The sequence below is a fragment of the Streptomyces sp. NPDC054770 genome, from assembly GCF_053611985.1.
Genome location: NZ_JBSHBL010000056.1, coordinates 1 through 57671, shown reverse-complemented (window position 1 = coordinate 57671; position 57671 = coordinate 1). Strand labels below are relative to the sequence as shown.

The window sequence follows — 57671 nt, the reverse complement described above, 5'->3', positions numbered from 1 at the left end:
CGCGGCTGCACCGTCTCCGTCGACGGCCAGGACGTCGTCACCGCGGGCCGGCTCGTCGACTTCTGATACCGCTCGCCGCTCGCCGCTAGCCGCTCGCCGTCCGCCGCACCCGTACCCGGACCCGCACCCGCATCTGGAGAAGAGATGGCATCCACCCAATCGTTCGAAGTCGTCATCGTCGGCGGCGGGCTCGGCGGGATGACGGCCGCGCTGTCGTTGCGGCAGCGCGGGCTGCGCGTCACCGTGCTGGAACAGGCGCCGCAGTTCGGCGAGATCGGCGCGGGCATCCAGACGGCGCCCAACGCCAGCCGGATCCTGCTCGGTCTGGGGCTGCGCAGACAACTGGAGGCGATCCACACCGAGCCCCTGGACCAGGTGCGGCGCAGATGGAAGGACGGCAGCGTCATCGGGCTGACCCAGCTCGGCGACGCCTGCAAGAAGCAGTACAACGCCCCGTACTGGCACTACCACCGTGCCGATCTCCACCGCGTCCTCACCGACGCGTGCGTCGACCCGGACGGTCCCGGACCGGTCGTCGAACTGCGCACCGCGAGCCGGGTCGGCGCGCTGGACCGCGGCGACCCGCGCCGCCCGGCGGCGGTGACCGAGGACGGCCGGCGCTTCGAAGCCGATGTGCTGATCGGCGCCGACGGCATCCGGTCCCGGGTCCGCGACCTCATGGGTCTGCCGGACACCCTGCGGTTCTCCGGGGAGATGGCCTTCCGGGCCCTGATCCCGGGCGACCTCATCGCCGCCGACCCGGCGACCCGTTTCCTGATGGACCGTTTCCAGAGCACCATCTGGTACGGCCCGGGCCGTCACCTGGTCCACTACATGATCCGCGGCGGTGAATACCTCAACGTCGTCGGCTGCGTCCCGTGCACCGACGAGGTCGCCGAGCACTGGACCGCCCCCGCCACCGCCGACGACCTCGTGAACGCCTACTCCGGCTGGGACGACCGCGTCGCGGCGATGCTGTCGAAGGCGAAGGACGACGTCCTGTCCTTCGCCCTCCACCACCGCCGCCGCGACCCCGTGTGGGTGGACGGCCGGGTGGCCCTCATGGGCGACGCCTGCCACGCCATGCTGCCCTACCAGGCGCAGGGTGCCTCCCAGGCCATGGAGGACGCCGCCGTCCTCGCCGAGGAACTGGCCAGGGTCACCGGCGACGGCATCGACGTGGCGCTGCGCCGTTACGTCGACCGGCGTGCCAAGCACGCCGGCATGGTCCAGGACGCCTCGCTGCAGAACATGAGCTTCTACCACTACCCCGACGGTCCCCAGCAGGAGGCCCGGGACGAGTTGCTCAGGCGCGGCTTCGACGGAGAGTCCGACGTGTCCTACGACTGGCTGTGGAGCGGCACCCCGCTCAACGACCCGGAACTGGGCGCCTACGACTACAACTTCGCCCGCTGACCGAGCCACCTCGGTCCTACCCCCTACTTCCCTTCCCCCACCTGCCCTTCTCCTCTCCTCCTCTCCTCTCCCCTCCCTGTCCCTGACCGCCCCTACCCCCTCCTCTCCCTTGCTCCTCTCCGCTCATCGGTCATCCGTCTCTCGACCATCAACCCGCGCCCCTCCGGTGTCCGCCCTGTGCGGGCACGTCCCCTGACACCCCCGTGGAGCGAACGTGAAAACAGGCGACCAGATTGTTCAGAACCTCCCCTGGAGATGGGGAGTCCAGGGCAAGATCTTCATCATCGGCGGCCTCGGCTACCTGTTCGACGCCTACGACATCGCCCTCAACGGCTTCCTGATGCCGTTGCTGGGTGAGCACTTCGACCTGACGATCTCCCAGCGCAGCCTGGTGGCCACCGCCAACCTGGTCGGTATGGCCGTGGGCGCCGTCGCCTGGGGCGCGGTCGCGGACCGCATCGGCCGCAAGAAGGCGTTCAGCCTCACGCTGCTGGTCTTCGCGGTGTTCTCGGTGCTCGGCGCCCTCTCCCCGAACTACGACGTCTTCCTGCTCCTGCGCTTCATGGCCGGCGTCGGCCTCGGCGGCTGCATACCCGTCGACTACGCCCTGGTGGCGGAGTTCTCGCCGAAGAAGTACCGCGGGCGCATCCTCACCGCGCTGGACGTGTTCTGGCCGGTCGGTGTGACGCTGTGCGGTCTGGTGTCGACGGCCATGCTGACCTTCGACAGCAACTGGCGGTGGATGCTCACCACCATGAGCATCCCGGCGCTGCTGCTGTTCTGGGTGCGCCGGGGCGTCCCCGAGTCACCGGTCTACCTCAGCAAGAAGGGCAGGGAGGCCGAGGCACGCGCGGTCATCGACGACCTGGTGGCCCGCACCGGAGCGCCCGCCGAGCCGTACCTCATCGTCGCCCCGGTCGAGGGTTCCAGGGTGAAGGGGCCGCGGGCCGCCCTCGAACAGCTCCGCGACGTCTGGAGGTTCAGCCCGCGCGTGACGTCCGCCGCCTGGCTGCTGTTCGCCACGGTCATGCTGGTGTACTACGCGGCCCTGAGCTGGATGCCGTCCATCCTCAAGTCGGAGGGCCTCGGTGACACGGCGGCCTTCATGAGCACCACGCTGATGAGCGGTGTCGGCATCGTCGGCGTCCTGGTGTCCACCGCGCTGGTCGACGTGGTGGGCCGGAAGTGGCTCATCGGCGCCATGGCACCGCTCGCCTCGCTCGCGCTGGTGGTGTTCGCCCTGCTGATGGACATGCCCACCGGGTCCATCGTGGCCATCGCGGTCTTCGGCTTCCTGATCCAGCTGACCATCCCCGTGATGTACGCCTACGTGGCCGAGCTGTACCCGACGCTGCTGAGGGCCAGCGGCTTCGGCTGGGCGTCCTCCTTCAGCCGGGCGCTGACCGGCTTCGCGCCCCTGCTGTTCGGCTCGGTGATGTGGCCGCTGCTGGGGCTGCCGACGACCTTCGGGGTGCTGGCCGTGGCCGTCGTAGGCGCCGTCGTCTGGATGGCGGTCGCGGCTCCCGAGACCAGGGGCCGGGCACTGGACGAGGACACCGAGGCCACCACACAAGCCCGCCCCGCCCCGGTACCGGTACCCGGACAGCCGGTGGTCTGACGGTTCGGCCCGCCTGACCGGGCGCTCCTCCCGGTCAGGCTCCGTACGACAGGAGAGACATGAAGCCCGCTCCCTTCCGCTACCACCGGGCGCGTGACGTCGAGGGCGCCACGGCGCTCCTCGCCGAACTGGGCGACGACGCCAAGGTCATCGCGGGCGGCCAGAGCCTGGTCGCCATGATGAACTTCCGGCTGGCCCGGCCGGCCCACCTGGTCGACCTCGCCGGCCTGCGCGAGCTGGACCATCTCGGCGTCGGCACCGACGGCGGACTGCGCATCGGGGCACTCACCACCCACCACACGGTGGAGACCGCCCCGCCGCGCACGCTGGGAGCGGGCTTCGGCGTCGTCCGGGACGCCATGACGTGGATCGGCCATCTGCCGATCCGTACCCGCGGCACGGTCGGCGGCAGCATCGCGCACGGCGACGCGACGGCCGAGTGGTGCCTGCTCGCCGTGCTGCTGGACGCCGAGTTCGTGACCCACAGTCCGCGCGGACGACGCCGTATCCCGGCCGGGGAGTTCTTCCTCGGCTACTACACGACCGTCCTGGACCCCGACGAGATCGTCGTCGAGATCGTCTTCCCGCGCCCCGCACCCCATGCGGCGCTCACCGAGTTCGCCGAGCGCCGCGGGGACTTCGCGATCGTGTCCGCCGCCGTCGACCTGGACACGGACGGCCCGGCCGTCCGCGGCGGCCGGGTCGCCCTCGGCGGTGTGGCCGCGATGCCGGTACGGGTCCCGGAGGCGGAGGCGGTGCTGTCCGCCGGCGGTTCGTTCCGCGACTGCGCGGAGGCGGCGGCCGCCGCCGTGGACCCGCCGGGCGACGCGAACGGCTCCACCCGGTACCGCAGGCATCTGGTTCGCACCCTGGTCCGGCGCGCCTGTGAGGAGGCGAGGTCCCGATGAGTTCCGCCCACGACGACCGTCTGGTCGGCAGGTCGGTCGCCCGCCGCGAGGATCCCCGGCTGCTGACCGGGCGCGGCCGGTTCGTCGACGACATCGAACTGCCCGGCATGCTGCACGCGCAGTTCGTCCGCAGCACGATCGCCCACGGGGTGATCACCGCCCTCGACCTCACACAGGTGCGTCAAGTCCCGGGCGTCGTGGCCGCGTTCTCCGCAGCGGACCTGGAGCTGGGCGACATCACGGCACAACTCGGGCGGCCGCTCTCGGAGTTCGTACCGACCGCGATGCCCGTCCTCGCCCGGGACCGGGTCCGCTACATCGGCGAGCCCATCGCCGTGGTCGTCGCCCGCGACCCGTACACGGCCGAGGACGGCCTGGAGGCGGCGAAGGTCACGTACGAGTCGTTCCCGCCCGTCACCCGTGCGGAACAGGCCCTCGCCCCCGGTGCTCCGCTCGTGCACGACGAGGCGGCGCACAACACCCTGGTCGACGTCTCCCTGTTCGCCACCGAGGGCATCGACGGGATCTTCGACGGCGCCCCCTGCGTGGTCCACGTGGAGGCGAGGACCGGACGTCAGAACGCGCTGCCGCTGGAGACCCGCGGCGCGGTGGCGCACTGGGACGACCGGGAGGAACAGCTCGTCCTGCACACCTGTACCCAGGTCCCGCACCAGGTGCGTACCGTCGCCTCGCGCTGCCTGCGGCTCGACGAGCGCGCGGTGCGCGTGATCGTCCCGGACATGGGCGGCGGCTTCGGCCTCAAGTGCGTGGTCGGCCGCGAGGAGATCGCCGCCGCGGCGGCGGCGCTGCGGCTCGGCCGGCCCGTGAAGTGGATCGAGGACCGCAAGGACGCCCTGTCCGCGTCCTTCCTCGCCCGGGAACAGCACTACACCGCACGCGCCGCCTTCGACACCGACGGCAGGATCCTCGGCCTCGACGCGGACGTGGTGTGCGACATGGGCGCCTACTCCTGCTACCCGTTCACGGCCGGCATCGAGCCGTTGATGGCCGCCGCCGAGATGCCCTCCGTCTACAAGGTCCCCGCCTACCGGGTGCGCGGACGGGCCATCACCAGCAACAAGGCGCCCACCGCCCCCTATCGGGGCGTGAGCCGCCCGCAGTACGTGATGGTCATGGAACGGCTCATGGAACGCGCCGCCCGCGAACTCGGCCTGGATCCGGTCGAGATCCGCCGCCGCAACGTCATCACCGAGTTCCCCTACACGGGCGTCAACAACATGACCTACGACCCCGGCTCGTACCGGGAGTCCCTCGACCTGTGCGAGCTGGCGCTGAAGGAGGCGGGCTGGTACGAGCGGCGGACCGCCGCCCGCGCCGAGGGACGGCACATCGGCATCGGCTACAGCTGCTTCAGCGAACGCACCGGCTACGGCTCGGCCGCCTTCGCCCAGCGGAAGATGGAGGTCGTCCCCGGCTTCGACCTCGCCGAGGTCCGGATGGACACCAGCGGCGCGGTCACCGTCACCACCGGCACCATCAGCCACGGGCAGAGCCACGAGACGACCATGGCGCAGATCGTCGCCGACGCCCTCGGCGTCGACCTCGCCAGGGTCAAGCTCCACCAGGGCGACACCGACCGCATCACCTACGGCTGGGGGACCTTCGCCAGCCGCTCGATCGCGGTCGGCGGCAGCGCGGTGCGCCTGGCGGCGGGCAAGCTGGGCGACAAGCTCCGCGCCCTCGCCGCCGCCGAGTGGGGCATCCACCCGGACGACACCGAACTCGACCGGGGCGCGGTGCGCCGCCGCGACGACCCGGACGCCGTTCTCACCCACCGGCACCTCGCCGAGACCGCGTACCTGAAGTCGCACCTGCTGCCCAAGGGGATCGACCCGGGCCTGACCGCCACCGCCGTCTTCGACGTCTTCAACGACGGCACCTTCTCCAACGCCACCCACGGGACCGTCGTCGAACTGCACGAGGGCACCGGCCAGGTGGAGATCCTCGCGTACGTCTGTGTCGAGGACTGCGGTGTGGCGATCAACCCCCAGGTGGTGGAGGGCCAGTGCCGCGGCGGCATCGCCCAGGGCGTCGCCGGGGCCCTCTTCGAGCAGGTGACCTACGACGCGCAGGGCGAGCCGTCGGCCACCAGCTTCATGGACTACAAGGTGCCCACCGCCCACGAGATCCCCGACGTCTCCATCCACCATCTGGAAACCCCGTGCGCCTTCACCGAGACCGGGGCCAAGGGCGCCGGGGAGGGCGGCACCATCGGCGCCCCCGCCGCCGTGCTCAACGCCGTCAACGACGCGCTGCGCCCCACCGGGGTCGAACTGAACGACACCCCGGTCACGCCGGAGACCGTCCACCGTGCCCTGACCGCACCAGCACCAGCACCAGCACGGGAGCACACGCCATGAACGACACCAGCGGGCCGGGCGACGACGTCCAGCTCCTCACTCTCGACGTCAACGGCACGCCGTACGAGGTGATCGCCGCGGCGCGCCGCACCCTGGTGGACGTGCTCCGCCACGACCTGCGGCTGACCGGCACCCACGTCGGCTGCGAGCACGGCATCTGCGGAGCCTGCACCGTGCTCGTCGACGGGCTCCCGACCCGGGCCTGCCTGATGTTCGCCGCGCAGGCGGAGGGAGCGCGGATCACCACCGTCGAGTCGCTCGCCGACTCCCGGACCGGTGAACTCGGCGATCTGCAGCAGGCCTTCACCGACCACCACGGCCTGCAGTGCGGCTTCTGCACGCCCGGCTTCCTGATGCTCGCCGAAGGCTTCCTCGCCGAGCGGCCGGAAGCGTCCAAGGAGGAGATCAGGGAGGCCGTCGCCGCCAACCTGTGCCGGTGCACCGGCTACCAGACCATCGTCGAGGCGATCGACGCCTGCGCGACCGCCCGGCGCGCCCAACGGGCCGCGGGCACCGAGGAGACACCGTGCGACTGATCAACACCGTTCCCGTGAAAGCCGCGCCCGACGCGGTGTTCGCCCTGATCAACGACGTCCGGAGAGTGGCGTCCTGCATGCCGGGCGCCGCCCTCGAAGGACGCGACGGCGACTCCTGGCACGGCACCGTCAAGGTCAGGGTGGGCCCGATCACGGCCGCCTACGCCGGCACCGTGCGCTTCCTGGAGGTCGACGCCGAGAAGCGGCGGGTGCGGGTCCAGGCGAGCGGCGCCGACACCCACGGCAGCGGCGACGCCGAGGCCGAGGTCTGCGTGGAGGTGGTGCCGGCCTCGGACGGAGCGCAGCTGAACCTCGACACGGACCTGCTGATCCGGGGCAAGATCGCCCAATTCGGCAAGGGCGCCATCGCCACGGTGTCCGAACGGATCCTTCAGCAGTTCGCCCAGAACCTCGGAGACCTGCTGCTCTCCGACGGCGGTACGGAGTCCCCCGCCCTCGCCCCGGCCGCGTCCACTTCCGCGTCGACTCCCGCGTCGACTCCCGCGTCGGCCGAGCTCAACGGGCTGTCGCTGGTCGCCGTACCGGTGCTGAAGAAGTACGGACCGGTCGCCGCCGCCTTCCTGTTCGGCCTCTCCCAGGGCTGGCTCCTCGGGAGGCGCCGATGAACGGCGGGCTCTACGGTGCCGGCACCGACCGCACCTATGAGAAGGCCGGTTTCGGAGCCCCGGTCCGGCGCGGCAGCCGTCCGGCGATCGTCGTGGTCGATCTGACCCGCGGCTTCACCGAGGACTCCTACCCCTCGGGCGCGGACCTGACCGACGTCGTGGCCGCGACCGCCCGCCTGATCGAGGCGGGACGCCCGGCCGGCGTACCGGTGGTCTTCACGGCCATCGCCTACTCGGAGGCGGAGGCGTCCGGCGACTCGATCACCTGGCTGCGCAAGGCACCCGGCCTGCGCGACCTGGTCGAGGGCGGCGACGCGGTCGCCGTCGACCCTCGCCTGCCCATGCGGCCCGGACACGATCTGCTGGTGGTGAAGAAGGGGGCCTCCGCGTTCTTCGGCACCGGCCTCGCCGCCATCCTGACCGGGCTCGGTTGCGACACCGTCGTGGTCTGCGGCGCCACCACCAGCGGCTGTGTACGGGCCACCGCCGTCGACGCCGTCCAGTCGGGCTTCCCGGTACTGGTACCCCGTGCGTGCGTCGGCGACCGTGCCGAAGGACCGGCCGACGCGGCGCTGTTCGACATCCAGGCCAAGTACGGCGACGTCATCGGCCTCGACGACGCCCTCCGCTACATCGGCTCCGTGCCCGCCCCCGCAGCCCGGCGGGCCCGCTCATGAGGAGAAGTCCCGTGCCCCAGCGATGGCTGTCGCAGGCCGCGCTCGCCGACCTGGCCGACGTGCCGGCCACCAGCCGGTGGGTCCGCTCCGGCGGCGTCCGGTTGCATGCGCTCGACTACGGCGGTGATCGGCCCCCACTCGTCGTCCTGCCCGGCATCACCAGTCCCGCGATCACCATGGACTTCGTCGCCCGCGAACTCACCGACCTGGTCCGGCCGGTGGTGCTCGACGTACGCGGCCGGGGGCTGTCCGACGAGGGCGACGACAGCGGCGGCGGTGGCGGCGGCTACGGACTGCAGGAGTACGCCGAGGACACCGAGGCGCTCATCACCGGCCTGGGACTCGACCGGCCGCTGCTGTTCGGCCATTCCATGGGCGCGCGGATCGCGGCCGTCACGGCGGTGCGGGCCAAGGTGCCGCTGCGCGGGGCCGTCCTCGCCGATCCGCCCATGAGCGGCCCGGGCCGGGGACCGTACCCCACCGGCCTGGAGGCGTTCCGGCGGCAGCTGTCCGAGGCGCTGCGCGGCACGGACGCCGACGAGGTGGCCGCGTTCTGGCCCACCTGGCCCCGGCGCGAGCGGGAACTGCGGGCGCGCTGGCTCGCCAGCTGCGCCGAGGAGGCCGTCGCCGCCACCCACCACGGCTTCGAGCACGAGGACTTCTTCGACTGGTGGCCCTCGGTGCCGACGCCCGTCGCCATGCTGTACGGCGCCGAAAGCCCCGTGGTCACCGCCGCGGGGGCCGAGGAGGCGGCCGACGCGCACCCGGCGGCCACCCTGTACGGCATCCCCGGTGCCGGTCACATGATCTTCTGGGACGCACCGGAGACCTCCCTCGCGGCCTTGCGTACGGCCCTGAGCACGATCCTCTCCCCGCCGATCACACCTCACACCGCGGCCGGCGACGGCCGCCGCGAACCGCTCGGCGCGGGCCCCTTCCACACCCGCTGACGTTCCTTTCCGACCACCGGGTGGGACGGGCCTCGGAGTCGTGGCCCTCCCGGCCCGCGCCCCGACCGGAGGACCATCCCCATGACGGACCATCACATCGGCCTGATCGTGCCCAGCTCCAATCTGACGATGGAGACCGAACTGCCGCGGATGCTGGGCGCCCGCGAGGCCGTCGAGCCCGACGACCGTTTCGTGTTCCACAGCAGCAGGATGCGGATGAAGCACGTCACCCCCGAGGAACTGCGCGGAATGAACGCGCAGACCGAGCGGGCCGCCCTCGAACTCGCCGACGCCCGGCCCGACGTCGTCGCCACCGCCTGCCTGGTCGCCATCATGGCCCAGGGACCCGGTCACCACTGCGTGGCCGAGGCCGAGATCACCTCCGCCCTTCGCGCCGAAGGAGCCGAGGCTCCGGTGGTCTCCAGCGCCGGCGCCCTGCTCAGCGGCATCGAAGCCCTCGGCGCCCGGCGGGTGGCCGTCATCACCCCCTACATGAAGGAACTCACCGCCCAGGTCGTCGCATACATAGAGGACACCGGCGTCGAGGTGGTCGACGCGCTCAGCCTCGAAGTGCCCGACAACCTCGCGGTCGCCCGCCTCGACCCCGCCGGTCTGCGCGAGCACTGGCGGCGCCTCGACCTGCGCCGGGCCGACGCCCTGGTGCTGTCGGCGTGCGTGCAGATGCCGTCCCTCGCGTCGATCCAGCCGGTCGAGGACGAGGCGGGACTGCCCGTGCTGTCGGCGGCCACCTCGACCGCCTTCCGCATCCTGACGGAGCTCGGCCTGCCGCCGGTGGTGCCGGGCGCCGGAAGCCTGCTCGGCGGCCGCGTGACCGTCCCGGCCGTGAGCTGAGTCCACCACCAGCGGCCCGGGCCCGCACGGCCGGGCGCCGAGAGGAGCGGATCATGCGTGACGTACTGGACCCGCTGCTGTCCTGGTGGACCGAGGGCAAGGCATCGGCGCTGGCCACCGTGGTGGCCACGCACCGCTCGGCACCGCGTCGGCCGGGGGCCGCCATGCTGGTGGGCCCCGGCGGCGAGGCGGTCGGCAGCGTCTCGGGCGGCTGCGTCGAAGGCGCCCTCCACCACCTGGGCCAGGAGGTGCTCTCCGAGGGACGGCCGGTGCTCCAGCGCTACGGAGTGTCCGACGGCGACGCCTTCGCGATCGGGCTGACCTGCGGCGGCACCCTCGACGTCTTCGTGGAGAGGGTCGACCCCACGACGTTCCCGCAGCTGGGCGAGGTGGCCGGGACGGTCCGGGCCGGACGGCCGGTCGCGGTGGCCACCGTGATCGCCGGGCCGCGCGAACGCGTGGGCCGTCGCCTGGTCGTCTGGCCGGACCGGGTGGCCGGCGGCACCGGCTCCGGACGGCTGGACTGCGTCCTGGGCCAGGACGTGCGCGGACTGCTGGACGCCGGCCGCACCGACGTACTGCGCTACGGCCCCGACGTGCCATGCCGGGGTGGGGACATGGCCATGCCCGGTGACGGGCCGGCGGTCTTCGTCGAGTCCTTCGCACCGCCGCCCCGGATGCTCGTGTTCGGTGCCAACGACTTCGCGGCGGCCCTGGCCCGGACGGGTTCGTTCCTCGGCTACCGGGTCACGGTGTGCGACGCGCGCCCGGTGTTCGCGACCGCCGCCCGGCTGCCCGGAGCGGACGAGGTCGTGGTGGAGTGGCCGCACCGGTACCTGGAGTCCGAGGCGCGGGCCGGGCGCGTCGACGGGCGCACCGTGATCTGTGTGCTGACCCACGACCCGAAGTTCGACGTCCCGCTGCTGGAGACCGCGCTGCGCCTGCCCGAGGTCGGCTACCTCGGCGCGATGGGCTCCCGCCGCACCCACCATGACCGGTGGAACCGGCTGGCGGAGGCGGGACTTACCGAGGCGGAACTGAAACGGCTGTCCAGTCCGATCGGCCTGGACCTGGACGCCCGGACTCCGGAGGAGACCGCCGTGTCCATAGCGGCGGAGATCATCGCTCTGAAGGGAAACGGCAGTGGCCTCCGGCTGGCCGACCGGACGGGCCCGATCCACCTCGGGTCCGGCGTCTGACGGGCGCAGCCTCCCCGGCCGTACGGGCCGACGTCACGCATGGCGTGGCGGGCGAACCGGACGAAAACCGCAGGGGTCGCACGGCGGCCCCGCTGTTCCGGCAGGGCCCCGCGTGGACCGGAGGCGGCCGGGCGCCGACGTCGAGCGCCGACGTCGAGCGCCGGCGACCAGCGCCACCGGGCGGCGCGCCGACCTGACGCGGCCGTCGCACGCGCGGCGGCTGGTAGGCCGTCAATGCCGAAGGCGCCGAGGCTGCCTGGGGCGGCCGGTCTGCGACTACGGACACGGTCATCAGGGCCGAGCAGTTCCTCAGGGAGCCTGCCGCGTGAGTTCGTGCACACGACCGCATCCCCTGTCTCGCTCGGTGTCGGCCGTGCGTGCTTAAGTAGGCCTCATGGCCGACCACACCCCACTCGCCGAGAACGCCCCGGAGATTCCCGCTGTCCTGACATCCGCGCCCGGCTATCAGGTCCGCCGTCTCTACCAGGCGTATCTCGCGGTGTGGGCTCGTGAGGTGGACCCGGTGCTGACCGGCCCGCAGTTCGCGGTGCTGCAGGCGGTGGAGGCCAACCCGGGACGCGACCAGCGGTCCATGGCCGCCGCGGTGTCGCTGGACACCTCCACCATGGCCGATGTGGCCCGCAGACTGGAGAACCGTGGTCTGCTTGCCCGTCGTGCCGACACCGCCGACGGCCGACGCAAACTGCTCCACCTCACCGCTGCGGGCCGGGAGGCTCTTCGCGAGGCCAACGACCGGGCCCGGATGCTCGACAAGGTCCTCCTGGAGTCCTTCGACGAGACGGAACACGCGCCGTTCGTAGCCGGACTGCAGGCGCTGGCTGACCACTGGGAGAGGCTGGCCGAGGGCTCCTAGTGTGCTGCCGCGGGAAGTTCCCAGGCAGTTCAGGCTGAGCTGCGGACGGTCAACGCGCCCGGCACGCGCCTGCCCCGGCCATTCGACGTGCGGCTCGGCAGCCGCGCTACCGAGCACCACCTGACCACCGGGCTCCGTGGTGCCCGGGGGTTCCGGCAGGCCCAGCCCGGTGCCGCACGGCAGGAAGGACGTCAGGTACACGACTCGTGACCGTGAGCGACAACTGGCAGGCGTCACGCTAACGTCAATGTTGCTAACGTTGATGTTAGTATCGCGAACGAAGGCTGGCAGACATGGTCGACTTTGTAGGCCGTCGGCAGGAGCTGGCGACGCTGGAGCGAGAGCTGCAGAAGGTGGCGGCAGGGGTTGGCGGGGAGCGGCCGGGTCGGTGCGTGATGCTGCGTGGGCGGCGCCGGGTGGGCAAGTCGCGACTGGTCGAGCGGTTCGCGGAGCGCTCCGGAGCGCCCTTCTTGTTCTACGCGGCGACCGGCGCGTCCCCCGGGGACGATCTGGCACGGCTGGCCCGGGACGCCCAGGCATCGACGCTGCCGTTGGCGGGGCTGGTGGCCGCCGCGCGGCCGGAGAGCTGGGATGCCGCGTTCGACGTGCTGGCCGCGGCGCTGCCCGCCGACCGGGCGAGCGTGCTGGTCATCGACGAAGTGCCGTACCTGATGGATACCGATGGCGCCTTTGAGGGGATGCTGCAGCGGGCCTGGGACCGGGTGCTGGAAACCAAGCCGGTGCTGCTGGTCCTCATCGGCTCCGATCTGTCGATGATGGAGGCACTGAACAGCTACGGACGTCCCTTCCATCAACGCGGCCGGGAGATGGTGCTGGGACCGCTCAATCCCGCCGAGGTGGGGCAGATGCTCGGGCTGGATCCGGCGGAAGCCTTCGACGCCGCGCTGGTCACCGGCGGGTTGCCGCTGATCTGCGCGGAGTGGCCGCGGGGCGCGGGGCTTTGGGACTTCCTGGGCGAGGCGCTGAGCGACCCGGTCTCGGCCCTGCTGGTGTCGGCCGAGCGCTCGCTGGCGGCTGAGTTCCCCCCGCAGGCTCAGGCGCGTGCGGTGCTGGCGGCCATCGGCAGTGGTGAGCGGACCTTCACCAACATCGCTCGTGCGGCCGGCGGGATCGGGGCCACGCCCCTGCAGCGAGCGCTGGAGTTGCTCACGGACAAGCGGATCGTCGCCGCGGAACTGCCCGTGTCGCTGCGCCCGTCGAAGGACCGCCGCTACCGGGTGGCAGACCCCTACCTGCGGTTCTGGTTGCACCTGCTCGGCCCGTCCATGGAGGAGATCGAGCGGGGGCGGGGCGATCTGACGTTGGCGCGGATCCGGGAGAACTGGACCAGCTGGCGTGGCCGAGCCGTCGAGCCCCTCGTCCGCGAGGCCCTGGCGCGGATACTGCCCGACGACGGGCTGCCCGCGGCCCCCGCAATGGGCGGCTACTGGACCCGCACCAACGACGTCGAGATCGACATCGTCGGGGCGGACCGCGCCCCTGTTGCCAAGGAGCTGCTCTTCGTCGGCTCCATCAAGTGGCTGGAGCACTCGCCCTTCGACCGGCACGACCTGGCAGCTCTCCATCGACACCGAGCCGCCCTCACCGGCGAACCTGTTCCGGTCGTGGCGGTTTCTCGCAGTGGAGTCGACTGTCCGGGGCTTGACGCCACTTACGGCCCTGGCGATCTGCTGACCGCCTGGCCGCTGTGAGTGGCGGATGGCAGGCGCGGCAGGGGAGTTGGGGAGCGCGATCGGGCTGAACAGACGTCGTGGAGAGACCTGCCCGACGCCACTGGCGGTGGGGATGCCACCAGCGGCGTCCGCCTGGTCTGAGCGGTGTCCGGCTCGGAAGTGTGCACCAGTGGCGGAGTGCCCCGCGCCACGACGGGAGGGACGGCGTTCGGCGGTGACGCGGTGACGCGGTGACGCGGTGACGGAGCCTTCCGTGTGGAGTGGGACCAGTGTGTCCGCTCCCCCCGACCACTGTCACGCTTGACGCCTCGGTGTCCGCGCTGTCGCCCTTGTCCTCGGTGGCCGCGAGTGCCCGGTTGCGGCGGGCGGAGGGTCAGGACGACCAGCCGATCGGGGCGACGCCGACCCGGTAGTCGTAGTCGTCCAGGGTGCTTTGGCTGACCGGGCGGACGGCGAGCGGGCGGACGTGCGTCGCGCCGATGTCGGTGCCGAGGGTCGCGGCGACCGCCGAGCGCTGCCTGCCGGTGCGCCCGGTCAGCTCCTCTTCGTCGCGCTCACGTTCCTCCTCTGGGCGGAAGACTTGAGCAGTCAAGTTGTGATCGATCCATGTCTGTCGAAATTCCTTGTTTTTCAAGGATGTTGCTCACCTTGCCTCACGTGTGACTTGAAGGTTAAAGTCAATTCAGCGAGCTGGAGGCAGTGACCAGCTCGACCGTGCCGGCCATCTGCCCCCTCTCGGGGGCGCGTTACCTAGGAGACTGTGATGAAGAACTGGCAGCGCATTGCACTGGGTGCGGCTCTCACCGCCACCGCGGGCGGCCTGGTCGCGGCGGGCTCCGCGAACGCGGACCCCGCTGACCACCGGGCTCCCGCCTCGGCGGCGGTGGCGTCCTTCCACGGGGGCGGGTCCGCGAAGGTCGCGGCCGACAAACGGGTGGTGAGGGCGTTCCTGGCGGACGTCCTCAACGAGCACCACGCGGATCACGCCGCCCGCTACCTGACGCCGGACGCGCAGTGGCATGGCGGCACGGTCGGTACCGTGGCCGGCCGTGACAACTTCGCGGGGCTGATGGCGGGCGTGGTGGCCGCGATCCCCGACGTGCACGCCTCGGTGAAGGACGTCATCGCCGAAAAGGACAAGGTAGTGGTCCGCCTGGTCGTCGCCGGTACGCAGCAGGGCCCCCTGCTGGGCATACCCGCCAGCGGGCGCTCGGTCCAGTGGGACGCGGTCGACGTCTACCAGCTGCGCAACGGCAAGATCAGCCAGGAATGGGCCGCCGAGGACTTCACGGCGTTCCTCAACGACACCGGCACCTACAAGGCGCCCTGGATCCAGTAGGCCGGCCACCGTCGGCCACCCGGGCCGGCGCGCGCAATCCCGACGTGAGCGGCCTTCGCCCGGTCATGCCCCCCTCGGTCAAGGGGCGTGTGGCCGGGCGAAGGCCGTAGTGCATGAGGTGCCGCCTCCGTGCGCGGACGGACATCCGGCGCGAGTACGGCCGGGCCGCTTTCCTACGGAGACGACGGCCCCGGCGGACAGCAGACTCCACCGGATCCACCGCGGTCCCCACCACGACAGGATCCAGCCGACGGCGATCACCCCCGGCAGGATCCATACAGAGACACCGTTCATTCCCGCACCGCATCGGCCCGCGACATCGGGTACCGGCCGGTCCGGCGTTGGGTGACGTGGTTGCCCAGGTCGGGAAACCTATCGAGGGGGCTCGGTGTGCATGGGATCGTCCGGTCGCAATAGTCAAGTGCAACCGGGTAGTTGAGTCATTTGACGTAGGTGGGGTGGGGAGCGCCTCCTATAGGGTGCGTAGCGATCGAGCAGTCCGGACGAGACAGGTGCACAGTGACTACGCCGCCCGATTCGGCTTCTGAACATCCGGTGATCGCCATCAACGGTGGGACCGGTCTGGAGGTCAGCCCACACCTGCTCGTCGAGGTCACGCGGGGCGGCGGGTTGGGGGTCGTCGATCTCGGTGTCCGCGACACCGCCGTGCGTGGCCTTCGGCAGTGCCGTGGACGGACGCGGGGACGGCTGGGCGTCCGGGTCGGCGGTGACTGCGCCCTGTCTCCGGCCGAGGTGGAGCGGCTGCTCGGGGAAAAGCCCGCCGTGGTGGTGACGACGGCCGGCTCGGCATGGCCGCTGTCCGAGGTGACCGCGGCCTACCGGACGCTTGTCGAGGTGACCGGCCTGGGTGAGGCCCGCGCGGCGGTGCGGGCCGGTGCGGCGGGGATCATCGCGCGCGGGACGGAGTCGGGAGGCCGGGTCGGCGAACTCAGTACCTTCGTCCTCCTCCAGCAACTGCTCGCCGACGGGTCGGTGACCGTTCCGGTCTGGGCGGCGGGCGGCATCGGCCCGCGTACCGCTGCCGCCTCCGTCGTCGGCGGAGCCGCCGGGGTGGTCCTGGACAGCCAGCTGCTGATGCAGCCGGAAGCCGTCGTCGACGACGACCTGCGGGCGTTGCTGCGGCGCATGGACGGCAGCGAGACCGTTCAGGAGGGGGACCTCCGGGGCCTGCGGCTCGGCGGGGAACTGCTTCCGATCGGTCAGGACGGTTGGCTCGCCGCCTCGTTCGCCCGCCGCTGGACCGGCACCGCGGCGGCCGTGCGCGGCATGGACCGGGCGGTGCGCGACGCGGCGACGGCGCAGGCCGCGGGCCGGTCGTTCCGCGCGGGTGCGCCACTGGCCAGGACCCTCGGTACGGCGCTGCCCGTCGCGCAGGGGCCCATGACGCGGGTCAGCGACGAGGCGGGTTTCGCGGTCGCCGTCGCCGAGCAGGGCGGCCTTCCCTTCATCGCGCTCTCGCTGGCCGATCCCGAGCAGTCACGGCGGATGCTGACGGAGGCGGCCGCCGCCCTGGGCGACCGGCCCTGGGGCGCCGGACTGCTCGGATTCGCGCCGGAGGAGCTGCGTGCGGCGCAGACCCGGCTGCTCCTCGAGATCAGACCGACGTGCGCGATCATCGCCGGCGGTCGGCCCGCGCTCGCGAAGGACCTCGAAGAGGCCGGCATCAGCACGTTCCTGCATGTGCCGTCCCCGACACTGCTGAGGCAGTACCTTGTTGCTGGCACACGCAAGTTCGTCTTCGAAGGTGCCGAGTGCGGTGGTCATATAGGATCCCGCACGAGCTATGCGCTCTGGGAGGCCCAACTCCAGGTTGTCGAGGACTTCCTCGCCGATCACCCGGACGTTTCCGCAACGGAACTGCAACTGTTCTTCGCCGGTGGCGTCCACGACGACCGGTCCGCGGCCATGGTCGCGGCGATGGTGGGCCCTCTCGCCGATCACGGCGTACAGGTGGGCCTGGTGATGGGCACCGCCTACCTGTTCACCGACGAGGCCGTGGCGTCCGGCGCCATCCAGCCGCTGTTCCGGCAGCGGGCCCTGGCGGCGACCACCACCAGTCTGCTGGAGACGGCGCCGGGGCTGGTGACCCGCTGCCTGCCGTCGCCGTTCGTCGACGACTTCCACCGCCTGCGCAGCGGGCTGGAGCAGGCCGGCGCGTCGAACCGGGAGCTGTGGGACCAGCTGGAGGTGCTCAACGTCGGCCGGCTGCGCATCGCCAGCAAGGGGCTGCGCCGCGACGGCGACGGACTGGTCGCCGTGGACGACGCGGTCCAGGCCGAGCAGGGACTGTTCATGGCCGGGCAGGTCTCGGTGCTGCGCACGGCCGGCACCACCATCGAACAGCTGCACACCGAGGTGACTTCGGGTGCGGCGGACTTCCACGCCGAGCGGCTGACGGCCCTGCGGGCGCGGTTCGCACCTGCGGCGCCCGAGCCGGCCGAACCCAAGCCGGTCGACGTCGCCATCATCGGAATGGCCTGCGTCTTTCCCGGCTCTCCCGACCTCGCCTCGTTCTGGCGGACGGTCCTCAGCGGCGCCGACCGGATCACCGAGGTCCCGGCCGAGCGCTGGGACACCGGCCTCTACTACGCGCCGACCCTCGAACCGGGCCAGGCCGGCAAGGTCACCGTGTCCAAGTGGGGCGGCTTCATCGCCCCGGTGGCCGTCGACGCCATCGGCTACGGCATTCCGCCCGCCGCGCTGGCCAGTATCGACCCCAACCAGATCCTGGCCCTGGAGATGTCCAACCGGGCACTGCGCGACGCCGGTTATCCGCACGACGCGCAGGGTGCGGACCACGCCCGCACCGGCGTGATCTTCGGTGCCGAGGGCGGCAGCGAGATGGCCAACGCGCAGACGCTCCGGCTGGTGCTGCCGGCGTACTTCGGCACCGTCCCCGAGGACATGGAGGACCTGCTCCCGCGGATCACCGAGGACTCCTTCCCGGGCGTGCTGCCCAACGTCATCGCGGGCCGGGTGGCGAGCCGTCTCGATCTGGGCGGCCCCAACTACACGGTGGACGCCGCCTGCGCCTCCTCGCTGACCGCGCTGGACGTGGCCTGCAAGGAACTGGCCGGCGGGCACAGCGACCTGATGGTCTGCGGGGGCGCGGACCTGCACAACAACGTCAACGACTACCTGATGTTCACCTCGGCGCACGCGCTGTCCCCCACCGGCCGCAGCCGCACCTTCGACAGCACCGGTGACGGCATCGCCATCGGCGAGGGTGTCGCCTGCGTGGTCCTCAAGCGCCTCGCCGACGCGGAGCGGGACGGGGACCGGGTGTACGCGGTCGTCAAGGGCGTGGGCGCGGGGAGCGACGGGCGGGCCCTCGGCCTGACCGCTCCGCGGCCGGAAGGCCAACGGCGGGCGCTGGACCGGGCGTACGCGATGGCGGGTATCTCCCCGGCGCAGGTCGGCCTCGTCGAGGCCCACGGCACCGGGACCGTCGTCGGCGACCGTACCGAGTTGCAGACGCTCACCAAGCTGTTCGCCGACTCGGGAGCGGAGCCGGGCGGTACCGCGCTCGGCTCGGTGAAGTCCCAGATCGGGCACACCAAGTGCACGGCGGGAATGGCCGGCCTGATCAAGACCGCGCTGGCGCTGCACCACGGCGTGAAGCCGCCCACCATCAACCTCACCCGGCCCAACGCCGCCTGGGACCCGCGGACCAGCCCGTTCGTCTTCCACACGGAGGCCAGTCCGTGGGCGGCACCGGCACAGGAGCGGATCGCCGGGGTGAGCGCCTTCGGGTTCGGCGGCACCAACTTCCACGTCGTGCTCACCGCCCATGCCGAGAGCGCCGACCTCCGGCATGCTCAACAGGAGTGGCCCGTCGAGCTGTTCTGCTTCCGCGGCACCGACCTGGCCGGGGCCCGGCTCGCCGTGCGCAGGCTGCTGGACGAACTCGACGAGGGCGGGGCCGGATCCCTGCGGCAGCTGGCCGCGGCCCTCGCCCGCAACTCCAACCCGCGCAGCGGTCCGGTGCGCGTCGCGGTGGTCGCCCCGGACCTCCAGGAGCTGCGCCGGCTGCTGGTCCGGGCCCTGGCCGGGGAGCACGACCCGCGCGGCGGACTCGTGCAACCCCCCGACGCGCAGACCGGGGCCACGGGCAAGGTGGCGTTCATGTTCCCCGGGCAGGGCAGCCAGCGGCCCGGGGCGCTCGCCGACCTCTTCGTCGCGTTCCCCGAGCTGCGCGAGTACGCGGTGCTGGGGCGCGAGTGGGCCGACCTGCTGTTCCCGGCCACCGCCTTCGACGAGGCCACCGCGCAGGCGCAGGCGGACCGGCTGCGGGACACGCGCGCGGCCCAGCCGGCCCTGGGTATCGGCGGCCTTGCCGCGGACCACGTCCTGCGGCGGCTCGGCGTGCGGCCCGACATGGCGGCCGGGCACAGTTACGGCGAACTGGTCGCCCTGTGCACGGCCGGTGCCTACGAACCCGGCACCCTGCTCGACCTGAGCCGGGAAAGGGCCGCCGCCATCCTCGCCGCGGCCGGTGCCGACCCCGGGACGATGGCCGCGGTCACCGGCAGCGCGGCCAAGGTCACCGACGTACTCGAACAGTCCGGCCTCGCCGGGCGGGTGGTGCTCGCCAACCACAACACCCCCACCCAGGTCGTCATATCCGGCCCGGGTCCCGACGTCACCAGGGCCGTGGACGCCCTGGCCGCCGTCGGCGTGCAGGCCCGTCTCCTCCCCGTCGCCGCCGCTTTCCACAGCCCCGTCGTCGCACAGGCATCCGACACCTTCGCCGGGGTGCTCGCGGAACAGGCCGTGTCGGCACCCTCCCTCCCGGTCTGGTCCAACCGCACCGCCGCGCCGTATCCGGCCGATGCCGAGGGGGTCCGTGCCGAGCTGGCCGCCCAGGTCGCCGCGCCGGTCCGGTTCGTCGAGCAGATCGAGGCCATGTACGCGGCCGGTGCCCGCGTCTTCGTCGAAACGGGACCCGGCCAGGTGCTCACCGGCCTGGTCAGGACGGTACTGGGGGAGCGTCCGCACCTGGCGGTGGCCTGCGACGCGCGGCCCGGCGGCGGACCGGGCTCGGGGCTCAGGGCCTTGCTGACCACCGTCGCGGAACTCGCCTGTGCCGGTGTGACGGTGCGGACGAACTGGCTCTTCGAGGGCCGTGACATCACCCCGGCCGCGCCGGCCGGCCACGCACGTCCGCACTGGACGGTCGACGGTCAGCTGATCCGCGACCAGCACGGGGCACTGCTGCCGGGGGGAATGGCCCCCGCCCGACGTATCAAGGAGAGTCCGATGGCATCCGGTGACGACGGTGTTCGGGCTGCGAACGCCCGGGACGCCCGCGCCGACCTGGTCAGCGAGTTCATCCACGCCGGGCGGGACATGATCGCCGCCCAGCGGGACATGATCGCGGCACAGCGGGACATCGTGCTCGACTTCCTCACAGGCGGCGAACCCGGCGGACGACCGGTCCGGCAGCCCGCCCGGAACGACCTGCCCGCGCTGCCGCCTTCCGCATCGTCCAGGGAGTCCGCATCGTCCACGGAGTCCGTGCCGACCGCGCTCTCCGTGCCGGCCGCTCCCTCCGTGCCGATCGTGCCGACCGCGGCGCATCTCCCTCCGCCCGCTCCCGAACCGGCGGAGGTGCCTTGGCAGCCGTCCGGGCGGGTACCGGCACCCACGGGTCGTCCGGACGTGTCCGGCGTCGTGCTGGCGGTGATCGGTGAGCGCACCGGGTATCCGGAGGAACTGATCGAGCCGGATCTGGATCTGGAGGCCGACCTCAGCATCGACTCGATCAAGAGAGCCGAGGTGGTCGGCGAGGTGGCCGGCAGGCTGGGGCTGTCGACCAGCGACGAGTCGACCATGGAGGAGCTGGTCCGTTCCCGGACCGTACGACTGATGGTGGCCGCCCTGGAGCAGCAGGTCCTGGGCGGACCGGTCACCGCGCCGCAGGGCACGGCGCCGGAGGGGACAGCGCCTGCGGGGGAGCCGGCGACGACGGCCGCCCGCACTTCGGATCACGCCACCGGCCGCCCGGCCCGGCGTATGACGGTCGAGACGGTCACCGCGGCCCTGCCTGCCGGATCGGCACCCGCCCTGGCCGGTGCCCGGTTCCTGCTGACCGGCGCTCCGGAGGCCGTGGCCGCCCTGACGGCACGCCTGGAGGAGTACGGCGCGACGACCGCGAGCCGACAGGACGACCCGAGCGACCGGAACGCCCCGCCGGACGCGGATGGCCTCGTGCTGCTCGACGCGCTCGACGTGCTCGGGGCGGACGAGTCGGACTCGGAGGGGCTGCTGCCGGACCGAGTGCCTCTCTTGCAGTCCGCCCTCGCACGCGCACCGCGATGGCTGGTCGCCGTCGGCAGGGCCCGCGGTCCCCGGTCGGACGGACTGCCGGGGCTGTTCCGTACGCTGGCCATCGAATACCCGGCCACCACCGTGCGTTATGTCGAGGTCGAGCCCGAGGAGTCGCCGGGTGAGATCGCCGACCGCGTCGTCGGCGAACTGACCGCGGACGCGACCGGAGCGGTGGTCCGCTACGTCGCCGGGGTACGTCAGGGCGACCAGGTCACCGCCGCGGAACTGGGCCGACTGGCCGTCGGCGGTGCCGGATCGGCGGGCGACGGCGTCGCCGAGGCCCGGGCCCTCGGGCTGGGCGAGGAGTCGGTCGTCGTCCTGGTCGGTGGCGCCCGGGGCATCACCGCACGCTTCGCTCTCACGCTCGCCGCGGCCGCCCGCTGCCGTGTCGAGCTGGTGGGCAGGACACCGTTGCCGACGCTGTCCGAGGAAGCGGACCTGGCCGCGGCCGGTGACCTGCCCGCACTGCGCGCGGCCCTCACCCGGCGTGGCATGCGCTCCCCGGCGGAGATCGAGAAGCGGGCCCGGTCCGTTCTCGCCGGCCGCGAGGTCGCCGCCACGGTCGCGGAGCTCGGCGAGCTCGGTGCGCGGGTGCGCTACCACGCCGTGGACGTACAGGACGCGGAGGCGGTCCACCGCGTGCTCAAGCAGATCCACGACGACCACGGCCGCGTCGACGGGCTGGTCTTCGGCGCCGGCATCATCGAGGACAAGCTGTTCGCCGACAAGACCCCGCAGTCCTTCGCGCGGGTGTACGGCACCAAGGTCGACGGTGCCGCGGCCGCCCTGGACGGACTCGACCAGTGCGGTGCCGCACCGTCGTTCGTCGTGCTGTTCGGCAGTATCGCGGCGGTCTACGGCAGCCGGGGGCAGACGGACTACGCGGCGGCCAACGACGCCCTCGAATCGATGGGCGCCCGGTGGGCCGCCGCCCGCGGGCGGCGCTGCCTCACCGTGCACTGGGGGCCCTGGGCGCCGTCCGGCAGTCATGACGGGATGGTCACCCCGGAGCTGGTGGACGAGTACGCACGCCGCGGCATCGACCTGATCGACCCCGTCGACGGCGCCCGCAGTCTGCTGCGCGAGCTGGCCTGGGCGGACCCCGCCGCGACCGCCGTCGTCTACAGCGCCTAGGAGCCACGGTGGAACAGACAGCCGTGGACCGCATAGCCATCGTCGGCATGGCGGTGCTCATGCCGGGGGCGCCCACCCTGGACGCGTACTGGCAGAACCTCGTCGGCGGGGTGGACGCCATCACCGAGGTGCCTCAAGGGCGCTGGGACCGGGAGTTCTTCGACCCGCGGCAGTCCGGCGACCGGCTGGACTGGGTCCGTTGCCGGCGCGGCGGCTTCGTCGACGACATCGCGACGTTCGAGCCGCTGCGGTACGGCGTCATGCCGCACTCGGTGCCCGACATGGAGCCCGACCAGCTGATCTCCCTGGAGGTCGCGGCGGCGGCGATCGAGGACGCCGGTGGCGCGGACCGCATGCCTGACGCCGACCGCATCGGGGTCATCCTCGGCCGGGGCGGCACGCTGAGCTCGGCGCAGGCCCGGTTCAGCCAGCGGGTCCGGGTGCCGAACCAGGTCGTCAAGACGCTGCGCGAGCTGTTCCCGGAACTCGGCGAGGACCGGCTCGAACAGGTCCGGCGGCGGTTCGACGAGGAGCTGGGCCCGCTGCACGCCGACGGCGTGCTGGGGGTGACCCCGAACCTCGCCGCCTCCCGGATAGCCAACCGGCTGAACCTCCGCGGCCCCGCGTACACGATCGACGCCGCCTGCGCCTCCTCGCTGATCGCGGTCGAGCAGGCCGTCGGTCTGCTGGCCGGCGGCCGGCTGGACGCCGTCCTCGCCGGGGGCACCCACCACACCCACGACATCACCTTCTGGGCCGCCTTCAGCCAGTTGGGGGCCGTGTCGAAGCAGGGGAGGATCCGCCCGTTCGACGCGGCGGCGGACGGCCTGCTCATGGGCGAGGGCACCGGCGTGGTCGTACTCAAGCGGCTGGACGACGCGGTACGCGACGGAAACCGGATCTACGCGGTCGTCCGGGGCACCGGCACGTCCAGCGACGGCCGGTCCGCGAGCATGTTCAACCCGATCTCCGCCGGCCAGGTGATCGCGTTGCGCCGGGCCTGGCAGTCGGCCGGTCTGGACCCGTGCGCGCCGGACGCCCTCGGACTGCTGGAGGCCCACGGCACCGGCACGCCCACCGGTGACGCCGCCGAACTGGCCTCCGTCGCCGAGGTCTTCGGCCCGCACGGCCACGGTTCCCGTCCGGTCATCGGCTCGGTGAAGTCGATGATCGGCCACACCATGCCCGCGGCCGGCATCGCCGGGCTGGTCAAGGCGGCGCTGGCGGTGCACCACGGCATGCAGCTGGCCACCCTGCACTGCGACCGCCCCCGGGACGAGATGGAACGGACCCGGTTCGCCCCGATCACCGCCGCCCGTCCCTGGGAGGCCCCCGGACCCAGGCGCGCGGCGGTGAACGCCTTCGGCTTCGGAGGGGTGAACGCCCATGTGATCATCGAGGAGCACGTGGCACGGCCCGCCCGCCGCCCGGCGGCCGTTCCCTCACCCGACACGGCCGCGGTCGGATCCGTGGCCGAGCCCGACCAGATGCTGTGGCTGTCCGCGTCCGACCCGGCGGCCCTGGCGGAACTGCTCGCCGAGGACCACCACACCGTGCGGGCCCGCGGGCAGCGGCGTGCCTCGGCCACGGACGACGGCTCCGACGGGACCTGCCGGATCGGCGTCATGGATCCCACGGACAAGCGTCTCTCCATGGCCCGCCGGCTGGTCGAGCGCGGTGCGGCCTGGCGTGGCCCCCGCGACATCTGGTTCGCGCCGCGCCCCCTGCTCGGCGCGGGCGGTGGCAAGGTGGCCTTCGTCTTCCCCGGGATCGAGGCGGACTTCGTACCTCGTACGGCGGACATCGCCGCCCGCTTCGGACTGCCCGACCGGCAGTGGTCGGCGAACGACCTCGGGCAGCACGGCACCGGTCTGACCGAGCTGGGCAGGATGCTCAGCGAGGCGCTGCGGCGCATGGGCATCGTGCCCGACGCCGTGGCCGGCCACAGCATCGGCGAGTGGACCGCGGCGATCGTCAGCGGTCAGATGGACCGCGCGGACGTCGACGAGTTCCTTCAGTTGTTCAAGGCCGACTCGGTCGAGGTACGCGGGCACGTCTTCGCCGCGGTCAGCGCGGGGGCGGACTCGGTGGCGGCCCTGTTCGACGCCTTTCCCGACGTGGTGGTCACGCACGACAACGCGCCGAACCAGTGCATCGTCAACGGCCCCGAACCGCAGGTCCAGGAGCTGGTCGCGGAGCTGCGCTCCCGCCATGTCATCTGCCAGCTGCTGCCGTTCTCCGCGGCCTTCCACACGCCGAAGTTCGCCGACGGGCTCCAGTCCATCGGCGAGGCCCTGCGGCACTGGCAGGTCCGGACGCCCACGCTCCCCGTCTGGTCGGCGACCCTGGCCGCGCCGTTCCCGGCCGACCCCGACGAGGTCAACGCGCTGTTCGTCCGGCACATGGTGGAACCGGTCCGGTTCCGGCCCATGATCAAGGCCATGTACGAGTCCGGGGTACGCGCCTTCCTCCAGGTCGGTGTCGGCCAGCTGCCCGCCCTCGTCCAGGACAACCTGTCGGGCGCGGAGCACCTGGCGATCGCGGTCAACACCGCGCACCGCAGCGGCCTGGACCAGCTGCGCCGGGTGGCCACCGCCGTGTGGGCCGACGGAGGCAATCCCGATCCGCGCCTTCTCACGGCTCCGGCCGCCGCTGCCGGCGACCGTACGGGGAAGCTGGTCCTGCCCGGCCCGCGCCGTGGACCGGTGCTGCCGGTGAACCTGAACACGCCCCTGGCCCGGCTCGGCACGGACGCCCCGGGCCTGCTGCGCGGGGCCGCCGTGCCGGCCACCGGTCCGTCCCCTGCCGCCGGGCCGGCGGCCCACCCGACCCCGCCGAGCGACCACAAACCGACACCGGCCGCCCCGGCCACCCCGCCTGTGTCCGTCACCTCGGCCGTGTCCGTTACGTCGGCCGTCCCGGACGCCCCCGTCACCCCGGCCGTCCCGATCCGCCCGACCGCCCCCGTCGCGTCGGCCTCCCCAGTCGCGCCCGGATCACCGAGTTCGCCTGGTTCGCCCGGATCATCCGGCTCGCTCGGCCGGTCGGTGGCGAGGGACGCCACGCTGGACGTGTTGCGTGACATGGCGGGCAGTTCGAGTGCGGCCGCCGAACTGATGGGCCTGCTCCAGCAGTCCGTACAAGCGGCGGGGGCGGCGTTGAACGCCGAGACCCCGGCCGGGACCCCGGCGGCCCGGCCCGGCACCGATGTGGTGCGGACGACCCTGAAGGTGTCGCTGGATACGATGCCGTACCTGCTGGACCACTGCTTCTTCCCGCAACCGGACGACTGGCCGTTCCCGGAGGACCGGTGGCCGGTGATGGCGGCCACCACCGTGGTGCACCACATGATCGAGGCGGTCCGCGAGGTCGCCCCCGGGCTGGTGCCCGTCGAGGTGCAGCAGGCGAAGTTCCACCGCTGGCTGCTCGCGGCCCCCGCGACCGAGGTCGAGGTGACGGTCAGACCGGCAGGACCCGGCCGCTGGTCCGTCGCCTTCGGGCCGCATGCCGGCGCCGTCGTCGTGATGTCGTCCGCCTTTCCCGTGGACGCGGACCGCCCCTCCGCGTGGACGGCCGATCCCGCCGACGGCCGGCCGCCCGCGATCACCGCCGAGCAGCTCTACCGGGACCGGCTGCTGTTCCACGGGCCCCGCTTCCAGGGCATCACCGAGATCCAGGCGATCGGCGACACCTTCGTACGGGGCCTGATCACGGTGCCCGAGGCGCCGGGCGCTCTCCTCGACAGCCTCGCGCAGCTGCTCGCCGCCTGGCTGAACACCATGCACCCGCAACGTCCGGTCGTCCTGCCCGTGTCCATGGGCCGCATCAGGTTCTTCGGCCCGGCACCCGAGGCCGGCACCGTGGTCACCGGGCTCGCCCGCGTCACCCGGCTCGACGACGAGAGCCTGGTGGCCGACCTGCAGATGCTGCACGGCGGCCAGGTCTGGGTACAGGTGGACGGCACCGTCGAGCGGCGGTTCGACAGCGGGCCCGACAACCGCCTCGCCGAACGGTTCCCGGGACGCCACCCGGTGACGGCCGTGCAGCCGGAGGGCTGGACGGCGGCGTTCGACTGGTGGTCCGACCCGGTCGCCCGTGACATGTCGGCGTTCAGCCTCCTGGGCCGGCCCGCGGCCGAGGAGTACCAGCGGATGAGGCCGGTGAACCGGCGGCAGTGGCTGCTCGGGCGCGTCGCCGCCAAGGACGCCGTGCGCCACCGGCAGTGGGAGGAAGGTCTCGCCGAGGTCTATCCCATCGAGGTGGGCATCGAGAACGACGACACCGGCCGGCCGTGGTTCCGTTCCCGGCCCGGCTCCGGGTTCGTCGACTGCGACGTGTCGCTGGCGCACTGCGCCGAGATCGGGGTGGCGCTGGCCCAGCCGTGGGAGGCCGACGCCGACCGGAACGCGCCGGGGGTGGGCATCGACGTCGTCGAGGTGATGCCCCGCGACGAGAGCACCGTCCGGTACGCGCTGACCCCCGCGGAACTGACGCTGCTCGACGGGCTCGCCGACGACGGGCACGGCCGCGGCCTGTGGTTCGCGCGGTTCTGGGCGGCCAAGGAAGCCGTCGGCAAGGCCGAGCGCACCGGACTGGACGACAACCCGCGCCGGTTCGTCGTCACCGGACACGACGCGGTCGGCCTGCGGGTGACCGTGGGCCGGCGCGGCTACCGGGTGGGACTGCGCGAGGTGGCCAACCCGCCCGGACTGCCCGAGCGGCGCTACGTCGTCGCCTGGACCTGGGGGCCGATCGGTTGACGGTCCCTTTCGCCCCACATCTCTTCGACACGCCCCAAGGAGTCTGACCATGCCCATATCGCGTTGGGACACCGTCTTCGCCGAAGTCTCGGACATGCTGAGGGCCGCCATGGGCGACTTCGACAACGAACTCGACATCACGCCCGAGAGCACGTTCCGCGACGGTCTCGGGATGGAGAGCATCGATGTCGTCGCCCTCGCCGGCCGGTTGCAGGCCGCCTACGGCGACTCGGTCAACTTCGCCCTGTTCGTCGCCGGTGACCAGGCGGCCATCGCGACAGAGCTGCGGGTCGGCCAGCTCGTCACCTACATCGTCGACTCTCAGCAGCCCGGGGCCGCTCCCGACTCGCCCCTGAGGGTGGCCGACAGGGCATGAACGAGGTCCAGATCAACGGGATCACCACCCATGTGGCCGAGATCCCGCCCGCGGGGGACCGGCCACGGCCCAGGGGAACGGTCCTTCTGATCCACGGGATCGCGCCCGACAGCATGGCCAGCTGGTACCTCACGCTGGCGTATCCGCTCGCCGCCGCCGGAATGCGTGTCCTGCTCTACGACCTGCGCGGTCACGGGCGCAGTGGACGCCCGGCGCGCGGCTACCGGTTCGCGGACCTGCTGGACGACGTCGACGCGCTGCTGCTCCACTGGCAGGTCGCCGACCGGGTCTTCCTCGTCGGCAACTCCCTGGGCGGCGCGCTGGCCTTCGGTTACGCGGCCCGGCGTCCGGAACGGACGGCCGGCATCGTCGCCGTCGAAGCGGAAGCCCCTACCGCGGGCTACTTCGGCAGGGTGGCCAAGCTGGTGAAGGAACTCGTCCGGGTCTCCGAGTCCGGCCGGCAGGCCACGGACGGGCCCTGGAAGCTGCTGAACACACCGCAGGTGCGGGCGCTGCTCACCGAGACGTCCATCCAGCACGAACTGCCGGCCGGCCCACCGCTGGACCCGGCCGGGCTGGCCGCCGTCGACTGCCCGGTGCTCTGCCTGTACGGGAGGCGGTCACCGCTGCGCGGGCGCGCCCCGGCGACCAGACGGCTGCTGCCGCAGGCCCGTACGGTGGTCTTCGCCGACCAGGGACACACGCTCCTGGTGGACAACCACCGGGAGGTCCGTGACCACGTACTCGCCTGGCTGGCGCAGCAGACGGGCGACTCTGCTGCCGGACGTGACGACAGCCCCGCGGCGGCGAGGAGCGCCTCGTGACCGCACGGATGCTGGCCGTCCGCCTGAACGTCCAGGAGCGCACCCTCCGGCTGGAGAGGCTGCCGGTCCCGGAGCCCGGCCCTCGTGAGGTGCGGGTCCGGGTGGCCGCGGCGGGGGTCTGCCACACGGACGTCCATCTCCTCGACGGATCGCTGCCGCCGCCTCACCTCCGGGGTGGCGTGGTGACACCGGGGCACGAGGTCGCGGGCACGATCGACGCGGTCGGGCCGGGTGTGCGCGGCTGGCGGCCGGGTATGCGCGTGATCCTGCTGCCGGGCCAGCTCCGTGGTGACGGCGCGGTCGTCACCCGGGGGATGGACTTCGACGGGGGGTGGGCCGAGTTCGCCATCGCCCGACGGGACACCCTGGTCCGTATCCCCGACGAACTGCCGTTCGCCCAGGCGGCGATCATCCCCGACGCACTGTCCACGCCATGGGCGGCGATCACGGGTACCGCGCGTGTCCGGCCCGGCGAAGATGTCGGGGTGTGGGGCGTGGGCGGTCTGGGCGCGCATGCCGTCCAGCTTCTGCGCCTGTCGGACGTCGGCCTGCTCGTCGCGGTGGACCCGCGGGCGTCGGCGCGTGAACGGGCGCTGTCGCTCGGCGCCGACGCCGCGTTCGCGCCGGACGACCCCGCACTGGACCGGTACGTCTCCGAGAGCACCCAGGAGCGGGGCCTGACCGCCGCCTTCGACTTCGCGGGCGTGCCGGCCGCCCACGAGCAGGCGCTGGGACTGCTCGGCTGGTCCGGCCGGCTGGTGCTGGCCGGGATGTGGAACGGCCCGGTGACCCTGCCCTCCGGCGCCCGGCTGGCCTACCTGCGGCAGTCCGTGATCGGGCACTACGGATCCGAGATGGTCCACGTCGAACAGCTGGTCCGCATGGTCGCCGACGGCACCCTGGACCTGTCCCGGTCGGTCGGCGAGATGTTCGACCTGGCCGATGCCGAAGCCGCGGTGGACCGCCTGCGAAGCGGTGAACAGAGCCAGGCCCGCCTCGTGTTGCGAACGTGACCACACCCACCTTGTCAGAGAGAAGGGCCGCCCCGTGCGCGTGCTGTGCACCGTCAACGCCACTCCGTCCCATGCCCGCAAGTTCGTTCCGCTGGCCAGGGCGTTGGTGGACGCGGGCCACGACGTGCGGGTGGTCACCTCCGAGGTGATGGGCCGCACCCTGCGCGGTGAACGGTTCACCGTCGACGCGGTGCTGCCGAACGCGCACGACTGGATGTGGATGTTGCTCGGGCTGGACGCCGCGGCGGAGGCCCGCGGCGAGGTCGTGCACCGCACCGTGCCGGATCCCACGGAGCTGATCAACAAGGTCTTCCGGGCGAAGGGATGGCGGGAGTTGTTCGTGCGGGGCCTCGACATCGGCCGTGTCTACCGGCCGGACCTGGTGCTGAGGGACGACCTCGACTGCGTCGGCTACCTCGTCGCTGAGGCACTGGGGGTCCCGCATGTGGCCATGTCCGGCGGGCCGACCATCCTGTTCGATCCGCACCGCCTGGCCGATCCGCTCGCGGCACACGGTCCGAAGTTCGGTCTCGGCACGTCCGGGCACGGCCTGTACGGCTACGGACGGGTGGACTACCTGCCCGCCGCCTACTCCTTCACGAAGTTCGAGTGGCCGCAGGTGTTCAGGTTCCGTCAGCCGGTGCTGACCCGGCCCGGCGAGCTGCTGCCCTCGTGGATCGCCGGGCTGCCCGCCGACCGGCCGCTGGTCCTCGCCGCCGTGGGCACCGGAATGCCGATGCAGGCGGCCATCCAGCGGGCCGGTGTCGCACTGCCCAGCATGATCGAGCCGCGGGAGCGCATCCGGCTGCTCCTGGACGCCCTGTCGCAGGTGGACTGTTCGGCCGTGGTGGCGACCGGCGGAATCGACGTCCACGGTCTGCCCCGGGCGGAGCACGTGCACGTCACCGACTCCGTGCCCCAGCCGCTGGTGCTGGAGGTCGCCGACCTGTTCGTCACCCACGGCGGCTACAACGGGATCCGGGAGGCGCTGCGCTCCGGTGTCCCCATGGTCGTGCACCCGCAGAACCAGGACCAGCCGCACAACGCCGCCCGCGTCGCCGAACTCGGCCTCGGGGTCGCCGTGACGGACCCGGATGCCGGCGAACTCGCAAAGGCGTGCCACACGGTGCTCACCGACAGCACCTTCCACGATCGTGCCCGCGGCGCCCGCCGGCAGGTCCTGGCGCTGCCCGGAGCGGAAGCGGCGCCGGCCGTGCTTGAGCGCCTCGTCGCCACCGGCGGGAACGACGCACCGGCTGCGTGAGCGTCCCTGGCCGGCGATTGGCGGGTGCCGGGTGCGTTCGGGGCGAAGTGGCCGGCGTCGAGTCCGGCCGGTGGACGCCGCACGAAGCACCCGGGGGAGCGGCCCGTGAAGCGCTGTGCCCAGGCCGGTCCGGTACCTACCGTGGACCGCCGGCGGTGCCGACGCGCACACCGCCCTCCGAGCCGTCCGAGGCCACCGCGTTCTCCGGGACCGTCCGGGCGGTCACCGCCGTGTCACCGGACCCGCCCCGGGTACGCAGGGCATGCCCGGCCAGGACGCCTGCGGCGAGCAGCAGGAAGCCGAGTCCGGCGCTCACCGTGCCGGTCCACCCGTGCGCGGCGAACAGCACCCCGGCGACGGCGGATCCCGCGGCGCCGCCGGCGAACAGCGAGAAGATGTAGACCGTGTTGAGACGAGCCCTGATCGCGGGCCGCGCGGCGAAGATGCGGGCCTGGTTCGCGATCTGACCGCTGGTCGTCCCGTAGCCGAGGAGGTTGCAGCCGACGGCGAGGGCGGTCAGTGACCGGTCGGCGAACGCGAACAGTACGAAGGCGAGCAGGGCCGATGTGAGGGACAGGGCGTTGACCCGCCGTGCTCCGTAACGGTCGGTCAGGCGTCCCGAGTAGCGGGCGGCCAGGGCGCCGGGCACGCTGAACAGGCCGAAGAGTCCGATCACCGCGGGTCCCAGCGCGATCGGGGCCGCGGTGAGGTGGAAGGCGAGGGTCGACCAGAAGGCGGAGAAGGCCGCGAAGACGGTTCCGCCCAGGGCGGCGGACAGGCGCAGCGGCGCGTGCTCGGCGATCAGCCTGGGCAGCGATGCCAGCAGCCGGAGGTAGCTCTGCGGTGCACCGGTCCGGGCCGGCGGCTGGGCCGGCATGTACCGCGGGAGGACGAGGAGCAGGGCGCCGGTGGCCAGGGCCGCGACGACGAAGCAGGCCCGCCAGGTCCCGGTGGCCTCGGCGATGAGGCCGGCGACGGTACGCGAGAGCAGGGCGCCCAGGGTAAGCCCCGTCCCCACCGCCCCGAGGACGCGGCCGGCCTGGCCGGGAGCCGCCATGGAGACCACGGTCGGCATGATGACCTGCGGCAGCACGGTGCTCGCCGAGAGTACGAGGGTGGCCATGCTCAGCAGGGCGAGCGACGGGGCGAAGGCGCCCGCGAGGAGGGCGGCCGCGGTGACCGCCAGCAGCAGGGTGGACAGCCGGCGGAGCCGGACGCCGTCGGCGAGCGGAACGATGGCGATGATGCCCAGGGCGTAGCCGATCTGCCCGGTCGTGGCGACCAGTCCGGCCGCGGAGGGCGAGATCCGGAATCCGTGGGCGATCTCGTCGAGGAGCGGCTGGGTGAAGTAGATGTTCGCCACGGTGATCGCGGTTGCCGTGGCGAAGACGGGGACGGTTCCCCGCTTCACGCCCGGCCTCCCTCGAACGCGGCGACGACCTCGTCCGTGGTGGAGATGGCGTGGGCGTAGGTGGGGCCGTTCAGCTCGTGCGCGGCGTGCATCATCGCGGGCTCGAAGGCGGCGGTGGCGTCGCGGACGAGGGTGACGTGGTAGCCGAGTTCCATGGCGTAGCGGCCGGTGGACTCGATGCAGGTGTTGGCCAGCAGGCCGATGAGCACGACGTGGGTGATGCCGTGCTGCCTGAGCCGGAAGTCGAGGTCGGTGTTGGCGAAACCGCTCTGCGCCCAGTGCTCCTGGGCGACGATGTCGCCGGGCTGCGGCCGGAAGTCCGGGTGGAACTCGCCGCCCCAGGTTCCCCGGGCGAAGCTCTGCCGTTCCATGACGGCGCGCTGGGTGGGGTTGGGGTGGTCCCAGGTCTCGTAGTCACCCGGCTCCCAGCGGCGGTGGGGAACGAACGCCACGCGCACGCCGGTCGCCCGGGCTGACGCGACCACGGAGCGCAGGTGCCCCAGGAGTCCGGCCTCCTCGGCCATGGGCTTCAGGCGGGGCCAGATCTTCCCGCCCTCCGACAGGAAGTCGTTGTAGGGGTCGACCAGCAGGACGGCGGTACGGCGGGGGTCGTGGCTCGTGGGCACGGTGTCTCCTCATGCTCGGTGGCGTTCACCAACACCAATGAGGATGTTTGCCGTAATCCAGAAAGTCAAAAGTGCCAGGTCAATGGGTGTTTATGTTGACTATCTGGATGTTGGGTGACATCCAGATTGGGCATGTCGCGTCCGCACTCGCGCCTTCGCGGGCGCCAGCCGTTTCGGCTTGCTGGGAGGAGGTGTGCCGGGCGGTGGATCAGGCAGCCGGGCCGGCCGGGCCGGCGGTGCCTGACGGACGCTGCTTGAGGCGGTCGGCGACGGTGGCGAGCAGTTCGTCGGAGAGGGCGGGGTCGGCGACCGCCCTGGACATGAGCATGGCGCCGACGAGGGCACTGAGGGTGAGCATGGCCTCGGCCCTGGCTTCCTCGGGGGCGTCGTCCATCCCGGCGATCAGGTCCAGGTACCCGCGCACCTGCTTCTCGTACGCGTCCTTGAACTGCTGGTCCCCGCGCCCGGCGTCCGCGCCGAGGGTGACCAGGGCGCATCCGGTGGCGGGCGCGTCCCGGTGCCGCTGGGAGAGGTAGGCGTCGACGAGGCCGGTCGCCGGTTCCTGCTCGTTCCCGCGTGCGGCTTTCTCCATCTTCGCCGAGCCCTCGGCGAGGGCCCGGGCCGCCGCCTGCGCGAGCAGGTCGTCGCGGGAGGCGAAGTGCTTGTAGAAGCCGCCGTGGGTGAGGCCCGCCTCCTGCATCAGCTCCGCGATGCCGGGACGGGCGACGCCCTCGGTCCGGACCTTGCGGGAGGCGATGCGCAGCACTCGTTCGCGGGACGCGGCCTTGTCCGCCTGCGAGTGCCCCATGCCGGACCTCCCCGTGAGACGCGGCGTCGGACCGCCGCCAACTGGATGACGGCCATCATACTCCGTGCCCTGCCACCGGCCTGGTCCGCGGCGCGGTGCCGTCCGCCGGCGACCGCTACGCGCCGTTCTTCAGCGCCTGCTGGAGCTCCCCGGCCGTGGTGATGCTGTGCGCGAAGGTGGGCCCGTTGAGCTCATGGGCCGCGTGCATCATCGCGGGCTCGAAGGCGGCGGTGGCGTCGCGGACGAGGGTGACGTGGTAGCCGAGTTCCATGGCGAAGCGGCCGGTGGACTCGATGCAGGTGTTGGCCAGCAGGCCGATGAGCACGACGTGGGTGATGCCGTGCTGCTTGAGCTGGAAGTCGAGGTCGGTGTTGGCGAAACCGCTCTGCGCCCAGTGCTCCTTGACGATCACGTCGGTGCCGGCGGGCTGGAAGTCGGGGTGGAACTCGCCGCCCCAGGTGCCGGCCGCGAAGGGGTGGCTCCGCCGGACACGCTGCTGGGTGGGGTTGGGGTGGTCCCAGCCGTCGTAGTCGCCCTCCCGCCAGCGGCGGTGCGGGACGAAGAAGACGTGGACGCCGTTCTCGCGGGCGGCGGCGACGACGGCGCGCAGATGGTCCAGCAGCCCGACGTCGAGGGCGACGTGGCTGACCGAGGGCCAGATCTTGCCGCCCTCGGCGAGGAAGTCGTTGTACGGGTCGACCAGCAGGATCGCCGTCCGCGCGGGGTCGTACGTGTCGGTCATGACAGTCCTCGGTTTCCGTCACGCCCGCTCTCGGGCCAGGACGCCGGATATGAACCGTATGGCCGAATTGACCCACCGGCAACCGCGGCTTCCTGGGGGACCCGTACGGGGTTCGCGGTCGCCGGTCGCCGTTCTCCGGTGGTCGGTCGCCGTTCTCCGGGCGGTGTCAGCGGAGAGCGGTGAGTGCCGTGCGGTACAGGACGTCCTCGGCGCGGTCCCAGGTCCAGCCGCTCTCGACCACGAGGGTGCGCCAGCCGGTGGGGCCGAACCAGAGCCAGAGCAGGTCGGCCGTCTCCCGCACCGGGAAGGCGGGGGGCGGGGACAGGGTGTGCAGGTGGCGGGCGGCGGTGTGCAGTGCGTCCCGGTAGTCCGCGGTGGCGCGCTCCCACAGGGCCTCGCCGTCCTCGTGCACGGGCAGCGCCTTGCGGATCGCCTCGTGCACGGTGAACTGGCCCTCGTTGCCCCGCCGGGTGCCGTGGGCCAGCATCCGCAGCACCGACTCCGGCGTCCGCTCCGCGAGCAGCGCCGCCATCGCCTGCTCGTAACCGGAGGCGCTCACGCCCTGGTCGACGATCCGGTTCAGGATGTCGCTCTTGCTCCCGGCGCTGGCGAAGACGGTCTTGGCGGCCACCCCCGCGGCCGTGGCGATGTCGGCGACGGTCACCCGCCCGTAGCCACGCTCGGCGAACAGCTCCGTGGCGTGCCGCACGATCAGCTCGCGGGTCCGTTCGGCGGCCTGCTCGCGCAGCGGGGAGACGTAGGGACGCTTGGGCGACATGATCACATGCTATCGCGATGAATTCATTAGGCGTGCTATAACCTCAATCGAGTTCGGGCAGGTCATCGCCGCGAACCCAGCCGACGAGAGGCAGGCACCCCATGGGAATGGATCCCGCAGAACTGGCCCACGGACTCTTCCGGGTCCTCGAGACGGGCGATCCGGTACTCGCCGCCGACGTGGTCCACGAGGACTTCCGCAACCGCGAGGCGGCCGTGGCACCGGCCGCCTGTACGGTGCCCGGTCCGGCCGGGGTGCTCGCCTCGGGCGCGTGGATGCGCTCCGCCTTCAGCGACCTGCGCTTCCCGGTCCTCGGCTGCGCGCTCGACGACGACGGGATCTGGGTGCGGCTGCGCATGCGCGGCCGCCACACCGGCCCCTTCGTCCGCTACCGCGACGGCGCACTCGACCAGGCCGTACCTCCCACCGGGCGGGACATCGACTTCGAGCAGATCCATGTGCTCGGCCTCCGCGACGGCAAGGTGGTCCGCCACGAGGCCGTCCGCGACGACATCACCATGCTCGGCCAGCTGGGCGTCTTCCCGCCGGCCCCGCCCACGGCCCTCCGCATGGTCGCCTGGCGGCTGACCGGCCGCGCCACCCGCGCCGCCGCCCGCGTCACCGCGGAGGCGGCCGATGCGGCCACGCAGTTGCGTGACCGCCCCGGGACGGCCCACTGAGCCCACTGAGCCCACTGAGCGGCCGACCCCCTACGCCGACTCGCGGAGCCGCAGCTCCGTCCCCACCGTCAGTTCGCCGGCGGGCAGCGGGCCGCTGCCGGTCAGCAGCCGGGCCGCCTGTTCGACGGTGAGCGCGCCGAGGCGGCGGGTGTCCAGGGCCACCGTGGTCAGCGGGGGGTCGACGAGGGTGCCCAGTTGCAGACCGTCGAAGCCGATCACGGCGAGGTCCCGGGGGACCTGCCGGCCGGTCCGGCGGGCGGCGCGCAGGGCTCCTATGGCGATGATGTCGTTGAACGTGAACACGGCGGTGATGTCGGGATGCCGGCCGAGGAGTTCCTGGAGTGCGCTCTCGCCGCCCTCGACGCTCTGGTCGGCGCGGGCCACCGAGGTCGAGTCCAGTCCGCACGCGGACATCGCGGCGTCGAACCACCGGTGCCGGATGCTCGGTTCGGACCGTTCGGCGTGGTCGAGCATGCCGATGTGCCGGTGCCCGGCCGCGGTCAGATGCCGGATCGCCGCGTGCACGCCGCTCTCGCCGTCGATCCGGATCGAGCTGAACCGCTGGGTGCGGTGCTCGCGGTCGATGAGCACCACGGGGAGCCCCCGGGTCAGCTTGTCGATCTCGTCCTCGGGCAGGCTGAGGTAGCCCACGACGGCGTCGACCTGGGCGGCGATCACCTCCAGGGTGCCCCGCTCCTCCTCGGTGCGGTCGCCGGTGTCGTACACGACGACATGCCAGCCGCGGTCCCGGGCCGCCTCCAGCGCGGCCGCGGCGACCTCGGTGAAGAACGGGTTGAGCAGGTCGGGGATCACCAGCCCGACGCTGACGGTGTCCTGCCGGACCAGCCCCCGGGCGAACCGGCTGGGCCGGTAGCCGAGCGCGAGGGCGGTGTCGAGCACGCGCTGCTTGGTGGAGGCGCCGATCTCGCCCTTGTCGTTGAGCGCCCGTGACACGGTCTGCCGGGACACGCCCGCGGCCAGGGCCACATCGTCGATCGTGACCCTACGAGGTCCGGTCCCCGACGACGCCATCACTCACCTCCGCGTAATTGCCGACGCGCCAGCGTCGCAGGGACACCGAGTATGCCCCGATGCGTAGAAACCTTGACACTCTGGCGTTCAGGAGCACACACTCCCAATCGCTTCCCGTTACCGCTCCCGTGAGCGCTCACGGTACCGCTCACGGAAGCCTAGTCCAACCAGAAGGCATCCGCCTCCAGGTGTCAAAGTCGACCCGCCTGGGCCTCGTAGCCAGGCGATCTCTGGAACGGAAGACATGACCAGCACAATCACGCGCACCCGCCTGGCCGCCGCGGCCGCCACAGCAGGCATCGTCGTACTCGCCGGATGTTCCGCGTCCGGCTCGTCGGACAAGGCGTCCGGATCCGCCTGCGCGCCCGCCAAGGGCAAGGTCACTCTCCAGTACTGGAACACGGTTCCGGGCATGGACAAGGTCGTCGACCTCTGGAACAAGCAGCATCCGAACGTCCAGGTCGAGACGAAGAACATCTCCAACGACCAGTACGGCACCCTCGGCAACGCCCTCAAGGCGGGCAAGGCCCCGGACCTCGCCCAGGTCGGCTACGACGAACTGCCCAACCTGCGCACCCAGAGCGCCTTCGTGGACGCCTCCGCCTGCAAGGCGGCCACCGCGGCCAAGTCCAAGTTCGTGCCGTGGACCTGGTCGCAGACCAGCTTCGGCGGCACCGGCGTGTTCGCGATCCCGCAGGACACCGGCCCGATGGCGCTCTACGTCCGCAGCGACCTGTTCAAGAAGTACAACGTCGCCGTCCCCACCACCTGGGACGAGTACGCGACGGCCGCCGAGAAGCTGCACAAGGCGGACCCGAAGCTCGACATGACGTTCTTCGACCCGAACAACGCCGAGTGGTTCAACGGGCTCCTGTGGCAGAACAACGCCAAGATGTACGGCTACTCCGGCGACAAGTGGCAGGTCACCGTCGACTCGGCGCAGAGCAAGCAGGTCGCCGACTACTGGCAGAAGCTGATCTCCGAGAAGGTCGTGCGCACCGACCTGGCCCATGGCTCCACCCAGATGTACGCGGCGTACCAGAAGGACCAGCTCGCCACCTACGTCGGCGCCGCCTGGGGCTACAGCATGTTCCGCGACAACCTGCCCAAGCAGGCCGGGAAGTGGACCATCGTCCCGATGCCGACCTGGGGTGCGAACGGCTCCTCCGGTGACTGGGGCGGCTCGACCGTCGCGTTCATGAAGGGCAGCAAGCACCTCTACGAGTCGGTGGAGTTCAACACCTGGCTGAACACCGACCCGGACGCCCTGGCGCTGGAGAACAAGCTGGGCGGCCTCTACCCGGCGGCCACCGCGGGCCTGGACCTGCCCGCGCTGAAGCAGGGCGTGCCGTACTACAACAACGAGAAGATCTTCGACGTCTTCGCCGACGCCTCCAAGAAGATCGACACCAGCTTCGCCTGGGGCCCCACGCAGAAGACCGTGAACCTGGCCCTCCAGGACGCGCTGGCCAAGGCCGCGGCCGGCAGCGGCACCCTCAGCGACGCGCTCGCGACCGCCCAGGCCGCCGCGCTGAAGTCGATGAAGGACCAGGCGATCCCGGCGACGGCGGGCAAGTGACCACGGCATGACCGACCTCGCAACCCGCTCGGCCGGCGTGCGGACCACGCCCGGGGGCCGTCGCCGTCGCCTCGACGGCGGCGGCCCCCGGGCGGCCACCGTCGCCGCCTTCGTGACCCCGTTCTTCCTGCCGTTCCTGCTCTTCTACCTGGTGCCGGTCGGCTACGCCCTCTGGCAGAGCTTCCGCGTCGTGCGCCGCGCCGGCGGCCAGTACGGGACGTCGTACACCACCTTCGGCGGCTTCGAGCAGTACGGGCAGGTGCTCCAGAACAACGAGTTCTGGTCCAGCATCGGCCGCATCGGCCTGTTCGGCATCGTGCAGGTGCCCGTCATGCTGTTCGTGGCCCTGATCATCGCGCTGCTGCTGGACACGCCCCTGCTGCGCGCCAAGGGGTTCTTCCGCATCGTCGCGTTCATGCCGTACGCGGTGCCCGGCGTGATCGCCGCGATCATGTGGTCGTACCTCTACTCGCCCCAGCTCAGCCCGGTCGTCGACCTGCTGAACGGCGTCGGGCTGCGCCCCGACTTCCTCGGCCCGCGCGCCGTGCTCTGGTCGGCGGCGAACGTCTCCACCTGGCTGTGGACCGGCTACAACATGCTGATCATGTTCTCGGCGCTCCAGTCGATCCCGCAGGAGCTCTACGAGGCCGCGAAGATCGACGGCGCCTCCAACTGGGCGATCGCCTGGCGGATCAAGGTACCGATCATCGCGCCGTCGATCGTCCTGACCACCGTCTTCTCGATCATCGGCACGCTCCAGCTGTACGCCGAGCCGGCCGTGCTGCGGCAGATCTCCTCGAACATCTCCAGCACGTTCACCCCGAACATGCTCGCCTACACGGTGGCCTCCGGGAACAACTACCAGCAGGCCGCGGCCATCTCCGTCGTCATCGCCGTCATCACCTTCGTCTTGAGCTTCGGGTTCATGCGACTGACCTCGAAAAAGGCGGGACTGTGAGCACCCCGACCACTGATCGCGAAAGCCGGGTCAGCCGTACGGCCGCCATGGGGCTGATGCTGCTCCTGGCCGTCTACTTCCTGCTGCCGGTGTACTTCCTGGTCGTCGCGTCGACCAAGCCGCAGGGCGACCTCGCCGCCACCAACGGGCTGGTGTTCTCGCACTTCAACCTGTTCGACAACCTCCATACCCTGTTCACCCGCAGCGACGGCATCTTCGGCCGCTGGGCCCTCAACACCGTCCTCTACGCGGTGCTGGGCGCGGCCGTGGGCACCCTGATCTCGGCGCTGTGCGGCTACGCCCTCGCCAAGTTCAACTTCCGCGGCCGGGAGTTCCTGTTCTCCGTCATCCTCGGCGGCGTCCTGGTGCCCACCACCGCGCTCGCCCTGCCGCTGTTCCTGCTGTTCTCGGCGACCGGGCTGGTCAACACCTACTTCGCGGTGTTCCTGCCCAGCATCGTCAGCCCGTTCGGCGTCTACCTGGCGCGGATCTTCGCCAACGCCTCCGTGCCGCAGGAGCTGATCGAGTCTGCGCGGCTGGACGGAGCCGGCGAGTTCCGCACGTTCTTCTCGGTGGCGTTCCGGCTGATGACCCCGGCACTGGTGACGATCTTCCTGTTCCAGTTCGTGGCCATCTGGAACAACTTCTTCCTGCCGATGGTGATGCTCCAGAAGGAGTCCCTCTTCCCGATCACCCTCGGCCTGTACGAGTGGAACGGCCAGACCGCCCGCGCCCCGCTGCTCCAGGAGTCCATCATCACCGGCTCCCTGGTGTCGATCGTGCCCGTGATCATCGTGTTCATCCTCCTCCAGCGGTTCTGGCGCACCGGCCTCGCGGCCGGCTCGCTCAAGTGACCCCCCACGCACAGAAGGTGTTCCCCGCCATGCCCAACCCGGCTGTCTTCGTGCCCCACTTCCACTGGGACCGCGAGTGGTACGAGCCGTTCCAGGTGTTCCGGCACCGACTCGTCACCGCCCTCGACACCGTGCTGGAGACGGCCGAGGCCGACCCCGACTTCCGGTTCACCGTCGACGGGCAGATGGCCGCGGTCGAGGACTACCTGGAGATGCGGCCCGAGAACCGCGACCGGGTCGCGGCCCTGGTCCGCGAGGGCCGGCTGGCCGTCGGCCCGTGGCTGATCCTGCTCGACGAGTTCCTCTGCTCCGGCGAGACCATCGTCCGCAACCTCCAGATGGGGTGGGCGGCCGCCGAGCGGCTCGGCGGTGCGATGCCGGTCGGCTATCTCCCGGACATGTTCGGCCACGTCGCGCAGATGCCGCAGATCCTGGCGCGGGCCGGCATCGAGCACGCCGCGCTGTGGCGCGGGGTGCCCGGCACGGTCGACGGCCACGCCTTTTGCTGGCGCGCGCCCGACGGCTCCGAGGTGCGCACCGAGTTCCTCTTCGACGGGTACGACAACGGTCTCGACGTCCTGCTGGTGCCGGACCGGATCCGCAGTGCGCTGGCCGAGTACGCCGCGATGACGGCGCAGCGGTGGGGCGGCGACCCGGTGCTCGCCATGTCCGGCACCGACCACAACGCGCCCGACCCGCGGCTGGCGGACTGGCTGCGGAAGGCCTCCACCGAGGAGCGGCCGATCACCGTCGCCACGCTCGACGAATACATCCGAAAGCACGCGCGGGACGAGGTCACCGCCGTCGTCACCGGCGAACTCCGCAGCCATGTACGGGGCAACATCCTTCCGGGCGTGCTGTCGGTGCGGCTCGGGCTCAAGCAGCGGATGGCCGCCGCCGAGCGGACCGTCGACCACGCCGAGCGGATGAACGCCCTGTGGTCCGGCCGCGACGACGGCAACTTCCTCGCCCTCGCCTGGCACAAGATCATCGAGTCCACCGCGCACGACTCGGTGGTCGGTTCCGGCACCGACGAGACCTGCGACCAGGTCGCGGCCCGCCTCGCCGAGGCCGCGCAGACCGCCCGCGCGGTCCGGGACGCGGCCCTCGCCGAGCCCGCCGCCGGGGTACCCAGCGACGCCTACCTGGTCGCCAACCCGCTGCCGGCGCCGCGCACCGCACTGGCCGAGGTGGACGTGGTGGCCGCCCCGGAGGGCGGCACGCTGGTCGCGACCACCGCCGACGGCACCGCGCACCCCGTGCAACTGGTCTCCCAGGCCCCCACCGTCCTCAGCGACGAGCGGCTGGACGCCTCCCAGCTGGAACGCGTGCTGCGCCGCATCCACCGCCGCGAGCTGTTCGGCCTGCTGATCAACGGCTACGAACTCACCCCGAACTCCCTGGTCTTCCACCTCGCCGAGGTCCCGGAAGGCCCCTTCGACCTGATGACCCTGCGCGGCGAGGTCGCCGCAGCGGCCGCGGCGCACCCGGGGGAGTGGCGGGTACGGACCCTGGCCCAGGCCCGCGCCACCGCGCTGGTGGCCGTACCCGTCCCGGCCGCCGGGCTCGCCGCCTTCCGGGTCGAGGCGGGTGACGACCGGCCCACCGCCCCGGCGCTGCGGCCCGCGACGGCGACGGCGGACACCCTCTCCAACGGCCTGGTCGAGGTCGCGGTGGCCGCCGACGGCACCCTGGACGTGACCGGCGTCGACGGCACCGTCCTGTCCGGCGTCGGCCGCCTGGTCGACGGCGGCGACCGCGGCGACAGCTACAACTACGCCCCGCCGGCCCACGACGTCCTGGTGTCCGAGCTGGCCCGGGTCGACGTAGAACTCCTCGAAGACGGCCCGCTGCGGGCCCGGTTGCGCGTCACCCGCGTCTACGAGTGGCCGGAAGCGCTCGCCGACGGCGACCGGGACCGGCGCGCCGGCCGTACCGTCCCGACCCCCGTGGACATGCTGGTGGAGGTCCGCGCCGGCGAGCCCTTCGTCCGTATCTCCACCTCGTTCCTCAACCGGTCCGCCGACCACCGGCTGCGCCTGCACGTCCCGCTGCCGCTGCCCGTCACCTCCTCCGCGTCGGCCGGGCAGTTCGCCGTCACCGAGCGCGGCCTGACCGCCGAGGGCGGCTGGGGCGAGTACCCCATCCCGACCTTTCCCGCGAGCACCTTCGTGGCGGCGGGCCCGGCCACCGTCCTGCTCGACCACTCCGCCGAGTACGAACTCGTCGACGACGGCTCCGCACTCGCCCTCACCCTGCTGCGCGCCATCGGCTCCATCAGCGTCAACATCCACCCCCTGCGCGACGAACCCGCGGCGAGCGAGATCCCCGCGCCGGGCGCCCAGGACCTGGGCATGCGCATCGAGAACCGGTTCGCCGTGCTGCCCTCGGCGGCCGGCTGGCAGGGCGCCGACGCGGTCGCCCTCGCCGAGGAGTTCCGGAACGACTGCCTCGTCACCCGCGGCACCGAGGCCGGCGGCGGCCCGCTGCCCGCGGACACGGCCGGTGTGCGGGTCGAAGGCCGGGACGTGCACGTGTCCAGCATCCGCCGGGTCACCGACCCCGGGCACGGGCCCGGCACCGAGGTCCGGCTGGCCGCGCTGCGGGACACCGCGACGGCCGTCCGCGTGACCGGCACCTTCACCGGGGCGACCACCGTCGACCTGCTCGGCCGGCCGATCGGCTCCGAACCGGTACGGGACGGACTGGACCTCGTCCTCGGCCCCTGGGAGATCCGCACGGTGGTGCTCCGCTGGTAGGGCCGCGATGTGCCGTCTGTCGTCTGCCGGTCCGTCGTGGCTGGTCGCGCCCACGCGGCGGAGCCGCATATTGACACAGCCCCGCGCCCCTTCGGGGGCGCTGCAGCTCCCCCCCCATCATTCAAGAAAGTTGTGACCTCTTGCCCTCCGAGCTCTCCGCGTACGTATCGGACCCCGCCCCCTGGCACGGCGCCCTGCGCCCGGCCCGCTCCTGGCTGCACTCCGACGCCCCGTCCCTCTCGCTGAACGGCCCCTGGCGCTTCCGGCTGTCGCCCACGGCGGCCGTGGCCCAGGAGTTCGCCACCGAGGACTTCGACGACCAGGGCTGGGACAGCATTCCGGTGCCCGCCCACTGGGTGCTGGAAGGCGACGGCGCCTACGGCCGGCCGGCCTACACGAACATCCAGTTCCCGTTCCCGATCGACCCCCCGCACGTCCCCGACGAGAACCCCACCGGGGACTACCGCCGCCACTTCGACCTTCCCGCCGGCTGGCCGGACGCCGAACGGGTCGTGCTGCGCTTCGACGGTGTCGAGTCGCTGTTCAGGCTCTGGGTGAACGGCGTCGAGATCGGCACCGCGAGCGGCAGCCGGCTGGCCCACGAGTTCGACGTGACGTCGGCGGTCCGCCCCGGTGACAACGTGGTCGCCGTACGGGTGCACCAGTGGTCGGCGGCCAGCTATGTCGAGGACCAGGACCAGTGGTGGCTGCCCGGCATCTTCCGGGACGTCACCCTGCTCGCCCGGCCGGCCGGGGGCATCGAGGACGTCTGGCTGCGCACCGGTTACGACGGCGGGCGCGGGCGCGTCGAGACGGAGGTCACCGCCGGCGCGGACGCGTTCCCGGTCACCCTGCGCATCCCCGAACTGGGCGTGGAGCGGGTCTGGGAGACCGCGGCCGACGTGGCGCCCGTCGACGTCCCGGAGGTGGAGCCGTGGTCGGCCGAGCTGCCCCGGCTGTACGACGCGACCGTCTCCTCGGCCGCCGAGAGCATCGCCCTGCGCATCGGCTTCCGCACGGTCGAGATCCGCGGCGACCAGTTCCTGGTCAACGGCCGCAAGGTCGTCTTCCACGGCATGAACCGGCACGAGGCGCACCCCGAGCGCGGCCGGGTCTTCGACGAGGCGCACGCCCGCGCGGACCTGGCCCGGATGAAGCGGTTCAACGTGAACGCCATCCGCACCAGCCACTACCCGCCGCACCCCCGGCTGCTCGACCTCGCCGACGAACTCGGCTTCTGGGTCGTCCTGGAGTGCGACCTCGAGACCCACGGCTTCGACAAGGTCGGCTGGGTCGGCAACCCGACCGACGATCCCGCCTGGCGCGCGGCCTGCCTGGACCGTATCGAGCGCACCGTGGAGCGGGACAAGAACCACCCCGGCGTCGTGATGTGGTCGCTCGGCAACGAGGCCGGCACCGGAGCCAACCTCGCCGCCATGTCCGCCTGGGTGCACGCCCGCGACCCCGAGCGCCCCGTCCACTACGAGGGCGACTACACCGGCGAGTACACCGACGTCTACTCGCGCATGTACGCGACGGTGCCGGAGACCGAGCAGATCGGCACCGACGGCTCCACCGCCCCGCTGCTCGGCTGCACCCCCGCCCAGGGCGCCCGGCAGCGCACCAGGCCGTTCCTGCTGTGCGAGTACGCCCACGCCATGGGCAACGGTCCGGGCGCCCTCGACCAGTACGAGGAACTGGTCCACCGCCACCCGCGGCTGCACGGCGGCTTCGTCTGGGAGTGGCGCGACCACGGCATCCTGGCCACCGCCCCCGACGGGACGCCGTACTACGCCTACGGCGGCGACTTCGGGGAGGTCCTGCACGACGGCAACTTCGTGATGGACGGCATGGTGCTCAGCGACGACGTGCCGACGCCCGGCCTGCACGAGTTCAAGGCGGTCGTCCAGCCGGTCCGGTTCGCCTTCGACGGCGACAAGCTCGCCATCACCAACCTGCGGCACTCGGCCGACACCTCCGACCTGCGCTTCCGCTGGCGCGTCGAGTTCGACGGCATCCCCGTGGAGGCGGGGGAGCTGGAGACCCCCCTCCTCGCGGCGGGCGAATCCGGACGGGTGCCGCTGCCCGCGATCGCGGTGGCCGCGGACGCCGAGACCTGGCTGACGGTCGAGGCGGTACTGGCGACGGAGACCGCCTGGGCCCCCGCGGGCCACGAGGTCGCCACCGCCCAGCTGGACTGCTCGGTACGGCGGCCGGTGCCCGCCGTCCGCCCCCGGTCCGGCTGGCGGCCGGGCGAGGGGACACTCGCCCTCGGCATCGCCGAGTTCACCGGCGGATCCCTCACCCGGCTCGCCGGACGGCCCGTGACCGGGCCGCGGCTGGAGCTGTTCCGCGCCCCGACCGACAACGACGAGGGCACCGCCGACCGGCTGGAGGGCAGCGACGCCAGCGCCGAGGGGATCTCCAGCGCCGAACTGTGGCGCCGGGACGGACTCGACCGCCTCACCGCACGACGGATCAGCGTGGAACACGCCACGGACGCCCTGCGCACCGTCGACCGGGTGTCCGCCGCGGACTCCGCGCTCTCGGTGACCGTGGAGTCGGTCTGGTCGGTCGAGGACGGCGAGCTGGAACTGCGCGTCGAGATCGAGCCCGCGCGCGGCTGGTCCACCGTGTGGCCGCGGATCGGCGTGCACTTCGAACTCCCCGACGGGGCGGCCCCCGTCGACGGCGCCGAGTGGTTCGGCCTGGGCCCGCTGGAGTCCTACCCCGACAGCCTCCGGGCGGCCCGCGCCGGCCGCTTCTCGGCCACCGTCCACGACCTGTCGGTCGACTACGCGCGCCCCCAGGAGACCGGCCACCGCTCCCAGCTCCGCCACCTCACCCTGACCAGCGGCGACACCGAGGCCCTGCGCATCAAGGCGCTCCCCGACACCCGCGGCCGGCGCCCCGGCTTCACCCTCGCCCGCCACACCCCGCAGCAACTCGCCCGGGCCGCCCACCCCTTCGAACTCCCGGAGTCCGCCACCAGCCACCTCTTCATCGACGCGGCCCAGCACGGCCTCGGCTCCCGCGCCTGCGGCCCGGACGTCTGGCCGGAGTTCGCGCTGCGACCCGAAGCCCGCACGATCAGGCTGCGTTTCACGGCGGACGCCTGAGCGACAGGATCCGACAGCCCGACAGCTCTTTCACAGTCCGCACCCACGCGTCTCACGGCCCGGAGGTGGACGGTCACCGGCCATGAACTTATCCACCGGTACCCCACGGATCCTGGTCGTGGACGACGAGAAGGACCTGACCGACCTGCTGGTGACGGTGCTGCGGGCCGAGGGCTGGCGGACCGAGCCGGCACCGGACGGCACGACGGCCCTGCGGGCGGCCCGCGGCTTCCGGCCCGACGCGGTGGTGCTGGACCGCGGGCTGCCCGACCTGGAGGGCCTGGAGGTGCTGCGGCGCCTGAGGGCCTGGCGGCCGGACCTCCCCGTGCTGTTCCTCACCGCCCGCGAGAGCGTCGAGGACCGGGTCGCAGGGCTGTGCGCGGGCGCCGACGACTACGTGCCCAAGCCGTTCGACCTCGACGAGGTCGTGGTCCGGCTCCGCGCCCTGCTGCGCCGCTGCGACGCGGCAGGGGCGGGCGGCTCCCTGCTCGCCGTCGGCGACCTCACCCTCGACGAGGAGACCCGGCAGGTGCACCGGGCCGGCACCCCGGTCCGGCTCACCGCCCAGGAGTTCGAGCTGCTCCGCTACCTGATGCGGCACACCGGCCGGGTCCTCGGCCGGGCGGAACTCCTCGACAACGTCTGGGCCGGCGAGGCCGACCGGCACCTGAACATCGTCGAGAGCTACGTCAGCTACCTGCGCCGCAAGATCGAGCGCGACCGTTCCGTCCTCATCCACACGGTGCGCGGCGTCGGCTACCTGATGAAGCCCGCCGCGCCGAAGCGATGAGACACGGCCCGCGCAGGCCGCGCAGCCTGCGCTCCCGGATGATCCTCTCCAGCAGCCTGCTGCTGGCCGCGCTCTCCGTCGTGATCATCGCCATCACCGGGCTGACCATGCGCACCTACCTGATGACCGGCCTGGACCAGCGCCTGGACGCCCTCGCCGAGCACTCGTCGGCCGCCCGCGGCCAGATCGGCGCCCCGACCGGCGGCCTGCCCTACCTCAGGGCGTTCGGCGTCCCGGCGGGCACCATCGGCGTTTCCGTGACCGACCGGCAGGGCGCGGGCACGGTCCGGCACGCGGCGGTCGTGGCCGACTCCGGAGCGCTGACCGCCCCGACCGCCGGGCAACGGCGGATCCTCGCCACCGTCGAGGCCGACGGCCACCGCCACACCCTGGACCTGCCCGGCCGCGGCACCTACCGGGTCAAGGCCGTGCGCGCCGATGCCCGGAACACCGAGATCACCATCGTCACCGCGCTGCCGGTGCGGCCGGTCGACCAGATGCTCGGCCGGCTGCTGGCCGTCGAGTCGGCGGTCGCGGCCGCCGCCCTCGCCGTCGCCGCCCTGGCCGCCGCCACCGTGATCGGCCGTCAGCTACGGCCCCTGCAACGCGTCGCCGCCACCGCCACCCGCATCTCCCGCGAACCCCTCGGCTACGGCGAGGTCCGCGCCCTGGAACGGGTACCGGAGACCGACTGCGGCACCGAGACCGGCCGGCTCGCCGAAGCCGTCAACCGGCTGCTCGGCCACGTCGAGGACGCCCTCGCCGACCGCTACGCCACCGAACTGCGCATGCGGGACTTCCTCGCCGACGCCGGCCACGAACTGCGCACCCCGCTAGCCTCCGTCGCCGGCCACCTCCAACTGGTGCGCCGCGCCCCGAAGTCGGCGGCCCCGCAGGCCGAGTACGCGCTCGGCCGCATGGAGTCCGGCATCGGCCGGATGCGCACGCTCGTGGAGGACCTGCTGCTCCTCGCCCGCCTGGACACCGGCCGCCCGCTGGCCCGCGAGGAGGTGGGCCTCGGACCGCTGCTCGCCGAGGCCGTGGCCGACGCCCGCGCGGCCGGACCCGACCACCGCTGGGAGTTCCTGATGCCGGGCAACCTGGTGCTGGTCGAGGGCGACCCGGACCGCCTCCACCAGGTCGTCGCCAACCTCCTCGCCAACGCCCGCACCCACACCCCGCCCGGCACCAAGGTCACCGTGACCGTCCGGACCGCCGGCGACCAGGCGGTGGTCCGGGTCGCCGACGACGGCCCCGGCATCCCGCCCGAGCTGCTGCCCCGCGTCTTCGAACGCTTCGCCCGCGGCGACGCCTCCCGCTCCCGGGCCACCGGCAGCAGCGGCCTCGGCCTCGCGATCGTCGCCGCCGTGTCCGCCGCCCACGGGGGATCCGCCGAGGCCAGCAGCGAACCGGGCCGCACGGTGTTCACCGTACGGCTGCCGTTCTGCCCGGCGTACGCCGGTGAGGTGAACCCGCCGCGGAAACCCATTGGACGTGAACTCCCTTCCGGGTGAGGGTGGTTGGCTGGACCGGGCTGCGGACAGAGGGAGACGGGACATGACCAGGATCTGGCTGATCACCGGCGCGAGCAGCGGCTTCGGCCGGGCGCTCGCCGAGGCCGCGCTCGCCGCGGGTGACACCGTCGTCGGGGCGGCCCGCCGCCCCGAGGCGCTGGCGGAGCTGGCCGCCGCCCACCCCGGCCGGGTGGACCAGGTCCGCCTGGACGTCACGGACACGGCGGCGATCGAGCCGGCCGTGAGGGACGTGATCGCCCGCCACGGCCGGATCGACGTCCTGGTCAACAACGCGGGCCGCGCCCACGTCGGTGCCTTCGAGGAGACCACCGACGCCGAACTGCGCGATCTGTTCGACCTGCACGTCTTCGGCCCGGCCGCGCTGGTCCGGGCGGTCCTGCCGTACCTGCGCAGGCAGCGTTCGGGCGCGATCGTGCAGATGAGCAGCATGGGAGGGCAGATGTCCTTCGCCGGCGTCTCGGCGTACAGCGGCACGAAGTTCGCGCTGGAGGGCATGTCCGAGGGGCTCGCCGACGAGGTGAAGGAGTTCGGCATCAAGGTGCTGATCGTGGAGCCGGGCGCCTTCCGCACCTCGCTCTTCGACGCCGGCCGGACCAGGGCCAGCGACGACACCGGCGTCTATGCGGGGGTCACCGAGACCCGCGCCGCCATCGAGGGCGGCGACGGCAGCCAGCCCGGCGACCCGGCCAAGGCGGCCGCCCTGATCCTGGCCGCCCTGGACGCCGAACAGCCCCCGCTGCACCTGCCCCTGGGCGACGACGCGGTGACCGCCGTACTGACCCAACTGGACGCCGTACGAGCCGACATCGCCGCCTGGGAGAAGCGCACGCGGGCCACCGATTTCGACTAGGCGCTCCGCTGGTTGTGCCGTCGTTCGTCTGCGGGTGTGTGGGGGGCGCTCGTGCAACCCCCTGCTTTTAAGGGGCGCGGGGAACTGCGCGACCAGCCACGACGGCGCTGCAGCCGAACGACGGCGCATCGCGGCACCTACAGCTGGCCCACGACCGTCGGCTCCGCCACCCACCCCGCCGCCAGCACCAGCCGGCTCTCCCGGTGCACGGCGAGGAAGCCGAACGGCCGGTCGAAGGCGGCCCGCACCACCGTGGACTCGTGCCGGTACTGCGGCGGCCCGCCCCCCGGCGCCGCCACCACCGCCGTGACCGCCGCGGCCCGGAAACCCCGCGGCCCGAACTCCGCGACCGCGGACTGCCCGGCCGCCCCGACCGCGAGCGGCGCGGCGCTGATCCCGGGGAAGTGCCCCTCGCGGGCGTCCGTGGCCGTGGAGAGTCCGAACAGCCCGTGGAGCTGGAGGAGATCGTGGTCGGCGCGGACCGCGAAGCCCGGGGTGGTCACGTCGAGCCGGATCGGGTCCGGGTCCACGGACGGCTGCCGCTCCACGACCACACCCGGCCCCGCCGGCCCGTAGGGCAGCTGTCCGCCGGTCGTCACCGGCAGGGCGCGCTCCAGGACGCCGATGCCCGTGTGCAGTACCTGCCCGGGAGCCATCCCCTCCGCGCCGAGCACCAGGTGCACGTCGAGGCCGTTGTCCCCGAGGACCTTCAGCGTGGTGACGTGCCCGTCCGGTCCCGCGGCCACGCCGATCCGGTCCAGGCGGACGCTGCTGCGGTGCAGACCGGCCAGCGTACGGCCCTGCCAGGGCCCGGAGCCGGGCCGCAGTACCGTCTCCCGGAACGGCTGCTGCCAGTCCGTGCGCAGCGCCAGCGCGGTCGCCAGCACCATCCGGGCGCCCTCGGCCGGCGGGACCGGCATCCGCTCGACCAGCCCCTCGGTGCGCTTCGCCGCCCACGCGTCCAGCGCCTCCTGGGAGGCCGCGGGATCGGCGCCGAGCACCCCGAGCGCGTCGGTGGGCAGCCCCGCCGCCCACTGCTCGCGCAGCTCCAACGTCCGGTCGGTCCACAGGCCCAGAGCCGCCCCGACACCCGGCATCGAGTCGAGCCCGGCGAGTAACTCCCGGGCACCGGCCGCGGCCTGGTCGGCTTGCATCCCCACGGCCCGGGTCAGCTCGTCCCGGGCCGGGCCAGCGGCGCCGTCGGCGAGGAAGGCCAGCAGCGGCCAGACACCGGCGGCGGAGAAGACCGTGCCCTGTCTGGTCTGCCGGGCCCAGCGTGCGGTGAGCGCGTTGACGGCGCGGACGGTGTCGTTCATTCGTCGTGCTCCCATGGGTATGCGGGGAAGGGCAGGGGATCCATGACCCAGCCCGCCGCGAGGACGAGCCGGGAATGCCGGTGCAGGGCAAGGAAGCCGAAGGGCCGGGCGAAGGCCGCGCTGATCCTGGGGAAGTGCCCCTGAGCCGCGTCCCGCGCCGTCCGCCCGTCCGTCAGGAAGGCCAGCAGCGGCCACACCCCGGCCGCCTTCCCCACCCTCATTCCGCCCCCGTTCACGGCGCGCTTACGATGCGCGCAGTCGTACGTCAGTCCAGCCGTCCGTTTCCGCGCGGCCCGACGCCCCCTCAGGAGCACGGTACCGGTGTCCATACCTCCGCCCCCCGGCCCCCACCAGCCACAAGGGCCCTACCAACCGCCCCAGTCGGGCCAGCCGCAGTATCCGCAGTACCCGCAGGGACCGTACGGACAGCAGCCGCCGTACCCGGGGCCGTACCAGCCGCCCTGGGGGCAGGGCTACGGCCCCTATCCCGCCCAGCCGCCCGTCAACGGGCTCGCCATCGCCTCCCTCGTGCTCGGGCTGCTGTGCTGTCTGCCGGGGGTCGGGCTGGTGCTGGGGCTGATCGGGCTGAGCCAGATCCGCAAGCGCGGCGAGCGGGGCAGGGCGATGGCGGTCACCGGGTCGGTGTTCTCCTCGGTCGGGCTGGCCCTGTGGGTGCTGCTGCTGGCCACCGGCGGGGCGGGCGAGTTCTGGGACGGCGTCAAGGAGGGCGTGAACGACAGCTCCAGCCTGTCCCTCTCGACCGGCGACTGCTTCAACACCCCCGACGGCTCGCTCACCGGCGACCTGGTCTCCGACGTCACCGTGGTGGACTGCGCGAAGGCGCACGACGGCGAGGTCTTCGCCACCTACAAGCTCAAGGGCTCGTCCTACCCCGGTGACGACAGCGTCGGCGGCTCCGCCGACCGGCGCTGCTACGCCCTGGAGGACGGCTACGCGATGGACGGCTGGGCGATCCCCGGCGACGTCGACGTGTACTACTTCACGCCCAGCGAGGACAGCTGGCACTACGGCGACCGGGAGGTCGCCTGCGTGTTCGGCAACGCGACCGAGGGCCGGACCCTGTCCGGCTCGCTGCGCAACGACGAGAGCGTGCTGGACGCCGACCAGGTCGCCTACCTCGACGCCGCGCACGTCCTCGACTCCGCCCTGGACACCGCCCCCGAGGCGCAGTACGTCGAGGACGACCTGCCCGGCTACCGGCGGTGGGCGGACCGGATGACCACCGCCCTCGGCAAGCAGACCGCGATGCTGCGCGCGCACGGCTGGGGCCCGGACGCGAAGGGGCCGGTGAACGGCCTGGTCGCGGGCCTCGACCGGGCGAAGGCGGAGTGGGCGGAGGCCGCGCGGGCCACCGACGCGGACACGTACTACGCGCACTACAACAAGGGTTGGGCGCTGCTCGACCCGAAACGGTCGGTCACCGCGCGCAAGGCTCTGGGCCTCGCTACGACCCCGCCCGCGGACGGCGACGGGGGCGGCGGCTCCGGCAGCGGAGGAAGCGGCTCCGGCATCGAGGTGTGAGCGCGGCTATAACGGGGAGAAAGTGCCTGCGTAAAGCCTCCCCACGCCCTATGTCATCACATCGAGTGATTCTCTGGCCTTTGCTTGCACCGCTCAACCCACGGTTGCCACGCTGTTGCTGTCTGTACAACCTGATGGGAGCGGCCAGTGACTTTCGGTGAGCAGCCGGCGTATCTACGTGTCGCGGGTGATCTCCGCAAGAAGATCGTCGACGGTTCGCTGCCGCCGCACACCCGGCTCCCCTCCCAGGCCCGCATCCGCCAGGAGTACGGCGTCTCGGACACGGTCGCCCTGGAGGCCCGCAAGGTGCTGATGGCCGAGGGGCTGGTGGAGGGCCGCTCCGGCTCCGGGACCTATGTGCGCGAGCGGCCCGTGCCCCGGCGGGTGGCCCGCTCCGGGTTCCGGCCGGTCGGCGGCGCCACCCCCTTCCGGCAGGAGCAGTCCGACGCGGCCGCGCGCGGCACCTGGGAGTCCAGCAGCGAGCAGGCGGAGGCCGGCGCCGCGATCGCCGACCGGCTCGGCATCCACCTCGGCGACCGCGTGATGCGCACCCGGTACCTGTTCCGGGACGCGGGCGAGCCGATGATGCTCTCCACCTCCTGGGAGCCCCTCGCCGTCACCGGCCGCACCCCCGTGATGCTGCCCGAGGAGGGCCCGCTCGGCGGGATGGGCGTGGTCGAGCGGATGCGCGCCATCGACGTCGTCGTGGACAACGTCACCGAGGAGGTGGGCGCCCGCCCGGGCCTCGCCGAGGAGTTGCTCACCCTGGGCGGGGTTCCCGGCCATGTCGTCCTGGTGATCCAGCGGACGTACTACGCCTCGGGCCGCCCGGTGGAGACCGCGGACGTGGTCATCCCGGCCGACCGCTACCGGGCGTCCTACCATCTGCCGGTGAAGTAGCGCGGGTACCTCCTCGCCGTGAAGTAGCGCACACCCTTGCGATGGTTGACGACTTCACCACCCGGGTCCGGACCTGCGCCCCGGCGCTGCAATCCGGCCGTTCTCCCAGGTGGCCCCGGCCGTCTCCGGTATGCCCGCGACCCGAAGCAGGAGGCGCACGAACGGCGCATTCGTTATCGTGCGCCCCCACCGTTCTGGCTGGTTGCGTACCTCTTTGTGAAAATGCGTATTCGCTGCGTAAAGGTTAGGCGTACGCTCGGGCATATGCGGAGTGCGGTTTCCTTAGCGGGGCGGGGATGGACGGGAGCCGGGAGATGCGGAGGGGCGCGATGACGGAAGGCACGGTCTCTCTCCCCTGGCTCGTCATACGGCAGGACGACAACGGCAATCGCTACCGCGTCGGCCGGTACGCGACCCGGGCCGAGGCGCAGAAGATCGCCGACAGTCTCGACGACCGCGGGCACAAGCAGCTCTACTGGGTCGAGCGCATCGGCCACAGCAACGGCAACGGGGACGGCGCCAGCCGGAACTGAGCCTCCCGTAGGCTCCGGCCCATGAGCGAACCGATCGTGGTGGTCGGGGCCGCCCTGCTCGACGCCGGCCGCCTCCTCGCGGCCCGCCGCAGCGCACCCCCCGAACTGGCCGGCCGCTGGGAACTCCCCGGCGGCAAGGTCGAGCCCGGCGAGTCCCCCGAGCACGCCCTGGTGCGGGAACTGCGCGAGGAGTTGGGCGTCGAGGCGGAGACGCTGACGCGGGTGCCGGGACAGTGGCCGTTGCACGCCCCGTACGTCCTCCAGGTGTGGACCGCCCGCCTCCACCCCGCGTCCCCCGCCCCCAAGCCCCTCCAGGACCACGACGAACTGCGCTGGCTGACACCGGAGCAACTCTGGACGGTCCCCTGGCTGCCCCAGGACGTACCGGCGGTACGCGAGGTGGCGCCCCTCCTGAGTCCGGGGCGCAGCCCCGACGAATAAGGGCGCGGGGAACTGCGCGACAAGCCACAACGCACCCGCAGCCGCCCGACACCCGCACCCCCGAGCTCATAGGCGCACGGCCCCCCGGCGTAAGCCATCCGCACCACAGTGCGCCCTCTCCCGCGGTAAGGCCCCCCGGTAATCGGGTATGTGCCCATTAACCCCACGAAACCGGACAGGGGTGGGCTCGCAGCCAGGTAAGCGACTGGGAAGTGATCGGTGTGATCGACACCGAAGGTGACACCGCCGACTGGACCTTTCCCGCGGAACCGGGCGCCGTGCGCACCGCCCGGACCGCGGTCCGTGACCAACTGCGAGGGTGGGGCCTGGACCCCCTCGCCGACATCACCGCCCTGCTCGTCAGCGAACTGGTCACCAACTCGCTGCGGCACGCCACCGGCCCCATCGGCGTCCGCCTGCTGCGGCCCGCAGCCCTCGGCGACCCGCTCCGCGTCGAGGTCTCGGACCCGCTCCCGGACCCGCCCCGCGAACGCGCCGTCGGCCCCGACGACGAGAACGGCCGCGGCCTGCAACTCGTCGCGGGCTCCGCACGCAGCTGGGGTACCCGGCCCGGCGTCAACGGCAAGACGGTCTGGTTCGAGCTGGCCGTACCCGGGTGATACGGGGTGAAGGGGGTGTACACGCGGTGTTACGCCGTCCACCCGCGCGGGTGGCTGATCAACGCATGCCGGAGTACGTGATTCGACGGCGTGTTCCCTGGTTAGAAGACTGGAAGTGTTGTCACGGTCCGGTCCGGAAATCGTCTGGACCGTGCTGTGATCGTGAACACCGTGTCAGGCGGCACCGTAGTGCTGGATACTGCGGGCAGCCGCATCCGGTGACCGGTGCCGGGCGCGGTGAGCTGGAGGGGACGGTTCGCGTGAGCGAGATACCAGCTAAGGCCACGGAGTCCGAGGACCCGTCGGACGGCGCGAGGACGGGGACCGCGGAGACAGCCGCGGCGGCCCCTGGCGACGCCATGTGGCAGAGCAGCCCGCCCGGCTCCATCTACGACTACATCAAGGTCGCCTCGTTCGCCATCGGCGCCGGCGGCCTGGTGGAGCAGTGGAGCCTGCGCGCCGAGCAGATCTTCGGCATCCCCGCCGAGCGCGCCGTGGGCATGGACCCCATCGAGGCGTTCATAGACCCGGACCTGCGCGAACGCGGCCAGCGGAAGATGGCCGAGATCCTGGACGGGCGGGAGTGGACCGGCGTGGTCCCGTTCCGGATGCCCGACACGGCCGACGGCGAGCGCGGTGAGGAGGGCATCGCCGAGGTCTACGTGATGCCCACCCGCACCGCCGAGGGCGAGAACGCGGCCGTGTGCATCGTGGTCGACGTCCGCACCCTGCGCAGCATCGAGACCGATCTCGCGGCCTCGCAGTCGATATTCGGTCAATCTCCGTTCGGCTTCCTGCTGATCGACCCCGACCTCAGGATCCGCCGCGCCAACGTACGGTTCTCCTCCATCTTCGGCGGCACCCCCGACGACCACCGCGGCAAGGGCGTCCACGACTACCTGCCGCGCTCCGAGGCCGAGCGGGTCGCGGCCACCCTGCGCCGGGTCCTGGAGACCGGCAACTCCATCACGGACATGCACGTCACGGGCTTCGTGCCGGGCTCCGAGGAGCGCCGGCACTGGTCCATCAACCTCTACCGGGTGCACAGCGGCAGCGGCCGCCCCATCGGCATCGCCTGGCTCGGCCAGGACATCACCGCCCGCCGCGCCGCCGCCCGCGAGGCCGCCGCCGCCCGGCGCAACCTCGCCCTCCTCAACGAGGCCGGTGCCCGCATCGGCAACTCCCTCGACCTGGAGACCACCGCCCGCGAACTCCTCGACGTGGTCGTGCCCGGCTTCTGCGACCTCGCCACCGTCGACCTCTACCAGGGCCTGCTGGCCGGCGACGAGACCCCGCCCGGACTCGCCGACGGCAGCGCCGAGTTGCGCCGGGTCGCCTTCGCCAGCGCGGTCTCCGACGCCCCCTTCGTGGGCGGCGGCGCCCCGGTCGCCCTCGGCGCGGTCCACCACTACCCCTTCAACTCCCCGTGCGCGGACGCCCTGCGCACCGCCCGCCCGCAGCACGTGCCGGCGGCGGAGGGCGGCCTGGTCCAGTCCACCCTGGCCGTGCCCATGGTCGCCCACGACACGGTCGTCGGACTCGCCCAGTTCGCCCGCACCAAGGGCAGCGAGCCGTTCGGCGACCGCGACCGGGACCTCGCCGTGGAGCTGGCCGCCCGCGCCGCCGTCTGTATCGACAACGCCCGCCTCTACCGGCGCGAGCACGAACGCGCGTTGATACTGCAGCGGTCCCTGCTCCCGCCCGGCGACCCGGAGGCCTCGGGTCTGGACATCGCCTGCCGCTACCTGCCCGGCAACGCGGCCACCGAGGTCGGCGGCGACTGGTTCGACGTCATCGAACTCCCCGGCCACCGCACCGCGCTGGTGGTGGGCGACGTGATGGGCCGGGGTCTACGCGCGGCGGTCGCGATGGGCGAACTCCGCACGGCGGTCCGCACGCTGGCCCTGCTCGACCTCGAACCGGCGGAAGTGCTCTCCGCGCTGGACGAGATCGCCCGCGGTCTCGGCACGCCCGGCGGGGTCCAGCAGGCCACCCGCGCGGCCCGTCAGCCCCGCGACGCCGACCTCTCCGAGGTCTACCTCGCGACCTGCGTGTACGCCGTCTACGACTCCGTCACCCGGCGCTGTACGTTCGCCAACGCCGGCCATCTGCCCCCGGTCCTGGTCGAACCCGGCGAGGACGCCCTGATGCTCGACGTCCCGCCCGGCATGCCGCTCGGCGTCGGCGGCGAACCCTTCGAGGAGGTCGAGGTCGAACTCCCCGAGGGAGCCCTCCTCGCCCTCTACACCGACGGCCTGGTCGAGTCCCGCGACCACCCCCTCGACGAGGGCCTGCAAGCCTTCGTCGGCGCCCTCACCGACCCCTCCCAGCCTCTTGAGGACGTCTGCGACCACGTCCTCAACACCCTCGACACGCACCACGGCGAGGACGACATCGCGCTGCTGATGGCACGTGTCCAGGGGCTGCCGGCGGAGTCGGTCGGCGACTGGACGCTGCCGCGCGAGCCCCGCAGTGTGGGCCGGGCCCGGGAGTACGCCCGCGGCCAGCTCCTCACCTGGGACCTGGAGCCGCTGGTCGACACGGCGGAGCTGCTCGTCAGCGAGCTGGTCACGAACGCGCTGCGGTACGGCGAGGGGGAGATAAGGCTCCGCCTCCTCCTCGACCGCACGCTGGTGTGCGAGGTGTGGGACTCGGGCCTGGTCCAGCCCCGTCGCCGCCGCGCCCGCGACACCGACGAGGGCGGCCGGGGGCTCCAGCTGGTCGGTCTCCTCAGCGCGGCGTGGGGCTCACGCCGGACGCCGCGGGGCAAGACGGTGTGGTTCGAACTCCCGCTCCCGGACGGCGAAACAGGCCTGACCGACCCTGCGGAGGCCTTGCTCAGCCTGTTCTGAGAAGGGGTGGTACCGGCCGGTCGTCCGATGCGGGCCGACGGGGGCCGATCGCGCAGTTCCCCGCGCCCCTTACACGGGGGCGGGGGGGCGACGGCCCAAGAAAACGCCCCCCACGGGGCCGGGGGGGACGCCGGGGGACCCCCCCCCCCCCCCC

The 57671-nt window shown here is 72.4% G+C and carries 44 protein-coding genes (1 of these 44 running past the window's edge); 35 read left to right on the top strand and 9 right to left on the bottom strand.

Annotated features, from left to right (window positions below):
• From ACWGKQ_RS36465 to ACWGKQ_RS36405, 13 genes are all read left to right on the top strand, one after another.
• Positions 1 to 66, top strand: partial view of a hypothetical protein gene (locus ACWGKQ_RS36465; RefSeq protein WP_453296326.1) — the 3' portion only. Its footprint begins 966 nt before the window's first position; the window shows 66 of its 1032 coding nt (coding positions 967–1032); its start codon lies beyond the left edge, outside the window; the stop codon is at positions 64 to 66.
• 78 nt (positions 67 to 144) lie between these two features.
• Positions 145 to 1416 (top strand): FAD-dependent oxidoreductase, encoded by a 1272-nt coding sequence (locus tag ACWGKQ_RS36460; protein WP_453296325.1) that lies wholly within the window; start codon positions 145 to 147, stop codon positions 1414 to 1416.
• A gap of 214 nt (positions 1417 to 1630) precedes the next feature.
• The gene (locus tag ACWGKQ_RS36455; protein ID WP_453296324.1) at positions 1631 to 3034 is read left to right on the top strand and encodes an MFS transporter; all 1404 of its coding nucleotides are present in this window, start codon (positions 1631 to 1633) and stop codon (positions 3032 to 3034) included.
• 59 nt (positions 3035 to 3093) lie between these two features.
• Positions 3094 to 3942 (top strand): FAD binding domain-containing protein, encoded by an 849-nt coding sequence (locus ACWGKQ_RS36450; protein WP_453296323.1) that lies wholly within the window; start codon positions 3094 to 3096, stop codon positions 3940 to 3942.
• Positions 3939 to 6323 (top strand): xanthine dehydrogenase family protein molybdopterin-binding subunit, encoded by a 2385-nt coding sequence (locus ACWGKQ_RS36445; RefSeq protein ID WP_453296322.1) that lies wholly within the window; start codon positions 3939 to 3941, stop codon positions 6321 to 6323. The genes ACWGKQ_RS36450 and ACWGKQ_RS36445 overlap by 4 nt, the downstream gene beginning before the upstream one ends.
• On the top strand, positions 6320 to 6859 hold the full coding sequence (locus ACWGKQ_RS36440) for a (2Fe-2S)-binding protein (RefSeq protein ID WP_453296321.1): 540 nt from the start codon (positions 6320 to 6322) through the stop codon (positions 6857 to 6859). Before ACWGKQ_RS36445 ends, ACWGKQ_RS36440 begins: the two co-directional genes overlap by 4 nt.
• Positions 6850 to 7485, top strand: coding sequence for an SRPBCC family protein (locus tag ACWGKQ_RS36435; RefSeq protein WP_453296320.1), 636 nt, complete (start codon positions 6850 to 6852; stop codon positions 7483 to 7485). Before ACWGKQ_RS36440 ends, ACWGKQ_RS36435 begins: the two co-directional genes overlap by 10 nt.
• Positions 7482 to 8162 (top strand): isochorismatase family protein, encoded by a 681-nt coding sequence (locus ACWGKQ_RS36430; RefSeq protein WP_453296319.1) that lies wholly within the window; start codon positions 7482 to 7484, stop codon positions 8160 to 8162. The genes ACWGKQ_RS36435 and ACWGKQ_RS36430 overlap by 4 nt, the downstream gene beginning before the upstream one ends.
• Positions 8159 to 9112, top strand: a complete 954-nt coding sequence (locus ACWGKQ_RS36425) for an alpha/beta fold hydrolase (RefSeq protein ID WP_453296318.1) — start codon at positions 8159 to 8161, stop codon at positions 9110 to 9112. The genes ACWGKQ_RS36430 and ACWGKQ_RS36425 overlap by 4 nt, the downstream gene beginning before the upstream one ends.
• Before the next feature lie 81 nt (positions 9113 to 9193).
• Positions 9194 to 9964 (top strand): maleate cis-trans isomerase family protein, encoded by a 771-nt coding sequence (locus ACWGKQ_RS36420; protein ID WP_453296317.1) that lies wholly within the window; start codon positions 9194 to 9196, stop codon positions 9962 to 9964.
• A 53-nt stretch (positions 9965 to 10017) separates the two neighbouring features.
• Positions 10018 to 11163, top strand: coding sequence for an XdhC family protein (locus ACWGKQ_RS36415; RefSeq protein ID WP_453296316.1), 1146 nt, complete (start codon positions 10018 to 10020; stop codon positions 11161 to 11163).
• A gap of 394 nt (positions 11164 to 11557) precedes the next feature.
• Entirely contained in the window at positions 11558 to 12037 is a 480-nt protein-coding gene (locus tag ACWGKQ_RS36410) for a MarR family winged helix-turn-helix transcriptional regulator (protein WP_453296315.1), read from the top strand.
• A gap of 293 nt (positions 12038 to 12330) precedes the next feature.
• Positions 12331 to 13749 (top strand): ATP-binding protein, encoded by a 1419-nt coding sequence (locus ACWGKQ_RS36405; protein WP_453296314.1) that lies wholly within the window; start codon positions 12331 to 12333, stop codon positions 13747 to 13749.
• A gap of 355 nt (positions 13750 to 14104) precedes the next feature.
• Here the strand turns inward: ACWGKQ_RS36405 and ACWGKQ_RS36400 are convergent, their stop codons facing one another.
• Positions 14105 to 14323 carry a hypothetical protein gene (locus ACWGKQ_RS36400; RefSeq protein ID WP_453296313.1) on the bottom strand — a complete coding sequence of 73 codons (219 nt, stop codon included), beginning with the start codon at positions 14321 to 14323 and terminating at the stop codon, positions 14105 to 14107.
• Between the two features lie 171 nt (positions 14324 to 14494).
• Between ACWGKQ_RS36400 and ACWGKQ_RS36395 the strand changes: the two genes are divergently transcribed.
• From ACWGKQ_RS36395 to ACWGKQ_RS36365, 7 genes are all read left to right on the top strand, one after another.
• On the top strand, positions 14495 to 15070 hold the full coding sequence (locus tag ACWGKQ_RS36395) for an ester cyclase (RefSeq protein ID WP_453296312.1): 576 nt from the start codon (positions 14495 to 14497) through the stop codon (positions 15068 to 15070).
• Between the two features lie 555 nt (positions 15071 to 15625).
• Entirely contained in the window at positions 15626 to 22555 is a 6930-nt protein-coding gene (locus ACWGKQ_RS36390; protein WP_453296311.1) for an SDR family NAD(P)-dependent oxidoreductase, read from the top strand.
• Between the two features lie 8 nt (positions 22556 to 22563).
• Positions 22564 to 27315, top strand: a complete 4752-nt coding sequence (locus ACWGKQ_RS36385; protein ID WP_453296310.1) for a beta-ketoacyl synthase N-terminal-like domain-containing protein — start codon at positions 22564 to 22566, stop codon at positions 27313 to 27315.
• Positions 27316 to 27364: 49 nt separating this feature from the next.
• Positions 27365 to 27691 (top strand): acyl carrier protein, encoded by a 327-nt coding sequence (locus ACWGKQ_RS36380; RefSeq protein WP_453296309.1) that lies wholly within the window; start codon positions 27365 to 27367, stop codon positions 27689 to 27691.
• On the top strand, positions 27688 to 28515 hold the full coding sequence (locus tag ACWGKQ_RS36375) for an alpha/beta fold hydrolase (RefSeq protein WP_453296308.1): 828 nt from the start codon (positions 27688 to 27690) through the stop codon (positions 28513 to 28515). The genes ACWGKQ_RS36380 and ACWGKQ_RS36375 overlap by 4 nt, the downstream gene beginning before the upstream one ends.
• 8 nt (positions 28516 to 28523) lie before the next feature.
• Positions 28524 to 29528 carry an alcohol dehydrogenase catalytic domain-containing protein gene (locus tag ACWGKQ_RS36370; RefSeq protein WP_453296340.1) on the top strand — a complete coding sequence of 335 codons (1005 nt, stop codon included), beginning with the start codon at positions 28524 to 28526 and terminating at the stop codon, positions 29526 to 29528.
• 34 nt (positions 29529 to 29562) lie between these two features.
• Positions 29563 to 30792 carry a glycosyltransferase gene (locus ACWGKQ_RS36365; protein ID WP_453296307.1) on the top strand — a complete coding sequence of 410 codons (1230 nt, stop codon included), beginning with the start codon at positions 29563 to 29565 and terminating at the stop codon, positions 30790 to 30792.
• A gap of 136 nt (positions 30793 to 30928) precedes the next feature.
• Here ACWGKQ_RS36365 and ACWGKQ_RS36360 read toward each other — a convergent pair whose 3' ends face one another.
• From ACWGKQ_RS36360 to ACWGKQ_RS36340, 5 genes are all read right to left on the bottom strand, one after another.
• On the bottom strand, positions 30929 to 32203 hold the full coding sequence (locus tag ACWGKQ_RS36360; RefSeq protein WP_453296306.1) for an MFS transporter: 1275 nt from the start codon (positions 32201 to 32203) through the stop codon (positions 30929 to 30931).
• Complete coding sequence (locus ACWGKQ_RS36355; RefSeq protein ID WP_453296305.1) at positions 32200 to 32829, bottom strand: isochorismatase family cysteine hydrolase; 630 nt, start codon at positions 32827 to 32829, stop codon at positions 32200 to 32202. The genes ACWGKQ_RS36360 and ACWGKQ_RS36355 overlap by 4 nt, the downstream gene beginning before the upstream one ends.
• 208 nt (positions 32830 to 33037) lie before the next feature.
• Complete coding sequence (locus tag ACWGKQ_RS36350; RefSeq protein WP_453296304.1) at positions 33038 to 33637, bottom strand: TetR/AcrR family transcriptional regulator; 600 nt, start codon at positions 33635 to 33637, stop codon at positions 33038 to 33040.
• Between the two features lie 115 nt (positions 33638 to 33752).
• Positions 33753 to 34379: a cysteine hydrolase gene (locus ACWGKQ_RS36345; RefSeq protein ID WP_453296303.1), complete on the bottom strand. Its 627-nt coding sequence runs from the start codon at positions 34377 to 34379 to the stop codon at positions 33753 to 33755.
• Positions 34380 to 34545: 166 nt separating this feature from the next.
• Entirely contained in the window at positions 34546 to 35157 is a 612-nt protein-coding gene (locus ACWGKQ_RS36340) for a TetR/AcrR family transcriptional regulator (RefSeq protein WP_453296302.1), read from the bottom strand.
• Between the two features lie 107 nt (positions 35158 to 35264).
• On the opposite strand from ACWGKQ_RS36340, the gene ACWGKQ_RS36335 reads away from it, so the two are divergent.
• Entirely contained in the window at positions 35265 to 35837 is a 573-nt protein-coding gene (locus tag ACWGKQ_RS36335; protein WP_453296301.1) for an ester cyclase, read from the top strand.
• A gap of 30 nt (positions 35838 to 35867) precedes the next feature.
• Here the strand turns inward: ACWGKQ_RS36335 and ACWGKQ_RS36330 are convergent, their stop codons facing one another.
• Positions 35868 to 36869, bottom strand: coding sequence for a LacI family DNA-binding transcriptional regulator (locus ACWGKQ_RS36330; RefSeq protein WP_453296300.1), 1002 nt, complete (start codon positions 36867 to 36869; stop codon positions 35868 to 35870).
• Between the two features lie 244 nt (positions 36870 to 37113).
• On the opposite strand from ACWGKQ_RS36330, the gene ACWGKQ_RS36325 reads away from it, so the two are divergent.
• The 8 genes from ACWGKQ_RS36325 (at position 37114) to ACWGKQ_RS36290 (ending at position 49313) form a co-directional block, all read left to right on the top strand.
• Entirely contained in the window at positions 37114 to 38448 is a 1335-nt protein-coding gene (locus ACWGKQ_RS36325) for an ABC transporter substrate-binding protein (RefSeq protein ID WP_453296299.1), read from the top strand.
• A gap of 7 nt (positions 38449 to 38455) precedes the next feature.
• Positions 38456 to 39406: a carbohydrate ABC transporter permease gene (locus tag ACWGKQ_RS36320; protein ID WP_453296298.1), complete on the top strand. Its 951-nt coding sequence runs from the start codon at positions 38456 to 38458 to the stop codon at positions 39404 to 39406.
• A gap of 47 nt (positions 39407 to 39453) precedes the next feature.
• The gene (locus ACWGKQ_RS36315) at positions 39454 to 40260 is read left to right on the top strand and encodes a carbohydrate ABC transporter permease (protein WP_453296339.1); all 807 of its coding nucleotides are present in this window, start codon (positions 39454 to 39456) and stop codon (positions 40258 to 40260) included.
• A 29-nt stretch (positions 40261 to 40289) separates the two neighbouring features.
• Positions 40290 to 43019, top strand: coding sequence for a glycoside hydrolase family 38 N-terminal domain-containing protein (locus ACWGKQ_RS36310; protein WP_453296297.1), 2730 nt, complete (start codon positions 40290 to 40292; stop codon positions 43017 to 43019).
• A 140-nt stretch (positions 43020 to 43159) separates the two neighbouring features.
• Positions 43160 to 46138 carry a glycoside hydrolase family 2 TIM barrel-domain containing protein gene (locus ACWGKQ_RS36305; RefSeq protein ID WP_453296296.1) on the top strand — a complete coding sequence of 993 codons (2979 nt, stop codon included), beginning with the start codon at positions 43160 to 43162 and terminating at the stop codon, positions 46136 to 46138.
• Positions 46139 to 46220: 82 nt separating this feature from the next.
• Positions 46221 to 46928 (top strand): response regulator transcription factor, encoded by a 708-nt coding sequence (locus tag ACWGKQ_RS36300; RefSeq protein ID WP_453296295.1) that lies wholly within the window; start codon positions 46221 to 46223, stop codon positions 46926 to 46928.
• Positions 46925 to 48442, top strand: a complete 1518-nt coding sequence (locus ACWGKQ_RS36295) for a sensor histidine kinase (protein WP_453296294.1) — start codon at positions 46925 to 46927, stop codon at positions 48440 to 48442. The genes ACWGKQ_RS36300 and ACWGKQ_RS36295 overlap by 4 nt, the downstream gene beginning before the upstream one ends.
• A 43-nt stretch (positions 48443 to 48485) precedes the next feature.
• Positions 48486 to 49313 (top strand): oxidoreductase, encoded by an 828-nt coding sequence (locus ACWGKQ_RS36290; RefSeq protein ID WP_453296293.1) that lies wholly within the window; start codon positions 48486 to 48488, stop codon positions 49311 to 49313.
• A gap of 137 nt (positions 49314 to 49450) precedes the next feature.
• Here the strand turns inward: ACWGKQ_RS36290 and ACWGKQ_RS36285 are convergent, their stop codons facing one another.
• Together ACWGKQ_RS36285 and ACWGKQ_RS36280 are read right to left on the bottom strand one after the other, a co-directional pair.
• Entirely contained in the window at positions 49451 to 50629 is a 1179-nt protein-coding gene (locus tag ACWGKQ_RS36285) for a serpin family protein (RefSeq protein WP_453296292.1), read from the bottom strand.
• Positions 50626 to 50850, bottom strand: coding sequence for a hypothetical protein (locus ACWGKQ_RS36280; protein ID WP_453296291.1), 225 nt, complete (start codon positions 50848 to 50850; stop codon positions 50626 to 50628). The genes ACWGKQ_RS36285 and ACWGKQ_RS36280 overlap by 4 nt, the downstream gene beginning before the upstream one ends.
• A 100-nt stretch (positions 50851 to 50950) precedes the next feature.
• Between ACWGKQ_RS36280 and ACWGKQ_RS36275 the strand changes: the two genes are divergently transcribed.
• From ACWGKQ_RS36275 to ACWGKQ_RS36250, 6 genes are all read left to right on the top strand, one after another.
• Entirely contained in the window at positions 50951 to 52171 is a 1221-nt protein-coding gene (locus ACWGKQ_RS36275; protein WP_453296290.1) for a DUF4190 domain-containing protein, read from the top strand.
• Between the two features lie 147 nt (positions 52172 to 52318).
• Positions 52319 to 53071, top strand: coding sequence for a GntR family transcriptional regulator (locus tag ACWGKQ_RS36270; protein ID WP_453296289.1), 753 nt, complete (start codon positions 52319 to 52321; stop codon positions 53069 to 53071).
• A gap of 329 nt (positions 53072 to 53400) precedes the next feature.
• Complete coding sequence (locus ACWGKQ_RS36265) at positions 53401 to 53604, top strand: SPOR domain-containing protein (RefSeq protein ID WP_453296288.1); 204 nt, start codon at positions 53401 to 53403, stop codon at positions 53602 to 53604.
• 21 nt (positions 53605 to 53625) lie between these two features.
• A complete protein-coding gene (locus ACWGKQ_RS36260; protein WP_453296287.1) occupies positions 53626 to 54045 on the top strand; it encodes a (deoxy)nucleoside triphosphate pyrophosphohydrolase in 420 nt (139 codons plus the stop codon).
• Positions 54046 to 54257: 212 nt separating this feature from the next.
• Positions 54258 to 54665 (top strand): ATP-binding protein, encoded by a 408-nt coding sequence (locus ACWGKQ_RS36255; protein WP_453296286.1) that lies wholly within the window; start codon positions 54258 to 54260, stop codon positions 54663 to 54665.
• Between the two features lie 260 nt (positions 54666 to 54925).
• The gene (locus ACWGKQ_RS36250; RefSeq protein ID WP_453296285.1) at positions 54926 to 57517 is read left to right on the top strand and encodes a SpoIIE family protein phosphatase; all 2592 of its coding nucleotides are present in this window, start codon (positions 54926 to 54928) and stop codon (positions 57515 to 57517) included.
• Positions 57518 to 57671: the final 154 nt, after the last annotated feature.

What these genes read in the sequence shown, in the direction of transcription:
- ACWGKQ_RS36310 (WP_453296297.1), top strand. Translation starts at nt 40,290, where the DNA reads ATGCCCAACCCGGCTGTCTTCGTGCCCCACTTCCACTGGGACCGCGAG.
- ACWGKQ_RS36265 (WP_453296288.1), top strand. Translation starts at nt 53,401, where the DNA reads ATGACGGAAGGCACGGTCTCTCTCCCCTGGCTCGTCATACGGCAGGAC.
- ACWGKQ_RS36295 (WP_453296294.1), top strand. Translation starts at nt 46,925, where the DNA reads ATGAGACACGGCCCGCGCAGGCCGCGCAGCCTGCGCTCCCGGATGATC.
- ACWGKQ_RS36420 (WP_453296317.1), top strand. Translation starts at nt 9,194, where the DNA reads ATGACGGACCATCACATCGGCCTGATCGTGCCCAGCTCCAATCTGACG.
- ACWGKQ_RS36320 (WP_453296298.1), top strand. Translation starts at nt 38,456, where the DNA reads ATGACCGACCTCGCAACCCGCTCGGCCGGCGTGCGGACCACGCCCGGG.
- ACWGKQ_RS36300 (WP_453296295.1), top strand. Translation starts at nt 46,221, where the DNA reads ATGAACTTATCCACCGGTACCCCACGGATCCTGGTCGTGGACGACGAG.
- ACWGKQ_RS36350 (WP_453296304.1), bottom strand. Translation starts at nt 33,637, where the DNA reads ATGGGGCACTCGCAGGCGGACAAGGCCGCGTCCCGCGAACGAGTGCTG.
- ACWGKQ_RS36345 (WP_453296303.1), bottom strand. Translation starts at nt 34,379, where the DNA reads ATGACCGACACGTACGACCCCGCGCGGACGGCGATCCTGCTGGTCGAC.
- ACWGKQ_RS36280 (WP_453296291.1), bottom strand. Translation starts at nt 50,850, where the DNA reads ATGAGGGTGGGGAAGGCGGCCGGGGTGTGGCCGCTGCTGGCCTTCCTG.
- ACWGKQ_RS36370 (WP_453296340.1), top strand. Translation starts at nt 28,524, where the DNA reads ATGCTGGCCGTCCGCCTGAACGTCCAGGAGCGCACCCTCCGGCTGGAG.
- ACWGKQ_RS36340 (WP_453296302.1), bottom strand. Translation starts at nt 35,157, where the DNA reads ATGTCGCCCAAGCGTCCCTACGTCTCCCCGCTGCGCGAGCAGGCCGCC.
- ACWGKQ_RS36430 (WP_453296319.1), top strand. Translation starts at nt 7,482, where the DNA reads ATGAACGGCGGGCTCTACGGTGCCGGCACCGACCGCACCTATGAGAAG.
- ACWGKQ_RS36445 (WP_453296322.1), top strand. Translation starts at nt 3,939, where the DNA reads ATGAGTTCCGCCCACGACGACCGTCTGGTCGGCAGGTCGGTCGCCCGC.
- ACWGKQ_RS36410 (WP_453296315.1), top strand. Translation starts at nt 11,558, where the DNA reads ATGGCCGACCACACCCCACTCGCCGAGAACGCCCCGGAGATTCCCGCT.
- ACWGKQ_RS36285 (WP_453296292.1), bottom strand. Translation starts at nt 50,629, where the DNA reads ATGAACGACACCGTCCGCGCCGTCAACGCGCTCACCGCACGCTGGGCC.
- ACWGKQ_RS36450 (WP_453296323.1), top strand. Translation starts at nt 3,094, where the DNA reads ATGAAGCCCGCTCCCTTCCGCTACCACCGGGCGCGTGACGTCGAGGGC.
- ACWGKQ_RS36375 (WP_453296308.1), top strand. Translation starts at nt 27,688, where the DNA reads ATGAACGAGGTCCAGATCAACGGGATCACCACCCATGTGGCCGAGATC.
- ACWGKQ_RS36460 (WP_453296325.1), top strand. Translation starts at nt 145, where the DNA reads ATGGCATCCACCCAATCGTTCGAAGTCGTCATCGTCGGCGGCGGGCTC.
- ACWGKQ_RS36335 (WP_453296301.1), top strand. Translation starts at nt 35,265, where the DNA reads ATGGATCCCGCAGAACTGGCCCACGGACTCTTCCGGGTCCTCGAGACG.
- ACWGKQ_RS36440 (WP_453296321.1), top strand. Translation starts at nt 6,320, where the DNA reads ATGAACGACACCAGCGGGCCGGGCGACGACGTCCAGCTCCTCACTCTC.
- ACWGKQ_RS36405 (WP_453296314.1), top strand. Translation starts at nt 12,331, where the DNA reads ATGGTCGACTTTGTAGGCCGTCGGCAGGAGCTGGCGACGCTGGAGCGA.
- ACWGKQ_RS36315 (WP_453296339.1), top strand. Translation starts at nt 39,454, where the DNA reads ATGGGGCTGATGCTGCTCCTGGCCGTCTACTTCCTGCTGCCGGTGTAC.
- ACWGKQ_RS36325 (WP_453296299.1), top strand. Translation starts at nt 37,114, where the DNA reads ATGACCAGCACAATCACGCGCACCCGCCTGGCCGCCGCGGCCGCCACA.
- ACWGKQ_RS36425 (WP_453296318.1), top strand. Translation starts at nt 8,159, where the DNA reads ATGAGGAGAAGTCCCGTGCCCCAGCGATGGCTGTCGCAGGCCGCGCTC.
- ACWGKQ_RS36290 (WP_453296293.1), top strand. Translation starts at nt 48,486, where the DNA reads ATGACCAGGATCTGGCTGATCACCGGCGCGAGCAGCGGCTTCGGCCGG.
- ACWGKQ_RS36415 (WP_453296316.1), top strand. Translation starts at nt 10,018, where the DNA reads ATGCGTGACGTACTGGACCCGCTGCTGTCCTGGTGGACCGAGGGCAAG.
- ACWGKQ_RS36380 (WP_453296309.1), top strand. Translation starts at nt 27,365, where the DNA reads ATGCCCATATCGCGTTGGGACACCGTCTTCGCCGAAGTCTCGGACATG.
- ACWGKQ_RS36260 (WP_453296287.1), top strand. Translation starts at nt 53,626, where the DNA reads ATGAGCGAACCGATCGTGGTGGTCGGGGCCGCCCTGCTCGACGCCGGC.
- ACWGKQ_RS36330 (WP_453296300.1), bottom strand. Translation starts at nt 36,869, where the DNA reads ATGGCGTCGTCGGGGACCGGACCTCGTAGGGTCACGATCGACGATGTG.
- ACWGKQ_RS36395 (WP_453296312.1), top strand. Translation starts at nt 14,495, where the DNA reads ATGAAGAACTGGCAGCGCATTGCACTGGGTGCGGCTCTCACCGCCACC.